The 57671-nt window shown below is 41.4% G+C and carries 47 protein-coding genes and 1 pseudogene (1 of these 48 running past the window's edge); 20 read left to right on the top strand and 28 right to left on the bottom strand.

The genetic code is table 11. The annotated features are described in order from the left end of the window. The 3 genes from H6G28_RS26695 to H6G28_RS26685 all read right to left on the bottom strand — a co-directional run. Positions 1-675 carry the 5' end (the start) of a cation:proton antiporter gene (locus tag H6G28_RS26695; protein ID WP_190675496.1) on the bottom strand. 762 nt of this gene lie to the left of the window's left edge, so the window shows 675 of its 1437 coding nt (coding positions 1-675); its start codon is at positions 673-675; its stop codon lies off the left edge, out of view. Further along, positions 672-1007: a cation:proton antiporter subunit C gene (locus tag H6G28_RS26690; protein WP_190593086.1), complete on the bottom strand. Its 336-nt coding sequence runs from the start codon at positions 1005-1007 to the stop codon at positions 672-674. The genes H6G28_RS26695 and H6G28_RS26690 overlap by 4 nt, the downstream gene beginning before the upstream one ends. Positions 1008-1513: 506 nt before the next feature. After that, positions 1514-1984: a hypothetical protein gene (locus H6G28_RS26685; protein WP_190675494.1), complete on the bottom strand. Its 471-nt coding sequence runs from the start codon at positions 1982-1984 to the stop codon at positions 1514-1516. Between the two features lie 218 nt (positions 1985-2202). Here H6G28_RS26685 and H6G28_RS26680 point away from each other — a divergent pair, with 218 nt between their 5' ends. Then, a complete protein-coding gene (locus tag H6G28_RS26680) occupies positions 2203-2454 on the top strand; it encodes a hypothetical protein (protein ID WP_190675492.1) in 252 nt (83 codons plus the stop codon). Further along, positions 2455-2832 carry a hypothetical protein gene (locus H6G28_RS26675; protein WP_190675490.1) on the top strand — a complete coding sequence of 126 codons (378 nt, stop codon included), beginning with the start codon at positions 2455-2457 and terminating at the stop codon, positions 2830-2832. 143 nt (positions 2833-2975) lie between these two features. On the opposite strand, the gene H6G28_RS26670 is transcribed toward H6G28_RS26675, so the two are convergent. The 5 genes from H6G28_RS26670 to H6G28_RS26650 form a co-directional block, all read right to left on the bottom strand. Continuing rightward, positions 2976-5990, bottom strand: a complete 3015-nt coding sequence (locus tag H6G28_RS26670; protein WP_190675488.1) for a pentapeptide repeat-containing protein — start codon at positions 5988-5990, stop codon at positions 2976-2978. A gap of 535 nt (positions 5991-6525) precedes the next feature. Continuing rightward, positions 6526-6906 carry a DUF423 domain-containing protein gene (locus H6G28_RS26665; protein WP_190675486.1) on the bottom strand — a complete coding sequence of 127 codons (381 nt, stop codon included), beginning with the start codon at positions 6904-6906 and terminating at the stop codon, positions 6526-6528. Positions 6907-6927: 21 nt separating this feature from the next. Then, complete coding sequence (locus tag H6G28_RS26660) at positions 6928-7416, bottom strand: hypothetical protein (protein WP_190675484.1); 489 nt, start codon at positions 7414-7416, stop codon at positions 6928-6930. Positions 7417-7623: 207 nt separating this feature from the next. Next, positions 7624-8310, bottom strand: a complete 687-nt coding sequence (gene bchM / locus H6G28_RS26655) for a magnesium protoporphyrin IX methyltransferase (protein WP_062290560.1) — start codon at positions 8308-8310, stop codon at positions 7624-7626. Further along, positions 8291-8446: a hypothetical protein gene (locus tag H6G28_RS26650; protein ID WP_190593080.1), complete on the bottom strand. Its 156-nt coding sequence runs from the start codon at positions 8444-8446 to the stop codon at positions 8291-8293. The genes bchM and H6G28_RS26650 overlap by 20 nt, the downstream gene beginning before the upstream one ends. Before the next feature lie 462 nt (positions 8447-8908). Between H6G28_RS26650 and eno the strand changes: the two genes are divergently transcribed. Next, positions 8909-10186, top strand: coding sequence for a phosphopyruvate hydratase (gene eno, locus H6G28_RS26645; protein ID WP_190593079.1), 1278 nt, complete (start codon positions 8909-8911; stop codon positions 10184-10186). A gap of 60 nt (positions 10187-10246) precedes the next feature. Here the strand turns inward: eno and argC are convergent, their stop codons facing one another. Further along, entirely contained in the window at positions 10247-11305 is a 1059-nt protein-coding gene (argC, locus tag H6G28_RS26640; RefSeq protein ID WP_190593078.1) for an N-acetyl-gamma-glutamyl-phosphate reductase, read from the bottom strand. A gap of 409 nt (positions 11306-11714) precedes the next feature. On the opposite strand from argC, the gene ribBA reads away from it, so the two are divergent. The 3 genes from ribBA (at position 11715) to H6G28_RS26625 (ending at position 16277) form a co-directional block, all read left to right on the top strand. Next, positions 11715-13484: a bifunctional 3,4-dihydroxy-2-butanone-4-phosphate synthase/GTP cyclohydrolase II gene (gene ribBA, locus H6G28_RS26635; RefSeq protein ID WP_190593077.1), complete on the top strand. Its 1770-nt coding sequence runs from the start codon at positions 11715-11717 to the stop codon at positions 13482-13484. Positions 13485-13824: 340 nt separating this feature from the next. Beyond that, a complete protein-coding gene (locus H6G28_RS26630) occupies positions 13825-14181 on the top strand; it encodes a hypothetical protein (protein WP_190593076.1) in 357 nt (118 codons plus the stop codon). A 572-nt stretch (positions 14182-14753) separates the two neighbouring features. Further along, positions 14754-16277, top strand: coding sequence for a pyruvate kinase (locus H6G28_RS26625; RefSeq protein ID WP_190593075.1), 1524 nt, complete (start codon positions 14754-14756; stop codon positions 16275-16277). 11 nt (positions 16278-16288) lie between these two features. On the opposite strand, the gene H6G28_RS26620 is transcribed toward H6G28_RS26625, so the two are convergent. Beyond that, a complete protein-coding gene (locus H6G28_RS26620; protein ID WP_190593074.1) occupies positions 16289-17257 on the bottom strand; it encodes a helix-turn-helix transcriptional regulator in 969 nt (322 codons plus the stop codon). Between the two features lie 279 nt (positions 17258-17536). Between H6G28_RS26620 and H6G28_RS26615 the strand changes: the two genes are divergently transcribed. From H6G28_RS26615 to H6G28_RS26605, 3 genes are all read left to right on the top strand, one after another. Next, positions 17537-18028, top strand: coding sequence for a toxin-activating lysine-acyltransferase (locus tag H6G28_RS26615; protein ID WP_190675482.1), 492 nt, complete (start codon positions 17537-17539; stop codon positions 18026-18028). Positions 18029-18096: 68 nt separating this feature from the next. Continuing rightward, positions 18097-22134 (top strand): calcium-binding protein, encoded by a 4038-nt coding sequence (locus tag H6G28_RS26610; RefSeq protein ID WP_190675480.1) that lies wholly within the window; start codon positions 18097-18099, stop codon positions 22132-22134. Positions 22135-22883: 749 nt separating this feature from the next. Further along, positions 22884-23429: a single-stranded DNA-binding protein gene (locus tag H6G28_RS26605; protein WP_190675478.1), complete on the top strand. Its 546-nt coding sequence runs from the start codon at positions 22884-22886 to the stop codon at positions 23427-23429. Positions 23430-23668: 239 nt separating this feature from the next. Here H6G28_RS26605 and H6G28_RS26600 read toward each other — a convergent pair whose 3' ends face one another. Further along, on the bottom strand, positions 23669-26896 hold the full coding sequence (locus H6G28_RS26600; RefSeq protein ID WP_190675476.1) for a leucine-rich repeat protein: 3228 nt from the start codon (positions 26894-26896) through the stop codon (positions 23669-23671). 312 nt (positions 26897-27208) lie between these two features. Between H6G28_RS26600 and H6G28_RS26595 the strand changes: the two genes are divergently transcribed. Continuing rightward, positions 27209-29095: an ABC transporter ATP-binding protein gene (locus tag H6G28_RS26595; RefSeq protein WP_190675474.1), complete on the top strand. Its 1887-nt coding sequence runs from the start codon at positions 27209-27211 to the stop codon at positions 29093-29095. Between the two features lie 79 nt (positions 29096-29174). On the opposite strand, the gene H6G28_RS26590 is transcribed toward H6G28_RS26595, so the two are convergent. From H6G28_RS26590 to H6G28_RS26580, 3 genes are all read right to left on the bottom strand, one after another. Then, the gene (locus tag H6G28_RS26590) at positions 29175-29906 is read right to left on the bottom strand and encodes a HEAT repeat domain-containing protein (protein WP_190675472.1); all 732 of its coding nucleotides are present in this window, start codon (positions 29904-29906) and stop codon (positions 29175-29177) included. A gap of 54 nt (positions 29907-29960) precedes the next feature. Continuing rightward, positions 29961-30587: a Uma2 family endonuclease gene (locus tag H6G28_RS26585; RefSeq protein WP_190675470.1), complete on the bottom strand. Its 627-nt coding sequence runs from the start codon at positions 30585-30587 to the stop codon at positions 29961-29963. 345 nt (positions 30588-30932) lie between these two features. Then, positions 30933-31439, bottom strand: coding sequence for a DUF411 domain-containing protein (locus H6G28_RS26580; protein WP_190593067.1), 507 nt, complete (start codon positions 31437-31439; stop codon positions 30933-30935). Between the two features lie 523 nt (positions 31440-31962). Between H6G28_RS26580 and H6G28_RS26575 the strand changes: the two genes are divergently transcribed. Then, complete coding sequence (locus tag H6G28_RS26575) at positions 31963-33165, top strand: AAA family ATPase (protein WP_190593066.1); 1203 nt, start codon at positions 31963-31965, stop codon at positions 33163-33165. 402 nt (positions 33166-33567) lie between these two features. Here the strand turns inward: H6G28_RS26575 and H6G28_RS26570 are convergent, their stop codons facing one another. The 3 genes from H6G28_RS26570 to H6G28_RS26560 all read right to left on the bottom strand — a co-directional run bounded on the left by H6G28_RS26570 (position 33568) and on the right by H6G28_RS26560 (position 35760). Beyond that, positions 33568-34029, bottom strand: a complete 462-nt coding sequence (locus H6G28_RS26570; protein WP_190593065.1) for a protein tyrosine phosphatase family protein — start codon at positions 34027-34029, stop codon at positions 33568-33570. Between the two features lie 6 nt (positions 34030-34035). Continuing rightward, positions 34036-34533, bottom strand: a complete 498-nt coding sequence (locus H6G28_RS26565; protein WP_190675468.1) for a hypothetical protein — start codon at positions 34531-34533, stop codon at positions 34036-34038. Between the two features lie 90 nt (positions 34534-34623). Next, positions 34624-35760, bottom strand: coding sequence for a pre-peptidase C-terminal domain-containing protein (locus tag H6G28_RS26560; protein ID WP_190675466.1), 1137 nt, complete (start codon positions 35758-35760; stop codon positions 34624-34626). 310 nt (positions 35761-36070) lie between these two features. Between H6G28_RS26560 and H6G28_RS26555 the strand changes: the two genes are divergently transcribed. Together H6G28_RS26555 and H6G28_RS26550 are read left to right on the top strand one after the other, a co-directional pair. Then, positions 36071-38074, top strand: a complete 2004-nt coding sequence (locus H6G28_RS26555; protein WP_190675464.1) for a WD40 repeat domain-containing serine/threonine-protein kinase — start codon at positions 36071-36073, stop codon at positions 38072-38074. Beyond that, the gene (locus tag H6G28_RS26550) at positions 38056-38214 is read left to right on the top strand and encodes a hypothetical protein (protein WP_190593061.1); all 159 of its coding nucleotides are present in this window, start codon (positions 38056-38058) and stop codon (positions 38212-38214) included. The genes H6G28_RS26555 and H6G28_RS26550 overlap by 19 nt, the downstream gene beginning before the upstream one ends. On the opposite strand, the pseudogene H6G28_RS26545 reads toward H6G28_RS26550, so the two are convergent. The 5 genes and pseudogenes from H6G28_RS26545 to H6G28_RS26525 form a co-directional block, all read right to left on the bottom strand. Further along, positions 38200-38538: pseudogene (locus H6G28_RS26545) on the bottom strand (DUF4351 domain-containing protein); the annotation flags it as partial. The gene H6G28_RS26550 and the pseudogene H6G28_RS26545 overlap by 15 nt on opposite strands. Beyond that, positions 38535-41180 carry a chloride channel protein gene (locus tag H6G28_RS26540; protein WP_190675536.1) on the bottom strand — a complete coding sequence of 882 codons (2646 nt, stop codon included), beginning with the start codon at positions 41178-41180 and terminating at the stop codon, positions 38535-38537. The gene H6G28_RS26540 and the pseudogene H6G28_RS26545, both read right to left, overlap by 4 nt. 262 nt (positions 41181-41442) lie before the next feature. After that, positions 41443-42282, bottom strand: a complete 840-nt coding sequence (locus H6G28_RS26535; protein ID WP_190675462.1) for a TIGR02452 family protein — start codon at positions 42280-42282, stop codon at positions 41443-41445. Positions 42283-42585: 303 nt separating this feature from the next. Then, positions 42586-43296, bottom strand: coding sequence for a class I SAM-dependent methyltransferase (locus H6G28_RS26530; RefSeq protein WP_190675460.1), 711 nt, complete (start codon positions 43294-43296; stop codon positions 42586-42588). 106 nt (positions 43297-43402) lie between these two features. Further along, positions 43403-44716 (bottom strand): TldD/PmbA family protein, encoded by a 1314-nt coding sequence (locus tag H6G28_RS26525; RefSeq protein ID WP_190593058.1) that lies wholly within the window; start codon positions 44714-44716, stop codon positions 43403-43405. On the opposite strand from H6G28_RS26525, the gene H6G28_RS37480 reads away from it, so the two are divergent. After that, positions 44715-44843 (top strand): hypothetical protein, encoded by a 129-nt coding sequence (locus H6G28_RS37480; protein WP_256364362.1) that lies wholly within the window; start codon positions 44715-44717, stop codon positions 44841-44843. The two genes, H6G28_RS26525 and H6G28_RS37480, sit on opposite strands and share 2 nt — an antisense overlap. Positions 44844-45080: 237 nt before the next feature. Here the strand turns inward: H6G28_RS37480 and H6G28_RS26520 are convergent, their stop codons facing one another. Further along, positions 45081-45944 (bottom strand): Tab2/Atab2 family RNA-binding protein, encoded by an 864-nt coding sequence (locus tag H6G28_RS26520; protein WP_190675458.1) that lies wholly within the window; start codon positions 45942-45944, stop codon positions 45081-45083. 308 nt (positions 45945-46252) lie between these two features. On the opposite strand from H6G28_RS26520, the gene H6G28_RS26515 reads away from it, so the two are divergent. After that, the gene (locus H6G28_RS26515; RefSeq protein WP_190593056.1) at positions 46253-47260 is read left to right on the top strand and encodes a ferritin-like domain-containing protein; all 1008 of its coding nucleotides are present in this window, start codon (positions 46253-46255) and stop codon (positions 47258-47260) included. A gap of 235 nt (positions 47261-47495) precedes the next feature. Here H6G28_RS26515 and cysE read toward each other — a convergent pair whose 3' ends face one another. After that, complete coding sequence (gene cysE, locus H6G28_RS26510) at positions 47496-48230, bottom strand: serine O-acetyltransferase (protein ID WP_190593055.1); 735 nt, start codon at positions 48228-48230, stop codon at positions 47496-47498. 231 nt (positions 48231-48461) lie between these two features. On the opposite strand from cysE, the gene H6G28_RS26505 reads away from it, so the two are divergent. Both H6G28_RS26505 and cysK read left to right on the top strand, forming a co-directional pair. Next, complete coding sequence (locus H6G28_RS26505; protein WP_190593054.1) at positions 48462-48917, top strand: RrF2 family transcriptional regulator; 456 nt, start codon at positions 48462-48464, stop codon at positions 48915-48917. A 78-nt stretch (positions 48918-48995) separates the two neighbouring features. Then, on the top strand, positions 48996-49946 hold the full coding sequence (cysK, locus tag H6G28_RS26500; protein WP_190593053.1) for a cysteine synthase A: 951 nt from the start codon (positions 48996-48998) through the stop codon (positions 49944-49946). Positions 49947-50145: 199 nt separating this feature from the next. On the opposite strand, the gene radC is transcribed toward cysK, so the two are convergent. The 4 genes from radC to H6G28_RS26480 form a co-directional block, all read right to left on the bottom strand. Then, positions 50146-50877, bottom strand: coding sequence for a RadC family protein (gene radC, locus H6G28_RS26495; protein ID WP_062289059.1), 732 nt, complete (start codon positions 50875-50877; stop codon positions 50146-50148). A gap of 475 nt (positions 50878-51352) precedes the next feature. Further along, complete coding sequence (locus H6G28_RS26490; RefSeq protein WP_190593105.1) at positions 51353-51973, bottom strand: TMEM165/GDT1 family protein; 621 nt, start codon at positions 51971-51973, stop codon at positions 51353-51355. Between the two features lie 433 nt (positions 51974-52406). Continuing rightward, positions 52407-53642 carry an amidohydrolase/deacetylase family metallohydrolase gene (locus tag H6G28_RS26485; RefSeq protein WP_190675456.1) on the bottom strand — a complete coding sequence of 412 codons (1236 nt, stop codon included), beginning with the start codon at positions 53640-53642 and terminating at the stop codon, positions 52407-52409. 46 nt (positions 53643-53688) lie between these two features. Further along, positions 53689-55056 carry a cysteine desulfurase-like protein gene (locus H6G28_RS26480; protein WP_190675454.1) on the bottom strand — a complete coding sequence of 456 codons (1368 nt, stop codon included), beginning with the start codon at positions 55054-55056 and terminating at the stop codon, positions 53689-53691. A 579-nt stretch (positions 55057-55635) separates the two neighbouring features. Here H6G28_RS26480 and H6G28_RS26475 point away from each other — a divergent pair. Genes H6G28_RS26475 through H6G28_RS26465 form a run of 3 tightly spaced genes read left to right on the top strand, consistent with a single transcriptional unit; the run spans position 55636 to position 57108 of the window. Further along, a complete protein-coding gene (locus tag H6G28_RS26475; RefSeq protein WP_190593050.1) occupies positions 55636-56097 on the top strand; it encodes a DUF3011 domain-containing protein in 462 nt (153 codons plus the stop codon). Between the two features lie 54 nt (positions 56098-56151). After that, a complete protein-coding gene (locus tag H6G28_RS26470) occupies positions 56152-56337 on the top strand; it encodes a hypothetical protein (protein WP_190675452.1) in 186 nt (61 codons plus the stop codon). Between the two features lie 39 nt (positions 56338-56376). Then, positions 56377-57108 (top strand): cation diffusion facilitator family transporter, encoded by a 732-nt coding sequence (locus H6G28_RS26465; protein ID WP_190675450.1) that lies wholly within the window; start codon positions 56377-56379, stop codon positions 57106-57108. The last annotated feature ends 563 nt before the right edge of the window (positions 57109-57671 follow it).

Here is a 57671-nt window from a genome sequence, read left to right as displayed (position 1 = left end):
CACAACTCCCGACATCAATGCCGAGACTGGCGTTTCTGATTCCGAGTGAGTCAATGGCAACCACAAGCCTGATACAAAAATTCCACCCTTTGTCAAGAGTCCCAAAAAAATCAGAGCCAGTGCTTCTGGTGGTGCGACTCGTAAACCTGTAAAACTAAAGGAATGATCCGCCTGATAGACTAACACCGCACCGATGAGATAAAACAGCATTGCCACGTTACTGACAAACAAATAGCGCAAGCCTACCCAAATCGAACGATCAGTGCGGGGATAAGCAATCAACAGAAACGCTGCAATGCCACTTACCTCTAGGGCTACGTATAAACTAATCAAATCTGAACCAACAAAGGCAGCATTGACACTACCATGCAAAATGATTGTCTGGGCGTAAAAAAAAGCTGTCTTGTCGCTTTGCCAACAATAAAGAATGACGGCGGCCGTTACCAAAGCATTGGTCAAAATAAAGTAGCCGCTTAATTGGTCTACTGTTAAAGTTACGCCAAAATTATCGAGTAACTTGAGAGTTATGGGCGGTGTGATAAATAGCTGTAACGCATATACCGCCGAAGCCATAGCCATAGCCAAGGCGAGATAGCGGTCTAGTTTGGGTAGCAAATAAATCACGAACCCAATAAAAAATGGTAAGCCAATCCAGGCGATCGTTATGGTATTCATGGGGTGTTGTTATTCTCGATTTCATTACTTTCCAACGTTGGGTTATCCCGTGCTAGTTTCATGACACCAACCAGCATTAAGGCTTGAATCGAAAAGCCAATGACGATCGCAGTTAAAATTACAGCTTGCGGCACCGGATCAGCATAAGCCCTTTGTTTAACATCGGAAAGAATCGGCGTAAACAAACCATCCCGTGAAGCAATCAGCACGTAATAAGCAATCACCCCCGTACTCATCACATCCATCGAGATGATTTTCATTACCAAATTCTTTTTGAAAATTATGCCGAAAAATCCGCAAAAAATGGTTGCGAGTATACATGCTTCTAACACGATAATTGCCTGTGGTGTGAGAGTTGAATGTAATTTGTTTTCTAAAAATTCACTATTTATGATGTGTATTTAATTGGTTTTTGTTCTCAACAGAAAATCAATTGCATATACAACAATTGAAGTATGCAAAATTCTGCATACTCCTCAATTCTCCCTAAACAGGAGATGGTTGAGAACATAATTTTCCTTAAACCCTGCTCAACCGTGAATTTAAAATCTAATTCACTTTCAATAAGCATTTTCGCTTATTTTGGCATTTCTTTGTCAGAACTTACCATCTTAATTTATCAGGGATAAGTATTGATATTTATCTATATATCAATGCCAGATCATTGCACTAATAATATATTAAGAGAAACGCTATTTATGAGGAATGATACAAAAAAGAGGGGTGTCAGGGTTTTGAAAACCTACACCCTTACAGGAAAGCCAAAATTCAAAAGTCAGAAAATTTTTGACTTTTAACTTTTGACTTGATTTTACCCCTTGATTTATAACTCTGATGATTAAGTCGCAGAGGGTTTATTACGTTGCTCCTGATAAAACGCCACCACTTTTCGGACGTAAGCAGCAGTAAAACCACTATTGCAACCAGTATAGTTACCAGTCATCCACCAACAGGCGACACCATTAACCGCCGCAGTTTCGTTATTTTTAGTAGCGCGTAATTGTTTGTCTAACTCCCGGCGGGTGATGCAAGAAATAATTTGACGAGCAGTTGCTTGATTATTTTCAAACTGTGTGGGTGTAATTTCTTTTTTCAGGCAAAATTTCGACCAAGCTTTGACTGTACCAGGTTGCACTTGCCAGTCGCTATACAGTCCATCGTTGACTTTACCTGTTTTGGGTGCAGCTTTTCGCAACGCTTCTACCATCGCTGCGACTTGAGTTTCCGACACTGACTGTTGTGCGGGGACAGGTAATGCAGATACCCCAAGGCTAACACTGGCAACTAATGTACTAATTAACAATCGCATCAACTTTTTCCTCATCACTCCAGATTTCAGTTTAGTACCATAAAGAATCGGTACTATAGGAATCCGGTTTGATTTCTGAATTTATTTGTGTAGGTAGGGAATAGGGAATGGGGAGTCGGGAGTAGGAAAGAAGCCTGATCTGAGTGTACTGATTTTTTTCCCAAATCAAATATGAGTCCTATATATGGATTTTCTACTGCAACAATAGGAAACGCAAAGTGTTTGAAACTCGCTCACGAGTGTTTGATACTCATCCACGAGTGTTTAATACTCACGCGAGAGTATTTGAGACTCATCCACGAGTGTTTGGGACTGGCGCGAGAGTTTTTGAGACTCGCTCACGAGTGTTTGAGACTGGCGCGAGAGTATTTGATACTCGTCCACGAGTGTTTGGGACTGGTGTGAGAGTATTTGATACTCGTCCACGAGTGTTTGAGACTGGCGCGAGAGTATTTGATACTCGTCCATGAGTGTTTGAGACTGACGCGAGAGTATTTGATACTCATTCACGAGTGTTTGAGACTGGCACGAGAGTGTTTGATACTCGTCCACGAGTATTTGGGACTGGCACGAGAGTGTTTGATACTCGTCCACGAGTATTTGGGACTGACGCGAGAGTATTTGATACTCGTCCACGAGTGTTTGAGACTGGCGCGAGAGTATTTGAGACTCGCTCACGAGTGTTTGAGACTGACGCGAGAGTATTTGATACTCATTCACGAGTGTTTGAGACTGGCACGAGAGTGTTTGATACTCGTCCACGAGTATTTGGGACTGACGCGAGAGTATTTGATACTCGTCCACGAGTGTTTGAGACTGGCGTGAGAGTGTTTGATACTCGCCTATGAAATAGAAAAATAAATGTAGGTTAAGTGGAGCCATAGCGAAACCCAACAATATCGAGTTCTTGAAATGTTGGGTTCCATTTCATTCCACCCAACCTACACCTTTTGTAATTGCGAATTGCGAATTTCAAATTGCAAATTGATTCTCAACTCAACCCCAACTGTTGCTTTAAGGCTTCTGGTACATTCCTTGCTGTATCCAACCCTTGCACATTCTTCCAGTTTGTATTTTTATCCCACCTTATATCCCCAAAAATCTTATCGCTGAGGTTTGCGTCACTGGGGTATGCGCCTCTGAGGTCTGCGCCTCTGAGGTTTGCGCCTCTGAGGTCTGAACCTCTGAGGTCTGCATGACTGAGGTCTGCGCTGATGAGGTTTACGCCACTGAGGTCTGCGCCTCTGAGGTCTGCATGACTGAGGTCTGCGCGACTGAGGTATGCGCCTCTGAGGTCTGAACCTCTGAGGTCTGCGCGACTGAGGTCTGCACCACTGAGGTCTGCATAACTGAGGTCTGCGCCTCTGAGGTCTGCGCGACTGAGGTCTGCATGACTGAAGTCTGCGCCTCTGAGGTCTGAACCTCTGAGGTCTGCACTTCTGAGGTCTGTATGACTGAAGTCTGCGCCTCTGAGGTCTGCGCCTCTGAGGTCTGCTCCTCTGAGGTCTGAACCTCTGAGGTCTGAACCTCTGAGAAATTGTCCTACTAGATTCGTAAAATTGCCAAGCTGAATAGCTTCACTGTAGTTGATAATGCGAAGTAACTGGGTTGTCCTAGTATCTTCTTGTGGTTCACCAGATGGATAGAAAATGATTTGTTGCTTCAACTCATCCCGCCCTTGAGCATAGCGGTGTAACTCCAAGAGCAAAATCATCACATTCAACCCAGCATAAATATCTACCTGACGCTGACCTTGCTTAATTCCTTGCTCTTGTAGTAACCGCATCTTTTTCTGGGGGAAGTTTTCTGGTGGTGCGTCAATAAACTCCCCTCCAAACCAACGCACATAAAAATTTTCCAACCGCTTAAACAACTCCACTGGGCGAAATTCATCACTGGGAATTAACAAACCCATGAGATATTCGACAATTTCTCGTGTGAGTCCGCCATAACCGAGTAAATCATAAATTTCCCAGTCCATTGTCTGCTCATCAACATTAAAAGTTCTGCCGCGTCTACCGGGTTCTGTCCATTCTTCCAAACTTTGTTTGATACGTTCCGCACAAAGAAATTCTCGAATACTTTTATGAAAAAACTCCACACCACCATGATCATTAGATTTGAGATAAAAAGCACCCAACGCAGTTTTTAATGCTTCTTCTCCTAGTTCTTTCTCGGCTTTAGCAATGAGTTCTTTAGCTTCATCATCTTGCTGCAAACGTACTTTTACCATCTGCATCGAAGCACTTTCTCCCCCGGACTGCACCACACACACTGCGGCTTCGGCTAAAATTCGGCGTAATGCGTCTTTGTTTTGTCCAGTCAGGACATCATTTAAATTACCGTGACGATTATCAGTACGTTGTTTAGTTAGTACCCAATTTAAGGCTTGTTCGTAAACTAATATTTTTGCTTCTGTCTCTGTGGCTTGCTCAAATTTATTAATATCTAAGGTGTTATCTCGGTGCATTGCTGTCAGCATATACAGCAACAGTGGCTCTTTGGCTAACTCCTTAATTTGCTGGGGACAGGATTTTTTATTTTGTGAAACCTGCTGAGACGCTGTTGTTTTATCTAACGGAATTTGCAGGAAATCCATAAAGTTTAGCGTTTCATTAGTAGGAAATATCCTGTACCATTTCTCAAACCATTGTTGTTGTAATTCCACCTCCATTTCGGCAATTTCCACCCGTTCCAAGTTCGGCGGTAGGCGGTCAATGCCATGCAAAGCCATCTGTCTACCTGTAATGATGACTCGATGACCTGCTTTATTATCTTGATAGTCATTTTGAAATGTACCGACTTGCCGCAGAAATCTTTCTACACTTTGGTTATTGCCGCGCTCAATTCGCAATTCATCAAAGCCATCTAAAATAAACAAAAATCTAGTGTTTCTATCTGTTAGCCAACCATCCTCACCTTGCGCGAAATCTGCTTTAATTCGGGAGCGCAAAGTTTCTTCTAAACTTGGTTGAAATTCATCAATATCACGCAGCCGAATTAAAATTGGTGTCCATAGAGGGTGTAAATTCTGCCGCACCCAATCAGCAAACATCCGACAAAAAACACTTTTACCTCTCCCCGGCCCGCCTTGAATAAACATCACTTGGCGTTGTGTATTCGGGCTGGTAGCAAGGATAAGAGTTTTAGCCCAGGTTTCTAAATCAAAAGGTTCTGTTTTAGTATCTAATTTGCCATTTTTATCTACATTTCTGGCTTTTAATGGTACATAAATATCTTTAAAAGAAAAGTCTTCGTTAAAAACCTTTTCTTCTGGTTTAGTGGCAATCTGACTCTTTAAATATTCATCAATACTTTGAAATTTCTGCTGTGTTTTTTGCCATTCACCAAAAGAAACTTCAATCACATTTTTGGTAACATCACCTGATTCTATCCAAGCTTTGACTAAATATCGCTGGGTATTCCAAACGACTCGTTCTGTCAAATTTTCAGCCTCAGATATATTTGCAGATGCTAACCTTGCCAATAATACTTGATTAAAAGCTTGGGCTAACTGTGATTGATGAAAACAGTTGATTGTTTTAGTGGCAGCTTCATAATCTAATTCAATATCGTTGAGTTTTTGTAGTTGTTGGCGGACTGCTGCATCACTCTGAAAATGAGCATCCCAATTTACATTGATATCGGAAGATAAAATTTCTTTAACGCTTTCTAAATAAGCAATTTGACTAACTATAAATACACAATCTTCTAGCGTTGGTTGTTCCTGGCTATTTTGGCGATACAATTTCAGCAAAGCAATGCCCATCGGTACAAACGGTAAACCCGCCCCTATCACCTGCGCCAACGGTGAACACAACACATCTAATAAAGAAGATGAATGTTGCAGTAGAGGTTTTAAAACTTCTAAACTTGCACCATTTTCTTGAAGAGTTTTTGCCGCATCTAAAAATGTTTTGCTAGTGTCAATTGTGGTATTAAGACTTTCCTCAACAGAGAAAGATTGCCGCAACCGTTCCCAGATTTGTGACCAGCGCCTTGTCATTGGCAGAGACCCGCAAAATTACCGATATTTTAGAGGGTAGCTTAGAGGAAGTGTGAGAAACATGAAATATTTGTTTTAATCTCCTTGAGCCTCACTTTAAAAAGCTACAGTGTACACACAAGTCTTATACCATTTTGGATTTTAGATTTTAGATTTTGGATTGGATAAGGGTTGATCGGTAAGCTTTTGAGCCATCAATCTGTCGCAATCATTTTTTAATTTGGTCTTACTCAAGTTGCCTAGTAGCATTTCGATCCCCCCTAATACCATTTCACTTTAAAAATGATACGGATATGCAAGTAGCGCCTCGACTTCGCTCGGCGACCAGAAGCAGAGTTGCAGAGGAAGCGATTTCTATCAGTAATTTCGTGAAATGGTATAACCCCCCTTAAAAAGGGGGGAATTTTCCTCAAGTCCCCCTTTTTAAGGGGGATTTAGGGGGATCTAAAAGTCTTCAATAAACACGAAAAATCTTTTAGAAATCCTTGGCAAATTACTACTCATAGAACTCTGTGTCTCTTGGTGTTGAAGAACTTCAGAATTTCAAATTCCAAGCAGCAATAGCCAAAGCACACCAACCAGCGATAAAGGCGACACCGCCCAATGGTGTGATTGCGCCTAAATATTTCACACCAGTTACGCTCAAAGCGTATAAACTGCCAGAGAAAATCGCAATACCGATAATAAATAGCCATCCACTAGCAACTAAAGTAGTTGGAGGTGATTCGAGGCGACTAATGAGGAGAGCAACTACTAAAAGTGCTAGGGCATGGTACATTTGGTAGCGAGCGCCAGTTTCAAAAATAGACAGCGATCGCTCACTAATATGATCTCGTAAAGCATGGGAAGCAAAAGCCCCAGCCGCAACGGCTAACCCAGCTAAAACGGCAGCTATACTCAAAAAAATCTGCGTCATCAGAATTACTTGGCAACAGATTTAAACATCAAAATGATATGATACAGAACCTTCTTCGTTGACTTTAAAATTCGCATTGAATTCTTTAGCTTTTCCGTCTAAAAATTCCCGCGCCACAGATGCAGGTAACTGTGACTGCATTGCAAAACCCAAAACAGTAACTCTGCCATGATTTTGCTGTAACATTTGATAGAAAATTGATTGTAGGCGATCGCTTGCTTGTTGTTGAAGTGCTTTTTGTTCAGTCTTACTCCGGCGGTATAAAGATAAACTCAACCAACCACCCAACACCATTGTTGGCACACCAAATATAAAACCTTGTCTTGCTGTCGTATCCAGCATAAAAAGAGCTTCTTTATTCACAAAATCATGTCCTGAATCTGCATCATTCCCTGACGGCAAAGGTCTTAGCATCGTATTTTTTTCCATTACCGCAGAGACTGAAAGTGTCAAAAACATGAATCCGAGTGTCAGTAACCAACCCGCCGCCAATTTTTCAGCAGTTTTCATAACTCGATTTTAAATTTAGGCTTTGCTTGTGATTTTAACTTCACTTTCATCAACGTTCCAGTCTATAAGTCAATACAGTTCAGTTAAAGGGAAAAAATAGAAAAAAAGTCGGTGTAGGAAAGAAATCGAACATCCGCGCATACTTTGTTGGGTTTCGCTATCGCTCCACCCAACCTACTTTTCTCCTCAGCACTCAGCACTCAGCACTTACTTGCGTGTAGCTTCCAGTAAGCGAGAGAAATAGAAGCGAGTTTTAGTCATTTCTTGACGCTGGACTGTAAAGCCATTTTTCTCGATAATCTTGACTACATCAGCTTCGCGGTGCAGATAAGCGCGAGTTGTTTTACTTGCACCGGGGAAGAAACTACCAATTTTCTTGAGTAAACTGAGGGCGCAAGTTTTGGGGGCAAAACTGATGATTATCCGTGATTCTGCCAAAGAACAAAGGTGAGAAATCATTTCATCGGCTTTGTCTTGGGGGTAGTGGATAAGCACATCCAAGCAAATTACGGTGTGGTAATTGCCTGTCAAAGATTCTAAATCTTGGACAGCAAAAGTGGGATTGGAGGCGTTTCCTAAAGCTTGTATGGCTCTTTGCTTGCCTTCTTCCACCATTTTTTCAGAAATATCGCTGGCAAAAACCTTAGCCCCTTCCGTTGCCAAGGGAATGCTCAGACTACCTACACCGCAGCCAGCATCACAGATTGATAGCTCAGATAAATTGCCATCATTTTTCAGCCAGCCGATAACTTTATCCACGGTTTGTTGATGACCGTAGCGGATGTCTAGCTGGACTTTATTGACTTCGCCATCACCATAAATCCGCTTCCATCGGTCAAACCCTGTGGAATTGAAATACTCACGAACAATCGTTTTATCGTCGGCTGCGTTCATAAACTTCGATTTTTAAGGGTTCCCAATCCTTAAAATTATCATTGTTGGCAGCAAGAGCGATCGCTTTCATCGAAAAACTTCCGGCGGAATAGGTGACAGGGGTGAAGGGTGCAGGGGAAGAATGTTTACTCAGCACTTTCAACTCAGCATTCTACATGGCTTACTGTTGACTTTTGACTCAGAAATAATCCAAAATCCAAAGTTCGCATATCCTAAAGGGATTTACAAAATATAGCCGTGGTTACATAAGTAGGACATTTTGAAAGCTGGAATGGCAGCAATAGTAAGATTTTTACCTCCTGCCTGGTTGGTGAATCTCGACACTTCTCCTACCGGAGACGCTACGCGAACGACAAGCTCAGTGCATCGCTTCGCTCGATTACCGCGAAGTCGAACCACTGCCTTCTGCCTCCGGTTGGTGAATCTCGACTTCGCTCGATTACCGCGTAGCCGAACCACTGCCTTCTGCTATATCTGGAAATCTTCTTTAATCTCAGCCCATCAGGTCGCTGAACAGCCTATGCTAACGGTTAGGTTAATCCACTGGACTTAAGGCGCTCAACTCTAAGAACGCACTCGAATAAAGGACAAAGCACAGATGAGTAACATTGTAGATACAGCCATTGAGGCAATTGTCGCACGGGAAATTCTCGATTCACGGGGTAGACCAACTGTTGAAGCCGAGGTGCATTTGCTAAATGGTGCTGTGGGACTAGCACAGGTTCCCAGTGGAGCCTCTACAGGAACTTTTGAAGCTCACGAACTGCGGGACAATGATAAAAGCCGCTACGGTGGTAAAGGTGTTCTCAAGGCAGTACAGAACGTCAAAGAAATCTTAACTCCAAAGTTGTTAAATTTGGATGCGTTGAACCAAGAATTAATCGATCGCACAATGATTGCGGTGGATGGTTCACCAAACAAAGCTAATTTAGGCGCAAATGCGATTTTGGCTGTTTCCCTCGCAGCAGCCAAAGCCGGTGCGGAATCTTTGGGTATCCCCCTTTATCGCTATTTAGGCGGCCCTTTGGCGAATTTATTACCAGTCCCGTTGATGAATGTGATTAATGGTGGCGCACACGCAGCGAACAACGTGGATTTTCAAGAGTTTATGATTGTCCCCATTGGTGCATCTTCTTTTAAAGAAGCTTTACGTTGGGGTGCGGAAGTATTTGCCACTCTCAGCAAAGTTTTGGATGACAAAGGCTTGCTGACTGGGGTGGGTGATGAAGGCGGTTTTGCGCCTAACCTAGAGTCCAACCAAGTCGCTTTAGAATTGCTGGTGGCGGCGATTGAAAAAGCAGGTTACAAGCCAGGGGAACAAGTCGCTTTGGCGTTAGATGTGGCAGCCAGCGAATTTTACAAAGATGGTCAGTATGTTTACGATGGTAAACCCCACTCTCCCGTTGAGTTCATCAATTATTTAGGACAATTAGTTGACCAATACCCAATCGTGTCAATTGAAGATGGGTTGCACGAAGAAGACTGGTCTAACTGGCAATTGCTGACCGAGAAAATTGGCTCACGGGTACAATTGGTAGGGGATGACTTGTTTGTCACTAATGCTACCCGCTTGCGGAAAGGTATTGAAACTAAAGCTGGTAACGCCGTGTTGATTAAACTCAACCAAATTGGTTCTTTGACGGAAACCTTAGAAACAATTGACATGGCAACACGCAACGGTTTCCGCTCAGTCATCAGCCATCGTTCCGGTGAAACCGAAGACACAACAATTGCTGACCTCGCAGTAGCTACCCGCGCTGGTCAAATCAAAACAGGTTCTCTGTGCCGCAGCGAACGTGTAGCTAAGTACAACCGTTTACTGAGAATTGAAGATGAATTAGGCGATCGCGCCATTTATGCTGGTACGGTGAAATAAAGTCTGAAGTCTGAAGTCTGAAGTCTGAAATTTCCTACTTCACACTTCTGACTTCATACTTCAAGGATAAAATCCCAACTTGGGCAACCCCAAGGTTTCATCCCAACCCATCATTAAGTTCAAACACTGAATTGCTTGACCCGCTTGGCCTTTAATTAGGTTGTCAATTGCTGACATCACAATTACCCGACCTGTACGCGGGTCAGCTTCTACACCGATGTAACAAAGATTGCTACCACAAGCCCACTTGGTTTGGGGATAAACACCACTGGCACAGATTTTTACCCAAGGGGAATTACGGTAAAAAGCATTGTAAATTGTAATTAAATCATCTCTCGCCAAGCCGGGGTCGCGCAGTGTAGCGTAGACAGTCGCCAAAATGCCGCGCACCATTGGGATGAGGTGGGGTGTAAATTGTACAGTCACTTCATGACCAGCTAATTCGCTACAAATCTGCTCAATTTCCGGGGTGTGACGGTGACGCACAACACCATAAGCAGCTAGGGAATTATCGGCTTCTGCCAGTAATAAATTGACTTTGGCTTGCCGTCCACCGCCGGATGTGCCAGACTTGGCATCGATAATGGCGGTTTCTGGCACAATCAAGCCTTGTTTTAACAGTGGTGACAATGCTAACAAGCTGGCGGTGGGATAACAGCCAGGACAACCAATTAATTGGGCTTCGGCAATGCGATCGCGGTACAGTTCCGGTAAACCATAAACAGCCGTCGCCGCCGCAGTGCGATCGCTTCTTTCTTGTCCATACCAACTGGTGTAAGTTGCCAAATCACTAAACCGATAATCCGCACTCAGATCCAGTACCTTACAGCCTTTTTCTAATAATTGCGGTGTAATTTGGCAAGCCAGACCATTTGGCAGAGACAAAAATACAACCTCACAGCGATGAGCAATTACCTCTGGCTCTACCGCCTCAATTGGCAAATTCACTAGATGAGCCAAATGTGGGTACAAATCCCCAAAAGATTTGCCCGCACTGCTTTCACCGCCTAAATAAACTAGTTCCACCTCTGGATGTTCCATCAGTAATCGAACTAGCTGTACTCCACCGTAGCCTGACGCGCCAACAATCCCAACGGGTACGCGCCTAAAATTGCCCATGATTTTGAAATCCTTATCCGCTTTTGATTAATTTATCAGTCAATGGTCAAAGGTCAAGGGTCATTTGTCATTTTTCCTTTGTTACCTCAGCAGTCTGAATTTATTCTTTGTGAATCTTCCTGTCCCCTTGACTACGACTTTTTAACTATGATTGCACTTTTGTGCTGAACCCTAATTTTAACGGTAGAAGCTAGGCTATGTTATCGAAAGATTGCTAGTACAACGCGGCATAAATTTGGTTAAAAGCTTGTGATATGAGATTTTTGACTTTTTTACCTTGAGCGCAGCCGAAAGGTGAATTTTGACTTCCGCGTAGCGGTACTAGTGTATTCTCCACCGTATAAAGGAGTTACAATCACAATATAGGAATTGTTAAAAAAAATTTACTATCACTAACTGGAAGTTTTTTGTGTCCATGCCTCAACCTACATGGCAGTCTGATAACACTCCCTCTGAAGGCGAAAACTCGCAAATGAGTGTAGCGCCGCAAGTTGGAGAAACCACTGATCATAGTGCTGCATCTCAACCAACTTTTAAATTTGATTCCATCGATGCTGCTTTGGCGGATCTCAAAGCTGGTCGTGTCATTGTGGTGGTAGATGACGAAAATCGGGAAAATGAAGGTGATTTGATTTGTGCGGCTCAATTTGCCACACCTGACATGATTAATTTCATGGCGGTGCAAGCTAGAGGGCTGATTTGTTTGGCGATGACAGGCGATCGCTTAGACGAGCTAGATTTACCGTTAATGGTCACTAACATTACGGACACTAACCAAACGGCCTTCACTGTTAGTATTGATGCTGGCCCCCATTTAGGCGTTAGCACCGGGATTTCTGCCGAAGACCGCGCCAAGACAATTCAAGTCGCCCTCAACCCCGCCACCACACCTTTAGATTTACGTCGTCCTGGGCATATTTTCCCGATTCGTGCCAAAGCTGGCGGTGTTCTCAAACGCGCTGGACATACAGAAGCGGCTGTAGATTTGTCTCGCTTGGCTGGACTTTACCCGGCTGGGGTAATTTGCGAAATTCAAAACCCCGATGGTTCAATGGCGCGGCTACCCCAGTTGATTGAGTACGCCAGAAACCACAATTTAAAAATTATCAGTATTGCCGACTTAATTAGTTATCGCCTGCAACATGACCGCCTTGTCATCAGGGAAAGTATTGCTGAGTTACCCACTCAGTTTGGTCATTTCAAAATTTATGCTTACCGCCATACCCTCGATAATTGCGAACACGTTGCCATTGTCAAAGGCGACCCCGCAAATTTCAAAGATGAACCAGTCATGGTGCGGATGCACTCAGAATGTCTAACTGGCGATGCTTTGGGGTCTTTGCGCTGCGATTGTCGGATGCAGTTGCAAGCCGCTTTGAAAATGATTGAAACTGCTAATCAAGGTGTCGTTGTTTACCTGCGCCAAGAAGGTCGGGGGATTGGCTTAATTAATAAACTCAAAGCCTATTCCTTGCAGGATATGGGACTAGATACCGTAGAAGCTAACGAGCGTTTAGGATTTCCGGCTGACCTGCGTGACTACGGTATGGGAGCGCAAATGCTGATGGATTTAGGTGTACAAAAAATTCGCCTAATTACAAATAATCCCCGTAAAATTGCGGGGGTTAAAGGCTATGGCTTGGAAGTTGTAGACCGCGTACCGTTATTAATTGAGTCCAACGACTACAATTCCTATTACCTCGCAACCAAGGCGAAAAAACTAGGTCACATGCTGTTGCAGACCTACCTAGTCACAATTGCAATTCATTGGCAAGATGACCCCCAATCAGTAACGAAACGTTATGAAAGATTGGAAAAAATACGCCATTTAGCCAAAACCCACGATTTATTATTGCAAGAAGAAGCTCGTCCTTTAGCGATCGCATTATTCGATGAACCATCTTTAACAGTACACTTAGGCTTTGACCAACCAAAAGTTGCAAGTTGTGATTGGTATAAGCAAAACGGTCATCCTTATGTGCAAGCTGTCTGCCAAATTTTGGATCATCTCACCACCTTACCTTACATTCAGAAACTAGAATTTCTGATTTCCTCTGGTTGTGATCCTCTGAGCAATTTGCAAATTCAACTTGATCGGCAAATTTTATCTTCAGATACTTTACCTTCTGCAATTAGCGATCGCTTGGAAAAACAGAAGATTTATAGCTTTACCAAGTAAAGGACAAGGAGGACAAGGGAGACAAGGGAGAATATTTCTTTTCTACCTTGTCTACCCCCTCTACCTTGTCTCCTTTCACTCCCTACTCCCTTAAATTGGCTATTACTAAACTTAATTTGCTGAATTTAATCTTAATATTTATTTGAAATATAAAATAATCACCCTAATTTTTATTACATATAAATTGTATTTTGTAAGTAAATCATCAAAAACATTGACAGGAAATTTACCTATTAAATAAAATACTGGCAGAGGTAGATTATATCTAATAGCAAAAGTTACGAAAATTATTTGCTGAAATAATAACAGCAAGCACAACAAAAGAATTGGGATAAAACTTATGAAAGCTCAAATTATTGCTGCTTTATCAGTTGTTGCAGCCATTGTCAGCTTAGAAAGCCCGGTTCGCGCTCAGTCGTTAGCGGCTCCCGATGTCAGCCAAGAAAACTATAAAGTAACTAGTGATTCTCTAGAAGGAATTGGGATCAGAACAGCCGAAGATGACTTTATGAAATTCTTTGAAGGAGGAGAAATAAACCGCACTTCCAACAATACTCAAACAAAAAAATCACCGGCGGATGGACTGCGTTTCAATCGAGCGATCGCACTTCCTGATAACTCTATTTTTTTACTACCTGCGGCTCAGTCTACAGATGGTAATAATGGGTTAGAACTACAGGTAGATTTAGGTAGTTAAAGAAAGAAATAGACAGTGCTTGTATAGGAAATCACAATTGTGATTTCCTATACAAATCACATTGACAGGTGACAGAGTGAAAAGTTATTCTCTGATGTCCTCAGCACCTTGGCTACTGCAATCAAAGACATCTTGATAGTAGAGATATAGCAATGCTACGTCATGCGATGTGCGCCTTCTTCTTGAAACCCCTCTCCAAACCTCTCCCCGAAGCGGAGAGAGGCTTTAAATCTTACTCCCCTTCCCTCGTAGGGAAAGGGTTGGGGGTTAGGTTTGATATAAAGTTGCACACGGCGTTACGTCTCTACTATTAAATTTTTTGTGGTAACTTCAAAAATAGTGTTCAAAATCCCTACACCCATTCTTCACAGACAATTTTGATGCGTAAGTCTTGTTAAAGCTTTATCCTCACAAAATCCTCAAATTATCCTCCTATAAGTATGCGTATGAAGCTGAATGAGGAGTAAATTTATTTACCATGTTTTAGCTGACACAACTGGTAGTATTTTGACAATTACTCCTCGTTTTTCCTATCAGCACCCTACACAATACATACAGGAAAAAGAAACTTTATGTTATTGACTGAATTCCCAACAGAAGATTCAGCATTAGAGTTATCAAATCCGCAAATATTATTGGCTACGTTGCGAGAATTACGGCAATCAGTGTATGAAGAAGGACAAGAAATTTTTAGTCAATGGCGATCGCGCATTCAAAGACCAGCTTTTATTGATAGTAGTTTAAACTTGGCTTATTATCTAGCACTCAGACGACACGACTTGCGTCCCTTACAAGCCGCTTTAATGCCTTGGGGTTTGTCGTCGTTGGGACGAATCGAGGCGAGAGTTTTAGCTAATTTAGATGCTGTGATTGCAACTTTAGCAGCAGTTTGTCACGAAACCTTGAATGCTCAAATTAGCCAGCCACCACTAGAAGCATTTTTTGAAGGCGATCGCTTATTAAAAATACACACTCAAGAGCTATTCGGCAATACTTCACAGCAACGCCGAGTCAAGATTATGGTGACATTACCAACAGAAGCAGCGACTAATTATGAGTTAGTGAAAAATCTGCTGCAAGAAGGTACAGACTGCGTAAGAATTAACTGCGCTCATGATACCCCAACGGAATGGTCAGCCATGATTACTCATGTGCGTTTAGCAGAAGCCGAAATGAAACGCACTTGTCAAGTCTTCATGGATTTGAGTGGCCCAAAAATCCGCATTCAATATGCTATTGCGCCCCAAGCAAAACAACGAATTTATCCTGGTGAATGCTTGTGGCTCAAGCGAGATTTACCAACAATTACTGATTCTCACTGTTTCCAAATTAACTGCACCTTACCCCAAGTAGTAGACAGATTAGAAGTTGGCGCACCTGTATGGATTGATGATGGTCATATTGGCGCTATTGTCGAAGCTATTACACCAGAAGGCGCATTATTGCGAATTACTCACGCCCGCCCCAAAGGTGAAAAATTGCGTCCCGATAAAGGCATTAATTTTCCCAATACTGACTTAAATCTCATTCCCCTCACCGAGAAAGATAAACAAGATTTAGATTTTATCGCTGCTAACGCCAATGATGTTGATATTATTGGCTATTCTTTTGTGCAGAAACCAGAAGATATTGCGATTTTGCAGCAAGAATTAGCAATGAGATTACCAAATTCTACGCGCATACCTGCGATCGTTGCCAAGATAGAAACACCCACAGCTGTCATCAACCTTCCCGAATTAATTGTTCAAGCCGCAGGTAAACAAGCATTTGGAATTATGATTGCCAGAGGCGATTTAGCTGTGGAAATTGGTTATCAACGTCTAGCAGAAATTCAAGAAGAAATTCTGTGGCTATGCGAAGCGGCTCATGTACCAGTAATTTGGGCGACTCAAGTCTTAGAAAACCTAGTAAAAAATGGTCTACCATCACGCGCAGAAATGACCGATGCAGCCATGTCCGAACGGGCAGAATGTGTCATGTTAAATAAAGGCCCTTATATTGTCGAAGCAGTGGCAATTTTAGACGATGTGCTAACCAGGATGGAAGCTCATCAAACGAAGAAAACACCACAGTTGCGTGCTTTACATTCTTGGTAATTCACACCAATTCAGGTAATGCACTTGGCTACATTACGTAAAATCACGGAAGGGTGTTTACCAAAGTATTGCTGAAAATATTTAGCAAAACGACCAGTGTTAGAAAAGCCATATTCTAGCGCCACAGACGTGATTGTTTTTTCTCCCGTGAGTAATTCGACATGAGCAGCTTCCAGCCTGCAATTACGTAAGTATTCATTGGGGGAAAAACCGTAATGACGAGCAAAGGCTGTTTGTAAAGAACGACTACTGCATTGTATTGCGGCTGCAATTTCACCGATAGTCAGATTTTTTTTCAGATTTGCTCGGATGTAGTCTGCGGCTTCTCGTACACGAGCAATGGAAATTTCAGATACTTTGGCGGTTTTTTCGGGAACAAGTATGCGATCGCTCTCACGCTCCGAACCCTTGTAAAATGGCCCTTGCACTAAACTAGAAAAAATCGCCAATTCCAAATTTTTGATAGCAATGGGATGTCCGTTTGTCTCAATTAAATTCCAGAGAGTCAACACCATTTGGTACAAAGAACGACCATAATCACTTGTGCGGTCAAAAACTTGCACCAATTTAGGATTATCAATTTGTCTATCCAGATATTTACTGAGTTCACTGAAATAGCGAAATTCATCTACATAAATTGATAAAGCACTGTAAGAAGATACATGCTTGAGGCGTATATGTTCTAAACCTTGCTGTGCAATACACAAATGTTGATTATTAATCAGTAATTCTTCTGAGCCTACTTTAAAGAGATGCTCACCTTCAAAAAAAGTAAAAACAATTTTACCAGGGAGATTATATCCCTGTGTATAACTACTCCCGGCTTGCCAAACAACATTGAGCAGGTCAAAGTTTTCTAACTGAGCCAGCCGCCACAAAATCTTATAATCTTTGGCATTGGGTATGTGCTTACTGATAGTTGGGAGCAACTTAATATATTGCTCAGGATCGTTGACCTCCAGATTCATATCCCAGACCATAAAAACCTCCCAAAACTCCGCAAGACTTTTGTAGCCTAGATTTCACCTCCTACGCATCGTGAAAATTAGGGAGACTAGACATTTTACGCAACAAATCATTCGCAAATCGGATAGCACAACCCTGAAGATGTAATTTATCTTGAATGAGTAAATAAACACATTCACTCACTTACCCAGATTTCTATAGTTGCGTTCCAGGCGATCGCAATCATACTTCCTTGTGCAGACATTAATTGATACTTAATAGCTGAAATCAAACAACTAAATCTTGTCAAAACAATGGTTTTAATATCAGAATCACCAACAATAAATAGCAGCTTTCCAGAAAGCATCCAAGAAGATAAAGTAAGCACCCCATTTTCTCATCAGCAACCTTTAAAACTTATTGGTTCAATTACACACTTAATGCTTTCATCGCCACTGCATCGCAAATATAAAATTGCCCACATTGCCGAGCGATTTGTCCCCAGCTTAATTCACAATCAATTTCGCTACTACGAAATTGACGGAAATCCCATCGGCTTTGTTAATTGGGCATGGCTAACTGATGAAGTCGAGCAAAAATTTCTCACAGAAAAATATGTTTTGCAACTTGATGAATGGCAGGGAGGAAATAACTTGTGTTTTCCTGAATTTATTGCTCCCTTCGGTCATGCTCGTTTAATTATCACAGATTTACGCACCAATATTTTTCCTAAAGGAACACCAGCCAAGTCTCTCAAAATCAATCCTGATGGGACTCTAAAATCCATTTACAGATGGACGGCATAATTCATTTCAAATCAACCGTTTAGCTGAACTTCACTCGTAAATAATAGTAATTTTTTTGGAGGTTTACTGTGGGACAAGTTGTAAATGACGTTGTAGATGCCGGAAAAGACTTATATGACGATGCTGTAGATGCTGGAGAAGATTTATATAACGTTGCTGTAGATGGCGCAGAATACATTGCAGATACCTCAGAAGACTTGTATAACGCTGGTGTTAAAGCTGCAAAAAATTTGGTTCGTCAAGAAGGTGGTAGTGGTAACGATCATATTGAAATCTATGCTGTCGGTGAAGGTTACGGTAATGGAGGAAATGACACCCTCGAAGCCTATGCACTTTACGTCAAACTAGACGGTGGTTCAGGTAATGACACTATCAAATCTAATTCTGGCGTAAGTAAGCTTTACGGAGGTTCAGGTAATGACTCTATAGAAGCTTGGGGAGCTTATAACTATATTGATGGTGGTTCGGGTAATGACACCATTAAGACTTACGCTGCTTTAAACAAAATCATAGCTGGTTCTGGTGATGACTATGTAGAAGCCTTGGGTGGTAAAAACGTAGCCTATGGTGACGATGGCGACGATACAATTAAACTATACGGAGGCAAAAACGAAGCTTACGGTGGGACTGGTGATAACCGTATTTATGTCTATGGTGGCTATAACAAGGTTGTAGCAGAACAAGATAATGACTATGTACAAGCTTGGGGGGGATATAACGATGTAGACCTTGGAAGCGGTAATAATACGGTTGATGCCTACGGTGGTAAGAACAAAATCAGATCTGGCTCTGGTCATGACAACGTAGAAGCTTTGGGAGGTGAGAACGATATAAATGCTGGAGACGGTGATAATACCGTTGATGCCTACGGTGGTAAGAACAAAATCATAGTTGGCTCTGGCGATGACAATGTAGAAGCTTGGGGAGGATACAACAATATAGATGCTGGAGACGGTGATAGTACTGTTAAAGCCTATGGTGGTTATAACAACATTAAAACAGGTGATAAGAGTAACTATAATTACATTGAAGCAGATGGCGGCGGTAACAATATTACAGGTTCTAACTCTGAGGGGACTTATTGGGAAGAGGATGTGGTGGGATGGAAAGATGTATCTATCTCCACTCCATTGGGAACTATCACACAAAAAGTTGCTGTATTTGGATTAGTACAAAAGCACCTATATGCGGGAAATGATAAAATCATAGCCTACGGTGCAGAAAATATCATCAATGCCGGTTCTGGAAATAATAAAGTCATTGCTGGTGGTTTAGCTAACGTAATTCAAACGGGTTCGGGTAACGACTTTATTGAAGCTGTTGGTGGAGCTAATGTTATCACCTCCGGTTCTGGCGATGATAAGGTCATTACTGGCGGTTTAGCTAACGCCGTCTACGACTCTGGTGGTAACAACGAAATCTACGGTCTTGGTGGTGCTAACGTATTTGTCAAAACTGGTGACGGTAGTGACATAATGGCTGCTGTCGGTGGATTGAACGTTCTCACCAAAGTTGGTAACGGAAACACCACAATGGTCGCTGCTGGAGCTTACAACGCTCTTACCAAAGTGGGGAACGGTAACGATACAATGGTTTCCCTTGGTATCGGTAGTCTCCTCACCAAAGTTGGCGATGGTAGTTCCACGATGGTTAGTGGCGCTTTATACAACATCTTAACTTCCTGGGGTGACAGTAAAGACGTGATGGTGGCTGTCGGTAAAGTCAATGCCATGATTGGTGGTGGCAACAACGATGTCATGATTGCTGCGGGATTGGGTAATATTGCCTTTGGAGACTCGTTGGGAATAGGGTTAAATGGCTTTGGTTCCAGTGAAGTGAGCAATGCTGGCAAAGATGCCAAAACAGATCAACTTAATTCTGGAGTAGATACAAAAAATGTAGGTAATGTCGATACTACTCAACAGGTTACAGGAAATGATGTCATGGTCGCCCTTGGGAAGTACAATGCCGTTGTTGGTGGCAAAGGTCAAGATGTTGTCATTACTGGAGGATTATATAACTTTACTTTTGGTGATGACCTGTTTGATCTGAGTTTGTCCGACTTTAGTGGAATCAGTTTACCCGACATAAAGGCAATAATTCCCGATCTCAACTTTGATGCTATTTGGAATTTCGATGTATCAGCCATCAAGCCACCTGATATTGATGTAGCTATCCCTGATTTAACCTTTGATGTCGATTTTGACCTATTTAATGTTGATTTTTCGATACCCGACCTTTCCCTTCCTACTTTTTCTTTACCGGATTTAGAATTACCCAATTATTCTTTACCCGATGTTTCTTTACCGAATATTTCTCTACCGAATCTATCCTTACCGAATATTTCTTTACCGAATATTTCTCTACCTGATTTATCCTTCCCGACAATTTCTGTACCTGATTTACCAGGGATTGAGCTTCCCAATGTCAGTCTGCCCACACTTTCGTTGCCTAATTTACCTAAGTTAGCCTTACCGACTTTTTCCCTGCCAAACTTATCTTTACCGTCTTTACCAAATATCGATTTACCTGACTTTTCTTTACCTACTTTACCTACATTCTATCTTCCTAGTTTTACTCTACCGACTATACCCAGTTTTTCGCTTCCGACTGCATCTGTTCCCAATTTTAATGGATTTGCACTCAACGCATCTCGATATAATTTTGACTTTTTCAAAAACAATGGAGATATTCTCTTTACTGGTGGAAAGTTAAACCTAGCTAATGCAGGTTTAGGTGATGACATCTTGGTCAGTGCAGGAGAAAATAATGGTCTGTTGGCTGGAAGTGGCAATGATTTGGTCTTAGGAGCAGGTAAAAAGAATTTTATCCTGGCTGGGGATGGTAACGACCTTGTTTTTGCTGCGGGTAAAACGAATCGTGTTTATGGGGGTATGGGATTAGACACTATAGTTACCGCAGGAGAAGAAAATAAAGTTGAGGGAGGAGATGATAGTGATATTCTTGTGGGTTTAGGTAAAAAGAACTCACTTAAAGGTGATGCGGGTCAAGATATTCTTTTCGCAGGGGGTGAATCGAATTCCTTTGATGGTGGTGAAGGAGATGATATTATTATTGGTTTTGGTAAGAACAATAAAAAAGTTGAGGGAGGTGCTGGAAATGACTGGATTGTAGCAGGTGGTGAAATTAATGGCATCTATGGTGGAACGGGGGATGATACTATCGTCAGTATCGGCAAAGCTAACGTTATTTGGGCTGCTGAAGGCAATGATACTGTCTTCGCTGGTGGTTACAGCAATGTCATCTATGCAGATGGTGGTAATGATTTTGTCTTGAGTGTCGGTGCGAGTAATGTCATTGAAGCTGGATCGGGCAATGATACGATATTGACTGGTGGTTACAGTAATATCATTCGCGGTGGAGAAGGTAATGATGTCGTCTTAGCTGGTGGTTACAGTAATATCATCTATGGCGGTAGCGGCAATGATACTATCTTGGCTGGTGGTGAAAGTAATATCATCAATGCCGGCGACGACAATGATATCATCTTAGCTGGTGGTATCACTAACATCATCAATGCTGGATTAGGGAATGACGTTATTTTCAGTGTCGGTCTGAGCGTTAGCGTTAATGGCAGCGATGGTAATGACTTTATCATTGGCGGGGGAATTAATAATATTTTTGAAGGTGGAAATGGTAGCGATCGCTTGATTCTCCTAGGTAGTCAGAACACTTTCAAAGGTTCTCAAGGCAATGACACCTATGTTGTTGGCGGCGATGACATCCTTAATTCTGTAGGGGCTGTCAACAAACTGGGAACTGCTTTTATTAATAACCAGGGTGATGACACTTCTAAAGATGTCTTACTCTTTGGTAGTCAAACTAAGAAAGAAAAAATTCGCTTTCAGCAATCAGGTACATCCGATTTGGAAGTCAGTTTTGTTAATCAATCTGCCAATATTATTCTCAAAGATTGGTTTACTGCTGGAGTTAGCCAACGAATTGATACTTTCCAAATTGGTAATAGTGGAGCCAGTTTACAGCAATCTCAAGTCCAGGGATTGGTTAATGCTTGGAGTCAGTTTGATGCAGGAACATTAACTGCGGTTGGTCTGAATAATACCATTCAATCAACTTGGGCTTAATTAAAGTTTATATAAAACGATACCTACACTGACCTTGCTGTCAAGTGTAGGCTTTCTGCTGAAAAGATAACTTTTATACCTAAGTCCTAATGTAGCAGTCGAAGCATTTGTTAGGTCTAAGTAAGTCGGTGGGAAAAAACAAACTATGTTAAGAAAGGTTAATTAAGCTAAGACCCTCTTTACTCCTGCCTCCTACCTTTCCTCACTAAAATTATTTACACCATTCTACTTATTATATATAGGACTCATATTTGATTTGGGAAAAAAATCAGTACACTCAGATCAGGCTTCTTTCCTACTCCCGACTCCCCATTCCCTATTCCCTACCTACACAAATAAATTCAGAAATCAAACCGGATTCCTATATGATTCATATTTGATTTGGGAAAAAATCAGTACACCGAGAGCAGACTTCTTTCCTACTCCCGACTCCCCATTCCCTACTCCCTGCCTACACAAATAAATTCAGAAATCAAACCGGATTCCTTTTATGGTTGAAACACCTGAGAATACTAGGTTTCTATTCAGCACTTTGCTATAGTATTTTTTCTGGCTTAATGGTACAATTATACTACTCATGCAGGAATCAATGCTCGTTTTAGTCAGGCGAAGGTAGCCAGTAGTTTTATGACTAGTGTGCAATGCCATCGCTTGGCTTTTATGCTAGAAATAACGCACAATAGGAAGTTTATAAGTTAATTCATAATTACGAATTAAAGATTAGGAGTTATTGAGATTAGGAGGATTCAATGAACAGTTGCGTTTTAATGGCAGATATTATTCAAGAGCCGCAATTACGCTACACGGCAGATAATTTGGCAGTTACAGAAATGCTAGTACAGTTTTCTAACTCCCAGCGCCCGGAAGATCCGCCAGCAACTTTGAAAGTGGTGAGTTGGGGAAATTTAGCTACCGAGGTGCAGCAAAATTATCATCAAGGCGATCGCGTTATTATAGAAGGCCGTTTAGGGATGATCACATTTGAGCGCCGTCCCGAAGGTTTTAAAGAAAAACGTGCTGAACTGACAGTACAACGCATTCATCCTGTAGGCAAAGGTCTTTACACTTCATCAGTCCCAGAAACCTATTCACAACCAGCAACTTCAGCTGCAACATATACTCAAGCTGAGGTTCCCAGTTATGATTCACCCCGCCCAACAGCCGCACCTGCTACGAGCAATGTTAGTGTTGCGCCGCCAGTCAAAAACCCTGAACCAGTATATCAACCCAGCAATTTTGAGCGCAGCTATACACCGCCCGCAGAAGAACCAGATCCAGATGATATTCCGTTTTAAACAGGAGTTATCATTCAGGCTACAAGGGGGCAGAGGAGCAGAGGAAAGGGTTAAGAGCATATAAATTAGGACATTTTAAAAGCGTGAATGTTAGCAACATTAATGGGCGTTGCATAATTGCGGGATGATTTATCTCACGCAGAGGCGCAGAGAGAATAAGGAGTTAAAAATTTCCAATACATCAAAATTCTTCCCCTGATTCAGCAATGCCCAGTAATGTTTTTAACTTCTGCCTCCTATTAATACTCATCCACAAACTGAGGATGAACCCAGAGAAATTCGCGGCGTTTGTTCTGCACCTTTTCCAAACCGCCGAAACTAGGGTCTTTTCCTTTCAAAAGGGCGTGTAATTCTCGTAAAATAGAGCCTTGGGCGCGGATGGCATCGCCTTCTAAGAAAGAAGATTCGCTCTTAGATTGTCCAGTAAAAATTGGGTCACTTCCTTTCAAGAAAGACTCGGTAGTTTTTTGTCCTAAATCGAGTTGTTCTTCAATGCCTTTGTATGCGGTTTCATCAAGCATCAACTTAGTTGCAGAAGCGGCGACAGGTAAGACTAAGCCGAGAGTTGTCGTCAACAGTTTAAGAAAGGGGGCTGCTTTAGTGAACCACTCACGGGGTAACTCTAATTCATAAACGCCTTTGGTTGGGTTGTCGGGATTTAAGGTGGGGAGTGGTAAACGGGCGTGTTCGCACCAGAGGGTGATTTCAAACTTAGTACTAATCCATTTTGGGCGATCGAAAAATTTCGGATCTACGGGCTTAAAGCTGAACAAGCGCGGGCCGTCTTTTGCTTCATCGGTGAGCATCTGCATGAATGTGGCAAACTGCTGATCGATTTGGCTTAAAATAATGCGCTGCTCTTGAGATAATTTCTGAAAGCGTTCTTCATCTCGACGATCTAAGATAACTAAATCTCTGCGGATGACTTTTAGTTCTTCTTGCACAATACCTCGAAACTGATCAATGCCAATGTTTTGAGATGGCGCTGGAGTAGTCGGTGCGTTATTCAGCAGTTGATCGATGTTTTGCCATTCACCGCAGCCTGAAACGGGACATGGGAACTCATGGCGATTTTTCTTTTTGCTTTCAATGAGTTTTTGTACCTCATATAGTCCGTGTCCAGGTGCATTCATGCTGCAAGGTGCAATGCACGGAACCATAACATTACATCGCAAACCTTCCCAGAAGTTTTCCACTAGCCATTTAATCTCTTCTGTAAGATAAGACAGGAAGCGTTCGGGATAAGCCGCCCGGACTGTAATTTTGACATCACTGCCAACATACTCCAGCAAAGCCCGACCATTATAGTCATTATCTAGCATTAAACCTCGTTGCCAGTGGATGCTGTTTTCGTAATTCGTCCGCCCCAGAGAGTATTTGTGCAAGCGGACAATTAACTTATAAAACAAACCTTCTGCCACTTCAAACTGTCCACGACTGTCCACTATGCGGCAGATTTGCACCTGTTGTCTGTCTCCGGATTCTGGTTGCGCTCCCCAATTGGGTAAACTGTTTGGGGGTGTATCAGGAACGAGTTGAGCAATCAGGCTGGTATTGCTGGGTTCTGCCGGATTGAAAACTACTTCGTAAGATAAATCAAAGCGTTCCATCAGTCGCAGAAAGATGGGGTGGAGTTCTTTCGGGTAGCCTTCCTCGCCTGCAAATGGAGGATTACTCCACAACTCGCTGAGATGGTCAAATTCTACTAAACCGTTGCGTTTGCGTGTAAGTTCATCATCCAGCACAAAGCTGATTGCTTTTGCCAGCCAGTCGGGTTTGAGGATGACAATATCCCGCAGTGTTGGGTCGTAATGGTAATGGATGAAATGCCCTAGAGTATGGGAGATGCGAAGAAACAGTTCCGCTTGTTTTTCATCAATGCCGTGTTCAGCGCAGATGGCAATCACATCATCGTAAGGCAGATAGGGTTTGTCGCTTTTCTGTAAGGCTTCTCGCGCCTGCTGCCATTTTGCGGGAACAGAACGCCCCATTTCGGGTAGAGATGCGGCGATACGCGCAATAGTATCTTTTAATTCTGCCAGTCCAGAGCAAGACTGAGTTTCATCGGTGGGTTTGCTGTCTACATGGAAGAAACCAAGCACCGTATCGCTGCCGAATTGATTTAAAATTTCTTGTCTGTCAATATCTGGTTGTCGTTGTCCGGGGCCGCCGTGAGTTGCGACAACCAACACCTTTGCATCCGGTTCTCGATTTTTGATTAGCGTAATCCATTCTTTGACAAAGCCCTGCTGGGGGCCTTCCCGTGGTTTCCACACTACCAGATACACGGCTGGCGCACTGAAAAACAACTGGTGTGTAGGACGATAAACTCTTTGACCGCCAAAATCCCAACCATTCAATGTGATTTCTGTGCGCGTGTCAGGATCGGTGACGATTACAGGCTTAATCTCAATGCCGTGAGTTGTGGGGCGACCGTCTACCCATTCATCACCTCGTAATGCACCCAAAAGACAGCTCTTGCCTACTTCACCCTCACCAATCAGGATGAGCTTGGCTTCGTTTAGAGTCACCTGCTCCTCTGCTTTTGCGCGTAGATATTGCAAGACAGCTTCAGTACCTTGTTCGTAGGCAGAGGCAAGGTCGGAGTTAAGAGGATTGCCATCGAGGTCAAGCTTCTCCAAATGCTGAAGCTGTGCCAGAGACGTTGGGATGTCAATTAAATTGTTATTTGAAAGTCCCAGAATTTTTACATTGCCCAGTGAACCAACTTCTTCAGGAATACTCGTGACTTTACTATTTGTTAGATCCAGTCTCTCCAATTTGTTTAGATTTCCAATGGCTTTAGACAAGACGGTTAGATTTTCGTAGCCACTAATGTCGAGCCACTTGAGCGATTTCAGTTGAAAAACTGTTGATGGTAGTTCGGTTATCTTGGAACTATTGAAACTAAAAGTTTCCAAGTTGAACAGTTCAGAAATTTTGGCTGGAAGGGTAGTGAGTGGATTGTTCCAAGCATGAAGTTTCTTCAAATTTGTGAGATGCCCCAGGCACTCCGGCAAGTTTGTTAGTTGGTTGCTGGAGAAGTCAAGCTGTTGCAACTGAGTCAGAGATGCGATCGCCTCTGGTAGTTCCGTGAGTTGGTTGTCAGAAAGGCCAAGCTGTTGCAACTGGGTTAGAGATGCGATCTCCTCTGGTAGTTCCGTCAGTTGGTTGTTGGAGAGGTAAAGTGTTTGTAACTGAGTAAGATTTGCGATCGCCTCTGGTAGTTCCGTCAGTTGGTTTCCAAAGAGGTAAAGTGTTTGTAACTGAGTAAGATTTGCGATCGCCTCTGGCAATTCTGTTAGTTCATTACTGGATAGGTCAAGCTGTTGCAACTGAGTTAGGGATGCGATCGCTTCTGGTACTTCAGTAAGTCCCATACTACTGAGATCGAGTTCTAATGCACCCTCTCGCCGTGCTTGTTCAATGCGCTGCGCTGCTTCCCTGTAAGCCTCATCTCTCGCCATGACCAAATCCTTTTAACTACCAAACTCGGAGTAATAGCCAGAATAATTCTCTGTAAAAGAATATACAGTTGCTTTCATCAGAAAATCTCAGCCTAACATTCCTAAAAATAGTAAACAATGCAAAGAGCGAAAAACGCTGCCAAAACCATCTCCTGAATGCGTTCCTGGCCCTGAAAAAGCATATTTATGTTAAGCCTGACGGGTTATTTGTGACATCAAGCTACAATGAGCAAAAACTTCAGATTGCCAGCATAGTATCTCAACAACTGCTAAAATCCAAATAATTTTCTGTGAAATCCATACGCAACTCCTATGAGTGAAACTGTCCTAGAGGTTCGCAATCTCCAAGTTGAATTTTCCAGTGATGACAACAGTCTCAAAGCTGTAGATGGAATTTCTTTTGAATTGCATCGGGGGGAAACTCTAGGAATTGTAGGAGAATCGGGAAGTGGCAAATCTGTAACTTCCCTTGCAATTATGGGGTTGTTACAAACTCCCGGTAGAGTGAGTGGTGGAGAAATTTGGTTTCGTCAGCAGCCAGAAGCCAAGCCGATTAATTTAGTCGAGTTACCGCCGGAACAAATGCAGCTACACCGTGGCGGTGACTTGGCGATGATTTTCCAAGAACCGATGAGTTCGCTGAACCCGGTTTATACGATTGGGTTTCAGCTAACGGAAGCGATTATGCGCCATCAAAATGTTTCGATAACTGAAGCTAGGCAAATTGCGATCGCAGGTCTACAGGAAGTAAAACTTCTGCCTAGTGATGAACTCATCAAACAACAATATCTCGAAACTTGGCCGCAAACTAACCCCCATTCACCCACACCAGATGATTACAAACTGGCGCAGTTGGTAAAACAGCATAAAGAAGCCATCCTCGACCGTTATCCACACCAACTTTCTGGCGGACAGTTGCAACGGGTGATGATTGCAATGGCAATTTCTTGTAACCCGTTGCTGTTAATTGCAGATGAACCAACCACCGCCTTAGATGTGACGGTGCAAGCCACAATTATTGATTTGTTGGGAGAATTACAACAAACCCGCGAGATGGCGTTGATTTTCATCACCCACGACTTGGGATTAATCTCAGAAATTGCCGATAAAGTGGCGGTGATGTACAAAGGTAAAATTGTGGAATATGGTGCAGCCGCAGATATTTTTAGTAATCCCCAACATCCATATACTAAAGGATTAGTTGCATGTCGCCCCACACTTAACCGTCGTCCTCACAAACTACTGACGGTTGCAGATTATATGAGTGTGGAGGAAACAGCCAACGGAAATTTATTAATTCAGGCGAAAGAACCAGCACAGCCGCCAGAAGTCACACCCGAAGAAATTAATACTCGCTTGATAAATCTGCAAGAAAAACCGCCTTTATTGCAAATCCGCAATTTGAAAGTTGGTTTCCCGGTAAGGGGAGTGTTTGGTGGGACAAAACGCTACAACATGGCGGTTAATGATGTTTCTTTTGATGTCAAACCAGGGGAAACTTTAGGGTTGGTGGGTGAGTCTGGTTGTGGGAAAACGACGCTCGGTCGGACTTTGTTGCGATTAATTGAACCGATAAGTGGTGAAATTATTTTTGATGGGCAGAATATCACCAAGTTGAAGGGTGAAGCATTGCAGAGACTCCGGCGGGAAATGCAAATTGTCTTTCAAAATCCCTTTAGCGCCCTTGACCCCCGGATAAAAGTTGGCGACGCAATTATGGAACCGTTGCTAATTCACTCTGTGGGTAAAACAGTGAAACAACGACGCGACAGAGTGGCGGAATTATTAGAAAGGGTGGGTTTGAGTCCAGATGCGATGAATCGCTATCCCCATCAGTTTTCCGGCGGTCAGCGTCAACGGATTTGTATTGCCCGTTCTTTGGCTTTAAATCCCAGATTTATTATTTGTGATGAATCAGTTTCGGCGCTAGATGTGTCGGTACAAGCGCAAGTATTGAATTTGTTGAAAGAATTACAAGATGAATTTCAACTTACTTATATCTTTATTTCCCATGATTTGAGTGTAGTGAAATTTATGAGCGATCGCATTTTAGTCATGAATCGCGGTCAAATCGTCGAACAAGGCACAGCCGAAAGCATCTACCGCGAACCAAAACAAGCATATACACAAAAATTAATTGCCTCCATTCCTACAGGTAGCCCAGAACGCATACGCAGTCGGCAAGTGGGAACTATGTGATTTCATTTACAGCTATGATTCTAGGTGTAGGTTGGGTGGAGGAACGGAACCCAACATTCTCAAGACTATAGTAATGTTGTCAATTACTAGGCAAACTGTAAGGTTCACGTAGTGGTGGTTCGCCTCCATTCATCAAAGTGATTGAATCTTCGGCTTCGTCACCCACAGACCACCACCCAGGTACGATTGTTTTATCAGTCTGCGCCAATATTTCCAACTTGGGTAATGTCTCCTGGATGTTAAGCGCACCCGCAGCAAAACATGACCAAAATCTCACTTCAGCTTCAGCATCATCTAACCCTTGAATAATGACATTTACTGCTTGCTGATATAGATGCGCTGGTAATTCATGAGAGAGTTTATTACCAATTCCTTCTAATGCTTGCGCCCTGATAAAAGCAGTTTCAGATGTGTTAGCGGCTACTTCTGTTAATGCACTAATCACTTCTTGATTGACTTCGCAATTTGATAGAAAAGCCAGCGCATACACCACACTATTTCGTTGTATAGGATCAGAACTATTGGATAAAATCGACAATAAAGATTTGAGATGCTTTTCAGTCGCAATTAAACTCAAGGATGTTGCCGCCTGCATCCATAATTCAGAACGTTGACTAGACAAAATACTGATTAAAATATCAGCATCTTGAGCATTACCTACTCTGCCTAGTAACCAACAAGCTGTTTGTGCTTGTTCAATGTCAAGGCTATCAATCCAATCCGCACTGCGGGAAGCAAAACCGAGGCTTTCCAGTATTTCAATTTCACCCGCCGCTTCTGGAAATTGATGCTTGACTTCTTGAAGATTCATATAGGATTTAGATGTGATTTTAAAAATATAACCGAAATATTTTTATGATAAATTTTATCTCCCAGCCCTCAATATTTGTTCGGCTGTTAGTTTTAAGTCTGGAAATGTTAGAGAAACAATGGTTTGATTACCTCGAAACTGCTGAATTTCATATTCTTCATTTACTAGGGTACAAATAGATAAGGTTGGTTGTTTGGGTTTGCCAATGTGTCGAGTACCACCTAAACCTGCGTAGTCTGCAATCCAATATTCGGGGATGCCTAAAACTGCGTAATCTTCTAGCTTACGGGCATAATCATTTTGCCAGTTACTACTAACAACTTCTGCGACAAATTTTAGCGAACTACCCAGGGTTAAAATTGATTGATCAGACCAAAGTGGTTCTTGAGTAAGTTGATTGCGATCGATAACTGCAACATCAGGACGAAATGCTGTCATACCTGTGTTGTGAGGGCGTAATAATCCTCGTTGCAAGACAAACCAAGGTAAGTTTTTTGCATCGATTTGGACACATATTTTGGTGGTAATGAAGGCTGCAACTTCTTCATGTAAGCCTGTTGGTTCCAAGTCGAATACTTCTCCATCAATCAGTTCATAGCGGTTGTTATCGCTATAATGGGCGAGAAATTCGTCAAAGCTGAGTGGTTGCTGTTGGGTGAGTTGGTTGATTGCGATGGTCATACCAGTTACAAGATATTTCTTGAGGGAGAATCATCAAGAGGCATAAGAATTTCAGTGTTGCTAATTAATATAGGAATCCGGTTTGATTTCTGAATTTATTTGTGTAGGTAGGGAATAGGGAATGGGGAGTCGGCAGTAGGAAAGAAGACTGATCTGAGTGTACTGATTTTTTCAGAAATCAAATATCAGTCCTATATGATAATTTTTGTCTCACGCAGAGGCGCAAAGAGCAGGAGTGTTAAATGTGAAATCATAAAACTTCATCCCGCATTTATGCAAAGCCAAAATTTCTTGTTCCTACTCCCTACTCCCCACTCTCCACTCCCTATTTTCACTGCAAGTTTTTTAATAAGATTCATATCTATTAAATACTTGTAGTTCGCCGTTTTTATTGAATGCAACTACAGAAAATGGCTGTTTAGTGTCTCCCATTTCCATTCCTGGTGTGCCTACAGGCATGGCTGGAACGGCTAAACCGGCAAGTTGGGGTTTTTGCTTGAGAAAACGCTTGATGTCATCAGCCGGAACATGACCTTCCATCACATAGCCGTCAATAATTGCGGTGTGACATGAGGCAAATTCTGGGGGTAAGTTGTATTTTTGTTTAATTGCTTCTATTTCGTCGGTTTTGATATCTTGCTTGATTTTAAAACCATGTTTTTGGATATGCTCTAACCAATCTCCACAGCAGCTACAGCTAGGGCTACGATAAACTATGATTTCTTGCTTACCGGCATAAGATTCTGTTTCGTTGTCCCAAATACTAGCTGCGATCGCAGATGCCGAATTACTCGTTATGCTAACTACAGCAATAATGATTATGCTTAGGCAGATATGTAGGATTTTACTCATAATTTCTGATACCTCTTTTTAATAAGTTCCAACAACGGCAGCTTTTTGCTTAGTGGTACTTTGTCTATCATACAGTTAGCATCAACTGGCTCTAAGCCTCAAGTTATACCAAGTTACAGTCCAATTTGTAGAGATGTGGTCTAAAAGTGGGAATACTGGTTGTACAAATTACTTAATATTCAAAAGAGAAAATACCTTGACGACCATTTGTATTACGCTGTAACATGAAGATATTTCGTATCTACCTGCTTGCCATAAAAAAAACTGACTATACTTGTAGTATGTAGTTATCGTCCCTGTTCATTCAGCAAAATTTTAAGTCTTGTATCAATTTAATGAGAAAGGTTAAGTTAAGTAATTTTTCTTGGACTGGATATACACATAGCATTCTTGAATGAGTTGTAAATAATAAATTGATTTCCAACTTCCTACTCCCTACTGACTAGTATCTACCTTTAAAAGTAGTTGAGAAATCAAATAAGACTGCTATAGTTGAGCAAACATTTTTACAAAAAGTAAAAATATGGAATTTGATTATTTTAGTGGTAACGAAAGCACATCCAATAACAATAAACAGCAAAACTTACTCACTAGTGGTTGGCGACCATTACAAAGAGATTTAGATTGGGAATTTTTATGGCAACTGGCGCAGAATGACACTAAGGAATTTGCCCAAAAAACTTTTAATTTAGCCAGCACATTCAGTGAAGTTTTGGGGAGAAATAATTTTACTTGGTGGGCAAACTTATTTGCTGTCGCCTCAGAAAATACTCGTTATGAAGTAGAAAAGTTTTGGAATTATGTTACACCAGATCCCCAGTCACCAGACCATCGTTACAAAGATGTTTTGAGTACAGAAACACCGATATTACAATTTGTGAGTCGTAACAGTATACCTATTGATTATGTTTTGAATCGCTTACAGGAAATTACTGTTATCAGAGTCTTACAAATATTAGGTAGACCCACGATAATTACTCAGTATTACTCTGAGCGAGATTTTTATTTTCCTGTGGAGAAGTTTGTCAGTTGGGAACGTTTAGATGTTGTCAATACTGTCAATGCTTATTGGGAAATGTATGATCTTTGGTTGCAAATTGAACCTTACGATCGCGGCAGGCGACAGTATACTTTAATGGCTAAAGATTTAGCACCACTAGTTAACAAAGCCACTTACGATTTAGCGGTGATGTTAAGTGGCTATCAAAGTCGTGTGGGTAAGGTTCACAGCCAATTCCCCATTCGGACATTTCCCGCCGATATTCAAAGCTTTACCGATAGCTTACAGCAAGCGGTTCTGAATCAAAATCAGTTAGCGGTGGTGGTACATGGGGAACCGGGTACAGGTAAAACTGCTTGGACTCAAGCCGTAGCCAAAGAAATTCTCATGCCCTTGGGGTTTGTGATATTTATTTTGGATCATGATGCGATCGCTAATTTTGTCCCGCCTACTTACTTAGAACGGATTTGTATTATCATTAACGAGGCTGATAATTTAGCGCAAAATCGTGCTTCGGAAATTGCCCAATCTAATAACAAAACCGAACATATTTTGAGTTTGTTGGATGGTACTTTATACCAAAGCGTCATTGATGAATCTGGGCTGCAAATGAAGCAGAGGTTAGTAGTATTGATGACTTGCAACACCACAGAAAGATTAGACCCGGCTATGTTACGCAAAGGACGGGTGGATTTGATTGCGGAATTTACACAGAAATTTGTATAAATTAAGTGGTGGGATTTAGGGACAAGGGGTAGTAAAGGTTCAGTTAGTGAATTTTAAACCTTAAAATATGCCCCTAAATCTCCCCTGAAAAAGACTATTAATTACAAACATATAGGACTTATATAGGACTAATATTTGATTTTTGAACAGATACGTAGGGTGTGTTAGCGATAGCGTAACGCACCTGCTACCAAGGCTTTTGGTGCGTTACTACATCTACTTAGATTTTTTCAGAAATCAAATCGGATTCCTATATTTGATTTGGGAAAAAAATCAGTAAACTCAGATCAGGCTTCTTTCCTACTCCCGACTCCCCATTCCCTATTCCCTACCTACACAAATAAATTCAGAAATCAAACCAGATTCCTATATTTCTTGATGGTATTAGTTCTTTACTGACTTCTATTGATAGGTATTTAATACTTGTTGGATAAACTTCTGCCATACTTCATTCGGAACCCAAATTTTATGTAAATCTTGTTCGGCGACTGCATCACTTACACCTTGATGTATGCGGCGAAAAAGATAGATAAAAGCTGAGACTCTCATATTAGCAGCGCAGTGAACAAAGATTTTCTTATCTGAATTTGTTTCCATAACACCAAAAAACTTTGTCGCATCTTCTAGCGTCGGATTTTCCCACACTACGGGAATGTGTATATACTGCATTTCTTGAGATGCAACAATTTCTTGTTCATTGGCTAAAGCATTGCTTGATGTTGGTAAGGCTAAATTAACTATTAGTTGATAGCCTGCTGCTTTGATGGCTGCAAATTGTTCGGCGGTTGGTTGTCCTGAAGTGGCAATTGTATCTGATATTTGGAGGAAATTATATATTTCTGCGAGATGATTTTTAACCGACATAAATCTTTATTGATTAAATAACCCATAAGATAATTTAGTTTCCCATTTATTGCCAGTTCTTTCCATATATAGCAAATTGCCATATTGTGGTGTTATGGGACAAAAAGCAGTCAGTTGAATTAACGCTTGAGAAAAATCATCCGAAAGACCTGGACGAGTTAATGTATAGAACATAGACCATCTATGATCATCTTGATTGAAAAGGTTGTGATACTCGGCGCGAGACAGTAAATTAACTTTGGGATTGTTAATCCATAAACTTAATAAGGAAGGTTGAGTGTTAACCGATATCCAATTATCAAAAGTATCTTTTTGGAGTTCAGGAAAACCTAAAATTCTCATACCATACATTTCTGTTTCCTTAATCCGCAGATTTTCCCAAGTAATATCCTTAAGACTAGTTTTAGTAATCACCGAACCGGAATCTTCTAAAAGATATTCTCCTGCTATGCTGTAATTTTCAATTAATGTCGCAAAAATCTCTGTTTCATGTTGCGATCGCATATTTTTTAATATTCTTTGATGGTTAAACAAGGTATGACAATATTTCCCTATTTAGAGGTATTGTCAACCTTGTTTAATTTGTAACCGATTTTAAAATAAAGTTAATCGGTAATTACCACGTTGGTTAGGATTGCTAGAGGTGACAACTATATAATAAGTACCATCTTCAGGTAATCTTGCGCGGTCAATGAGGGTGCTATATTTACCATTGCGATCGCTATTAGCAGCAATTCTTTGTCCTTGAGCATCCAGTAAAACTATATAAGGTAAAAATTCTTCATTTAAACTATCTACACGAATACTCACCAATTGATTTTTTTTACCTTGAAATTCTTTCACATTGTAGGGAGTTCCGTTTTGTTTTAGAACTAAGTTTTGCTGGCTGAGTTCTCCAGTTTCGTCTAAAATGTAGCTGGCTCGATCATCTCGAATCGCCAAACTATAACGGCCTGTATCTCCAGGGTTTTGGCTAGTCACAGCAATTGTATATACACCCGCCACAGGTAAGCGTGCAAAAATAAAAGCATCTCTTTCTGTCTCACCACCGCCTCGTTTGAGGATAACGTTATTATTGGGGTCGAGGAGAAACATATAAGGACGTAAACTTAAGTTATTAGAACGTCTTTTATCTGCACTACCTAACAGGCGAATTTGAATTAATTGGTTTTCTCTACCTTCAAACTGATAGAAATGATATGCTCTGCCTTGTGCTTGAAAATCTCTTTTATCTAGAATCCCAAAGGCAATATCGACAAAGTTGATGTCTCGATAATTAGGTGTACGAGAATTAGCCGCAGCTACAGTTCTAGAGTTTCTTCCTCTGGTGGAGTTAGTGTTTGGTGTTGGGGATACAGACTGAGTTTGTGATGGTTGCGGTGTAGGGTTACTTGCTGCTGGAGATGTTTCGGGAGTGGAATTAGTCGCGGTTGGTTGAAGGTTTGGGTTAGTTTCTGGCGCTGGGACACGCACTGGTAAAGGTGAATTGATAGATTCTGTGCGTTGTGGTGTGACAGGCGGTTCTGCTACTGGAATTTGCTCAATTCCTTGTTGTACTGCTTCTGGCTGGCGTTCGTCTGGTGTTTTCGCCAGTTGGAATTGTCGAGAAATGGGGTGTATTTCTAAGGCATTGATTGGTAGGATATGACTAGCGATCGCAACACTACTCACAGCAATCAATAACTTTAAATTCATTCTGCTGCGGGATTTTCGGTTTTGTTTGACTGCCATATTTCACTCCTGTTTTTAATTTGTCTAAAATTCTCACAGTCTGGAGATAAATAAGTTTTTTAATTCAAAATAACTAAACTTTTATTTGTTGTCTTCATTACTCAGCACTGTTTTCGTAATTGATACACAACTAGTCAGCAACAGTAGTTATCATACTACTAATCAACAAGCAAATTCGAGGATTTCAAATTTTAAATCAGTGAGATACTTGTATATTAATTATTTGATGATCAGGAAAATACCGGAAACTTTATAGCAAAATTATACGTCATCAACTAACATAAGATAAAACAGAAAATGGATTCCCAGTATGGTCTGCTGCTTGAATCCCGATTGTTCTCATCCTCTAAATCCCGATGAAAATCAATATTGTCAAAGTTGCAATACTCCATTAGTTAGATTATTGCGAGGGCATTATCGTGTCATTCAAGTAATATCAGATGAAGGTGGATTTGGCAGAACCTATCTTGCGGAAGATGTGGATAAACTGAATGAATGGTGTGTAGTTAAACAATTAGCACCGAAAGTTCAGGAAGCTACCGCACTCAAAAAAGCAATTGCATTATTTCAAGAAGAAGCACAAAGATTACAGCATTTGGGAGAACACCCGCAAATACCTGCTTTATTAGCTTATTTTGAACAAGATAATTATTTATTTTTAGTCCAACAGTTTATCGATGGACAGAATTTAATGCAGGAATTATCTCAAGGGGTGACTTATACCGAAATTCAAGTGCGGCAAGTTTTGTGTGATTTACTACCTGTATTGAAATTTATTCACGATCGCGGTGTAATTCATCGAGATATTAAACCACAAAATATTATTCGTCGTCGCAGTGATGACAAATTAGTATTAATTGATTTTGGTGCATCCAAGCAATTAACCGCCACAGTACATACTAAATTAGGCACAATCATTGGTTCACATGGTTATACTCCCATAGAACAAATGCAATATGGTCAAGCTTATCCAGCCAGTGATTTGTATAGTTTAGGGGTAACTTGCTTTTATTTACTGACAGGAAATGTACCCTCAAAATTATGGATGGAACAAGGCTATAGCTGGGTGAAATCTTGGCGGCAATATCTACCAAACGCAAATACAACTAAGATAACTATAGATGCCAAGTTAGGGAAAGTTCTGGATAAACTGCTGACTACAGATATGGGACAACGCTATCAAACAGCAGATCAAGTTTTGCAAGACTTGAAAACCCAATCTTCAACATCAACTAACTTATTTGCAACTGCGCCAACTTTACTCCCTGTTCCCAGAAGCAAGCAGTTATTGACGTTCAAACTCAATGACAACTTGCAAAAATTACTGCTTGTTAATATTTTCGTGATTCTGTTGGGATTAGGCGGAATTTGGTACTTTCAATCTTTCCCTCAGTTGAATACTACAGCCGTTTCTGAAAATCTAGACCAACCCAAAACTTTTCGAGGACACGCGAGTGATGTGAATGCGGTAGCTTTTGCGCCTAATAGAAGAATTTTCGCAAGTGGTAGTGATGATCAAACAATCAAACTGTGGAATTTAGCAACAGGAACGGAAATCAATACCCTCAAAGGACATTTGAAATGGATTTGGGCGATCGCTTTTCATCCTGATGGTAAAATTCTCGCTAGTGGTAGTGCAGATAAAACTATTAAACTCTGGAATCTGGCTACAGCCGAAGAAATTCGCACCCTCACAGGACATACTGACGGCGTAACGGCTGTTGCTTTTAGTCCCAATGGTAAAACCTTAGCCAGTGGTAGCTTAGATCAGACTATCAAATTATGGGATGTTACAACAGGTAAGTTAATTCGCACTCTTTCAGGACACAACCAAGCTGTTGCAAGCATCGCCTTTAGTCCCAATGGCAAAACTTTAGCTAGTGGTAGTTGGGATAAAACTATTAAACTTTGGAATGTGGCAACAGGTAAACAAATTCGCACTCTGGAAGGACATACACAATTAATTCTGTCTTTAGCCTTCAGCCCTGATGGTAAAACTTTGGCTAGTGGTAGTAAAGATAAAACAGTTAAAATTTGGAATATTGCCACAGGCGAGACAATTCGCACCCTCAAACAACATGCTGATAAAGTCAATTCTGTGGCTTATGGCAAGACTGGCAACGCTACTATACTTGCCAGTGGTAGTAGTGATAATACAATTAAATTGTGGAATCCGGCGAATGGTGCAGAAATTCGCACTTTAAAACGGGATTCTGGTTATATATATTCTGTGGCGATTAGTGCAGATGGTAAAGCGATCGCTAGTGGTGGTAGTGCAGACAATATTATCAAAATTTGGCCGATATCACCCTAGAGACGCGAGATTTCGCGTCTAGAACACAGCAAACATCAAATATAAATTTATTTTTTGGCGATCGCACAGATTTTATCGATAGTTTGAGGATAGCGATCGCATATCAAATAATTCTCAATATTTACCTATTTTTGACTTAACCAAGCTTCTAACTCGCCAACTGTGGCAAAATCTAACAATGCTTCTCCTAGAGATTCTAACTGTTCAATAGATAATCTCTCAACTTGCTCGATGAGAGATGAATCTATTGCTCCCAATCTTCGATTTAACTGGCGCAGAATTAGTTGTTGTTCTCCTTGTTGTAAACCTTGCTCTAAACCTTGTTGTAAACCTTCTTGTCGAGCTTGTTCTCTGTCTTGTTGATACAGTGGTGCTAATCTCATCACTAACTCCCGATCGTCTACTTCTGTATTTTGATTGATTCGCAAGTTTTGTTGCAAGTTATAAAGCAATTTTAGATTTAAGTATTAATTGCACCGCGTACTAAAATGACAGTACTCTCTACACTGGAGGCGATCGCTTCTGGAATATTACCTTGAATTGCTTGTTGTAGTAAGCCTTCGCGGGTAGCACCCAAAACTACAACATCAAACCCTTCTTGTTCTACTAAATGAATTACACCTTCAGCCACGGAATCAGCCTGTACTGGTGTAGCGACAAATGCAGTGCTAGATAAGTGACGATGACGCATCAATTGATGAATGGCTTTGTCTAAAATTTGGATATCTGGTTTTGATTCTGATGGCTTGAATACTTGTGTTAAGTGAATTTCTGGTTCATTTCCTAATGTTACCAATGCCGGGATTAGTTTCAGCGCAAATTTAGAATTAGGGCCTCCAGCCATTGGAATTAACCAACGGTTGAATTGGAGAGTGGGAGAAATTGTTGACAATTTACTATTGACAGTTGACTGTTGATAATTACCCAGTTTTACTAGTACTACATCACAGGTGGCTTGACGAATGATGGTATCAACAATGTCACCAAAAATGCGCCCTGGGGTGGAAGTGTTGCCTTTCCAACCCATTAAAATCATGTCTATTTGGCGTTCTTGGATAGTTTCTAAGATGGCTTGAGAAGCATCATGGGCGACACGAATTTGTGTATGTAAGGGAATGTGCCATTTTTTCGCTAAAACTTCAGCTTGTCGCAGTAAACGCCGACTTTTGGCAGTTCTGACTGGTGTTTCGGCTGGGGAACTGTGGCGCGATACTAACATTATTTGGACGCACTCTATTTCATAGTGGCGCTCACGAGCAATAGCGGTGGCCATTTTTAACAGAATTGGTACAGTATCAGGATTAGCAATGGGGACTAATAATCTACCTCTGCCAATACTCGGCGATCGCGTCTGGTAAACTACATAAGATGGATCTGCCTGCGGTGCTGGGGTAATGTTTTTACCGTTGAGATGGTCAGCTTCAGCACGAATAATATCAGCGCGGGTAATAATTCCTATTAATCTTCGCTTATCTACTACAGGTAAACGACTAATTTGGTAACGGTCAAGTAAATACAATACATTACTCAAGTTATGTATAGGTGTGACCGTTATCGGCGCATTGGTCATAATTTCTTTTAATAAGGTATTGTTTGGCAAGTTGCGATTAGCCAAGTTTGTTAAATCTGATTGGGTAACAATACCAACTAATTTACTATTTTGGACTACCGGAAAACCCCGGTGATGGGAACTAGAAAAGGCTTGTTTTGTTTCTTCTAAAGTTATGTCTGCATCCAGCGTTTCCACTTGTTTTTGCATGACATCTTTAGCTGTTAATGTAGTTAAAATAGCTTCTGTGGGCGCGACTTTACTCAGGTTAATACCTTTTAATAGCAACAGTCGATCATAAAGTGAACCGGGCATAACTTTATCTGCTACTAAGTATGCGACTACAGCCACAATCATTAAAGGTAAAACCAAGTTAAAATCTGTAGTCATTTCAAAGACAATCACAATTGCGGTGATGGGAACCTTAGAAACGGCGCTAAAAAATCCCCCCATTCCCGCCAAAGCATAAGTAGGTAGCGAACCTACTCCTAATAAATGGCCTTCCCAAACACCAACAACATGCCCTAAACAAGAACCTAAAATTAAACTAGGTGCAAATAATCCTCCCGGCGCACCAGAACCAAAGGCAATTAAAGTGAGGACAAACTGAGCAATAAACGCGATCGCAGCAACAGAACCACTAGAACTGCTAGTAATTATATATTCCCGTAAGCCAGTATTATTCCGAAAATATTCGGGCAGCATAGCGACGATAATTCCCGAAACAAATCCCGCCAAGGCAACTTTGAGCGGCAAACTAATATGTAATCTTTGATAAGATTTGATACTAAAAATTAAACCGTAATTAAATAACGCTCCTAATAAGCCAGCGACAATACCCAAGATTAAAAAAAACGGAATTTCTGGCAGAGAAAACTGACTTGATGATTGGATCATTTGCAGATTTAATTGCAAACTGCGACCACCCAATAATCGTGAGACAACACCGCCGATAAATGAAGCAATAATGGCGGTTCCTAAAGTTATGCCAGATAAATCTTGCAGTAATTCTTCAATAATAAATATGACACCTGCTAAGGGGGCGTTAAAAGCAGCTGCTAAACCTGCACCTGCACCCGCAGCAATCATCTGTCGCCGATGATCTGGGGACGTGGGAACAAAGCGACTCATCCCCGCCGCTAAACTTGCACCAACTTGCACAGTCGGGCCTTGTCTACCTAATGTTAACCCCGAACCAATCACAATCATGGCACTGAGTAACTTCACAGCCGCTACCCGCCAAGATAATTTGATGGGTACATTGGCTAAGTTAGCTTTGACTTGCGGAATACCACTACCAGAGGCTTCTGGTGCTAACCTCTGTACTAACCAGCCAGCCATGTAGCCAAACACTAAACCGACTATTGGTAAAGCTATCCATGCAGGGAAAACATGGGAAGTATGCACCCGCCATGCACCCAATACTCCTGCTCCGAATTTTAAGAATACCGCAGATAAAGCTGCTACAATCCCAATAACAGAAGCTTCAGCGATCGCTAAACCTTTTCTTGGCTGCCACCAACTACGCAAGCGTTGATTCAGAGCAGGAAGCAACATCATATAAATTTAATAATTGATTTCTGATTCCTGTTAATAGTTATACCTTGAAAAGAGGAACAGGAGACTAAAGGTATGGTTATTTTTATAGTAAGTGTTTAATTTATTTCACAACTCCATCGATATTGACATCATAGAAAAATGCGTCTACTTAACTTAAAATTAGCAGTTTGTAGATAAAATACATATCATTAAAGGGTCATGAATTAGCAACTATCAGGAACAATATTTTTGAACAAAGTTCATGCAATATTTATGCAAATTAGCGATTAAATCGCTTGTCAAACTCTGCAAAAGTTTGTTGCTGTTTACTGTTGTCAAGCACAGAAAAAATTACTCTTTGAAATCTGCCCCAAAATTGTCCTCCTGGTAATAAGATATCTGCAAAAATTTGAGCAACTATCGCTGGGTCATTTTTAAAGACTCCACATCCCCAAGCACCTAAAATTAACGTATCACAACCGTGTTCGGCGGCTAAACTCAAAACTTTTAATGCACGACTCATCAGAACTTCTGGTATTTGTACACTCAGGTGCTGCTGATTTTTTTGAATCATGCCAGCATTTGGCGCTGGACTGGTGATAAAGTTGACAAAATATGGCTGTTCTAATAGCTCTCCATCATCGTTTTTGAAAACTGGACAACTCGGAGAATAAATCATCCAATTTGAGTATAAAAGTGACCGTTCAGAACGATGAAAATCATAATATTCACGGCATTTCAACAGGCTTTTGTAAAGCGCAGAACTTCTGGCTAAACTTTCTTCTTGGGCTTGTGCGCCTTTGAGAAATCCACCACCTGGATTTTTTGCTGAAGCAAAATTTAAAACGCCAATTTGTGGCAATTTTCCACTTTTGGCTATGCGTTCAGATCCCATTAGCGTTGTCTCATTTCTCACTTCAAATTCAGTGTCTGAAAAAGGAGGAAGGCTTTTGAACACTTCAGATTCAATTTTGCATAGATTTTCAGGGCTGTAGCATTTTGTCGAATCTAAACAAGACTGTAATTCTTGATGAATGTGAACTTGATGGCCATTAGGACTAATGTAGCTACCAATTTCCAGAATTTCTAAGGTGCTTTTGGCAATGGTAATTCGTCTCATTGGTGTTATTTTTTCCACTTCTAGCGGATATGATTTTTAGAAAGGCTGTTGCTTTGTATTACATCAATAATACAATAAGGTCAGCCCATACTACAAAATTTTTTCCATTTGAGAGGGGAAATTTACTAGTACAACAAGGCAAAAGGAAAAAGAAATAATAACGATACCACAAGCCTTTTAGCAGTTTCTTATGGTCACTGAGTTTCGGCTTCGCTCAAATACCGTGTGGTCGAAGTGTGGTCTGTTTATTTACGCCGACCTGTACTAGTATCACAGATGATTTGGTGGTTAAGCCCTGATTCATCACCGCCACAAACGCAACATCTGATTGCTACCTTTGAGAAATTCCCAAGGTACATTGACAACTTCTGCGGAAATTCCCGCTTGATTTAAATCTTGGAGTAAATTATTTAACAAAGGATATGTTTGAGCATCTTTACCCTGCAACGGATAAATTCTGACTTCTTGAGAACAAACTCGATAAAGTTCTAAAATTGTTTGCCAGTGAAAAGCATAATCCAAGCAGTCACTGTAGAGAAACAACAAATTAGCACTTAATACCAAATCAAAGCTGCGATCGCTAAAAGGCAATTTTGGTAATACAGTCTGAATGTAGCGTCCTGCTTGGCAACCATTGGGATAATCTGCCAAAAATTTTTCTAATGCTATCTGGCGATATTCAGTTAATTTGGCAATATTTTGATAAAAATCCCAATTATAGTTATGGGTGACATCAGTCAATCTTTCCATAACATGAGCTAAATCGGCTTGTCCTTTGGCTTGCAAAGTTGTTGCATCGAAATTGAACACAATGTCACAAGCAACAGCATCAATACCCATTTGATGCAGTTCCGCTACAAAGGAAGCTGCACCCGCAGGACAATCTAAAATTTTTGCTGTTTGCCACTGCGATAAATCTAGGTCAAAAAATTTCACATACTCCGATAAAGTACGACCTAGAAATACAATTCTATCCAGTTGGAGAGCATCATTTATGCTAGTGGCAAAGTTCATAATGTTCGCTGTTTATAGCAAAGTGCTGAGTGCTGAGTAAAAATGCTAGTCCCACTTTCATGCTTGGCGATGAAACTTGTTTCATCGGGACTGCCTTCGGCTACACTTAATAATTTCTACTGGTAGTAGATAGTCCTTCGACTATTAAAGATGGGGTATAACAAGAACCATTCCAATCCGCATCATTACCTAATTCTACGACTTGTTTGAGGGCTGTGTAAACATTACCCGCAACCATTGTGTCTTTCACACGGCCAGTAACTTGACCGTTCTGTACACGGTAGCCCAAATCAATATTGATGGAAAAGTCTCCTGAAATTCCCCCACTACCGCCTAACATTTGATCAACAATTAGACCATTATCTAATTTGCGAATTAAATCTCGTAGTGGAGTTGTACCAGGTTGAATCAAGAAATTAAACAACCCAGGGGAAGGATAGCTACCCAAACCGGGACGAAAACCATTACCAGTGGAACCGCTACCGAGTTGACGGCCTGTGGTGCGATCGCCATAAAAATGCTGTAATATACCATCTTTGACAAACACTAAAGCCTTTGTCGGTGTGCCTTCATCATCAAAAGGGCAACTGTAAGGGCCTGCTTCCGGGTCTTGATAAAGTGTCAAACTAGGTGCAACAACTTGTTTACCCATGCGTTCCGCCCAAGGGGAAGCCGCTTCTAAGACACGTTTCCCGTTTAAAGCAGCTTGGGCAGTTCCCCACAGCATATCAGCCGCTTTAGAAGTAAATAAAACCGGCACACGACCATTAGGCGGTGCAACATTTTCTTGCGCCCAGACTAGCCTCTGTAAAATTTGATAAGCTAACTTTTCTGGGTCTAGGGTATTGCGTTGAGTTTGACCATCGGAAACACTTAAAAAATCATCACCCCGCACCCATTCGGCTGACATATAACAGCTGAGGGTAGTATCGGTGTAGTGACAATCTAGACCTTGACTATTCACAAGTCTAGTAGTTTCCACATCACATTCCCAGTCACTATTACATAGTACATCTGGGTAAGTATTGCGAATAATGGCGATCGCTTCTTTGCCCCAGTTGACTAAAACTTCTATCGGTACACTTTTCCCCACATCTGGGTAAGCGGGCTTTGAGTTAGTCACTAACTCGATTGTTTCCGGTTGATTTAGTTCACTCAAAGCCAAAGCCCGTTCCACCATAGCCTGTGGTGACACATCACCATAAGCTACCGTCAGTCCAGGGCGACCATTGCGCCATAACCGCAGCGTTGTACCTTCAGATTGGCTGGTTTCTAGCTGTTTGAGTCGGTTAGCCTCAAAAAACACCGGACGAGAAAGCGAGTGCGACTGATACACCTCAGCTGCTTCCGCTCCCGATTTGATGGCTAGTTCCAGCAGCTGTTCTGCTAGTGTATCGTGTGAGAAATTTTCAGAACCCATGACCCTTGGTGAATTGTGGATTTCGGATTTTGAACTGCAAGCAAACGCAGATAATTATCCCAAATCATTGGTGCATATCCGCGCAAATCAGCAATTTGCTTTTGACAACGGAGATGGACGCAGATAATTATCCCAAATCATGGGCATCTATCAGCGTGCCATCAATGCAGAGAATTCCCCAAAAAATCATCGGTATGTATCAGTTTGTACTTAGAGGCTAGGGAGTAGGGAGTAGGGAGTAGGGAGTAGGGAGTAGGGAGTAGGGAGTAGGGGAAGAAGGAACAGAAAAAGGTAGGGATTTTTCCCTATATGCCGTTTTATCTTGGATTCCCTACTCCCCACTCACCACTCCCCATTCCCTCATTCACAGCAAATTCATCTCTTGTAACAGCCAAAACCCAGCAAAAGATTCTGCTTGAGGACTTGACTGTATACCAATAAAATGCACTCCATTGGCTTTTTGTTTCGCTTCGGCAAAACCTTGGGTTTCTGCTAAGATTTTGGGATTTTTGATATTTGCCAAAATCCAACTTTCCGTAGCACCAGTTTCTAAAATCAACCTTGTACCAGCACTATCATCAACTCTTAAAAACGCCAACTCTAAACCAGACATCCAGCCAGCTAAAGGTAAAGCCCTGGGTGAGAAAATTAAAACTCCCGGAATGCGCGTTTCTGGGGGTAATTGCGCCATTTCTAGGGGGAAAGCTTCACCAAAACCAACATCCCATTCTGGCATTTCTGCTAATTCCGCCGCCGATAAGCTGACAAACACCCATTGCTGTCCTTCTAAAGCATCAGGTAAACGCTGCGGTAAAGGGCTGTCTAAACGCACAGAAGGGTTAGTTCCGCCTTGATAACCCGGTTCTTGTGGGTAAACTTCTGCCATTCGCTGTTGTAGCCATTGGTTCAGCAACAAAGTGCGCCGACTGGGTTGGGCTGGAATACCCAAATCTTGGCAAGCTTTCGTAATCATATTGTTCATTTGGCGGCGGAAAAAGCGGACTTTTATAGGTGCTTCTCCGGCTTTGTCAATTGCTTCCTGCAATGCTGTCCGCAACCAGCCCGAATTGACTTGGGTGCTAGGACAATATTGAGCGTAGCGAAATAACGAATCTGTTTGCGTCCGAATATCCAAGGGACTTTCACAGATGACAACTTCCCAAACTTTTTTTTGATTTTCATCCAAAATTGGACGAGAGTAAAAATCGAGTTCCCAAATACTGCCCATGTTATGCCGTCAAAATCTGGCGAGTTTATATTTTGCTTATATCTTGATCATACGAGGCTTAGGGCAGTAAGGAGTATTGTGGTCTGATCAGTTGAGCTAACAAGATGAAGTTAAAGCGATCGCTCGGAAAAATTGTGATAACTTAACATTTTAGAAAATTATCCGTCAATAAATCTTGACTATAATTCGTCATTTTATCAGTAATATCACGGAAGGCTGAATTATCAAGCTAAAGCTATCTTGTACCGGAAATATACGGTCATTTCCGTGTATTGACTGATTCCTACAAAAATAGTCAAGGTACATCTATGAGTTTCACCACAACTAAGAACACTGCAATTAGTGAACTATTAAGAACGGAAAGTGCAAATAGAGATATTGACTGGCTTAAAGATAGTTTAAATGCAGCAATAGAACTAGAGTTAGCAACTTTACCGCCATATCTTTGCGCGTGGTGGTCAATTAAAGATGATCAAGAAACTGCTGCTAAGTTAATTCGTACTGTGCTGATGGAAGAAATGCTGCACATGGGATTAGTTGCTAATATGCTGACAACTATCGGTGGTACACCAAAAATTAATAGTGTTTTACCAAGCTATCCCGGTAATTTACCAGGAGGAGTCAGACCTCAGTTAACGGTATATTTAGCAGGTTTAAGTAAAACTTATTTAGACGAAGTTTGTAAGCAAATCGAATATCCTGAAAGTGGGCCGATTGCTTTTTTTGGTGGTGAAACTTATCCTACAATTGGCGCTTTTTATGATGCCATTCTAGTGGCTTTTCAAGAACTCAAACCAGCAATGTCTGGTGCTAATCAACTAACTGATGGTTCAGTCGGTGGACATCAGTTATATGCTATCAATACACTAGCTGATGTCGAAAAAGCGATTACAGAAATTAAGGTACAAGGAGAAGGAACTGCCCTATCCCCAGATGCAGAAGGATTTGGTGGTGAACTTGCCCATTATTACAAATTTGATGAGATTTCTCATGGTCGGAAATTAGAGCAAGTTGATGGTGTTTGGCGGTATTCTGGTGCAGTTATACCCTTCCCTGATACATACCCAATGGCACAAGTTCCTGAAGGTGGTTGGCAAAATCCATCCCCAGAAGTCAGCGCATTGTTAAATCAATTTAATAGTGCTTTTAAAGCAGTTTTAGATGAACTCGAACTAGCTTGGACTACTGGCAATCAAGATAAGCTGGGTAGTGCAATTGGATTGATGTTTAGTTTGAAAACACCTGCTATTCAACTTATGCAAATTCCTTTACCTGATGGTAGTGGTAATTATGGCCCAGATTTTCTAATTTATTAACATTGAGACATCAAAATCTGGTAACGCACAATTAAGGCATGATTTTCATTGGATGGGTGATAAAACCCATCCTGATTTTTTGAGACTTAACTCTGTAACCTATCACCTATCACCTGTAGGATTCATATTTGATTTGGGAAAAAAATCAGTACACCCAGAGCAGGCTTCTTTCCTACTCCCTGACTACACAGCTAGATTCAGGAATCAAACCATATTCCCATATCACCTGATATAACTAAATTCCTGCACCATCAAGAAAGTCTTCAATCACAGCATTGCTATTGACTTTACTGTTGTAGAGTATTTCGAGTTCGCTATGTACCGCAGTTGGTAATTCTAATGGTGACTGAGTTTCTAATTCTTCTAGCTGTTTTTCGAGATTTTTGACACGTTCAAATAGCGCCCGAATCGCTTCTGCTTCTACATCTCGAATTTTATTATGAGCTAACAGATCAACATTGATGTTATTTTGACGAGTCACTCTTCCGGGGACACCCACAACAGTAGTATTACTCGGCACATCACGTAAAACTACAGAACCGGCTCCGATACGGACGCGATCGCCTATAGTAATATTGCCTAAAACTTTTGCGCCAGCCCCCACCACTACATGACTACCTAATGTCGGGTGGCGTTTACCGCTTTCTTTACCAGTCCCACCCAGGGTAACACCTTGATAAATTAAAGCATAATCACCGATAATTGCTGTTTCACCAATTACTACACCCATACCGTGGTCGATAAATACTCCTTTACCAATCACTGCCCCTGGATGAATTTCTACGCCTGTAAAAAATCGGCTGAGATGGGATACAAACCGGGGAAAGAAAGGAACGTTTTTTTTATACAACCAATGTGCTAAACGATGCAAAATCAAGGCTTGGAATCCAGGATAGCAGAATAAAATCTCCAGCCAGTTACGGGCTGCGGGGTCGCGCTCATAAATTGTTTGCAAGTCAGTTAGTAACATAACTTTGTTGTGGTTGTTTTGAGTGGGAAATCACGAAACCAAAATAATTCCTGTGAAAGATGAACTCATTTGGAGGATTTTGTAGGATAATCTACGGTAAAACGATAGGCTTATAGTTATTAGTTCTTGATAAGTCGGATGCTAACACATTCGACAGCAAGACAAAATTAATTTCGCATAAAATGCGAAAAAGCAGTCGATAAACCGTAGTATTTTGATTGAGTACAAATCTTGAATAGCCAAAATTACGCTCTCCTGGATCTGTCTTCTAAAGTTGAATACGCACTCTTAGCACTTTTAGAACTGGCCAGCCACCACGAAAAAAAAGTACCTCTGACTATGGGCGAAATCACCTCTAAGCAACCTATACCTGAGCGATATTTAGAGCAAATTCTGACCAATTTGCGGCGTGCAGGTGTAGTTCAAAGTCAACGCGGCTCAAAAGGTGGTTTCCTCTTGGTTCGTGAACCTTGGCAAATTACGGTGTTGGAGATTGTCACTTTAGTAGAAGGCGAACGCAAAGAGAAAGAACAATCTGAGGCTCCCACATTAGAAAGGCGCTTAGTTCACGAAATTTGGGAACAAGCCAATGTGGCCTCGATGGAAGTGTTGAATCGCTACACTCTCCAAGACTTGTGTCAAGAAAGAGAAGCTCGTTTACAGCAGAGTCCGATGTATTACATCTAGAAAGTTTGAAATCTGAAGTCTGAAATTATTAACTATCCAGCTTTTAGCAAGATAATATCAACACCTAGGAGTCCTCTGATGCGAATAGCAAAAGATATTACCGAATTAATTGGACGAACACCTTTAGTGAGGTTGAATAAGATTCCCCAGGCTGAAGGGGCGGTTGCAGAGATTTTAGTGAAGCTAGAGAGTATGAATCCGGCTTCTTCTGTGAAAGACCGAATTGGCATCAGTATGATAACAGAAGCAGAAGCAGCAGGCTTAATTCACCCTGGTAAGACGACCTTAGTTGAGCCTACCTCTGGAAATACGGGCATTGCTTTAGCAATGGTGGCGGCGGCTAAGGGATACCATCTTATTTTAACGATGCCCGACACGATGAGCCAAGAACGAAGGGCAATGCTGCGGGCTTATGGCGCTCAACTAGAGTTAACGGCTGGCGTGGAAGGAATGCGCGGCGCGATCGCACGGGCTGAAGAAATTGTGGCTCAAACCTCTGATGCTTATATGTTGCAGCAATTCCGCAACCCAGCCAACCCCAAAATTCATGCCGAAACCACAGCCGAAGAAATTTGGGCGGATACCGAGGGGAAAGTAGATATTTTAGTGGCGGGAGTCGGTACTGGTGGGACAATTACTGGCGTTGCAGAAGTGATTAAACAACGCAAGCCCTCTTTTCAGGCGATCGCAGTTGAACCCAGCAACAGTCCCGTACTCATCGGCGGAAAACCAGGGCCACATAAAATTCAAGGTATCGGCCCTGGTTTTATCCCAGCAATTTTCCGTCTAGAACTGGTAGATGAAGTTATTCAAGTCACCGATGATCAAGCGATGGCCTATAGCCGACGTTTAGCCAAAGAAGAAGGGTTACTCTCTGGGATTTCTTCTGGCGCTGCTTTATATGCTGCGCTGGAAGTGGCAAAACGACCAGAAAACGCCGGACGCTTGATTGTTATGGTACAACCTAGCTTTGGCGAACGTTACCTCAGCACTCCCCTATTCAAACAACCGGATGATAGTGAATGGTGATATATATTAGGACTTACGCATAAAAACGCAAAATCAAGGGTTTTGGTGAGGGTGTAGAGATACAGGGTGTATGTATTACGCTACACACCCTTACACCCGATCTTGGTGCGTCAGTCCTGATACTATGTCTGGTCAAAGACTGATCATCAAGACGGTTCCGTAACCAATTATCATCACATCAATAGACTTCAGACTTCTATCAATCACCTTGAGGATAATCATTCCACAAAGTTGTAATTTCCCGTAAACTTTGGTGATTTCCATTACCTAAAATTAAATGATCTAGCAACGGAATACCTAATAATTGCGCTCCGGCTAATAATTGGCGTGTTAATTCTATATCTTCTTGGCTAGGTTCAACATTCCCAGAAGGATGGTTGTGGGCAACTATAGCGCGTGTTGCACCTTGACGAATGACTTCCCGAAAAATTTCCCGTGGCGAAGCTAAAGTTTCGGTCGCCGTACCAATGCTAATAACTTGTGTACCTAATAAACGGTTTTTAACATCTAATAACAATACAGCAAAATGTTCTTGCGCTTGCCACATCAAATCTTGACTGAGTGCAGCCGCAGCTGCCATTGGACTATCAATTGGTACACCATCTTGAGGACGTGATTGAAATGCACGTTTGCCTAATTCCACCGCCGCTAAAATAGTTGTGGCTTTTGCTGGGCCAATACCAGGAACTTGCATAAGTTCTGCTGGTGTGACTTCTCTTAAAACTGCTAATGGGTCACGTTGATGTTTGCCTAATTCTTGCAAAAGATATTGTCCTAAACCCACTGCTGAAAGTTTTCCCGGCCCTTGACCAGTACCTAAAAGAATTGCAATTAATTCCGCCGTTCCTAAAATTTTCGGGCCATAAGTCATCAAACGCTCACGCGGACGTTCATTTGTCGGGATATCAGCAATTCTTAGGCAATAGGTCATAGAAGCATTCAGAAAATAGTTACCGAGATGGAACTATTTTTATTTATCCCTTGTTTGCGCTCTAAATTATCTTAAGTTGGGAAAATCTTTAATTTTTCAAGAGAGGCTAGAGGGTAGGGAGTAGGGAGTGGAGAGTGGGGAATGGAGAAGAAGATGTTTGTTTCATCGGTGCTGGGTGTGCGCTGATACCAATTCACGCAATTACTGATACAAATCACCTTCTCTGAGCCTCTGCTTGCTTTGCGATCGCCGAGCGAAGTCGAGGCGCTGGTTGCATATCTGTATCATGTTTAAAGTGAAATGGTATGACACAGGCACTTTTAAGTAATACCAATTTGAAAAATGATTGCGACAAATGGGTTACTGAAAAGCTCACCAGTAAGCAATTTCCCAATCCAACATCTAAAATCCAAAATGTTATAACTCCGTCTTTCTCCTATTCCCGACTCCCTACTCACAATTCCCCTATTTCCCCTTACGCTCCTTCTACAGCCGCAACTACACCAAAAATCAGAAATAAGCATCCACCAATAAAGGTAAGTTGGCGTTCAGAAATGCGTCCGGCAATGAGTTTACCACCAAGAACTGCGATCGCAGCACAAATACTATGTCCTAAAACTGCTCCAACTGTTACCCCAATTGGGTTATTACCAGCAGCTAAAGCAATAGTAGCAATTTGTGTGCGATCGCCCCACTCTGCCATAAATGTTAGTAAAAAGGCTTCGGTGACAATTGCCCAAGGTGTTTTGCGTTTGGGTAACTGTGCATCTGCTTTTTTAACTGCGGCTTCTGCTTCTTCGACTACATCTGTATCACAACTAGCAGCAGTCATTTTACTTGCGTCGTACAACAACTTAATACCGAAGGCAATAAACAAAGCAATTTCAGCGTAATGAATGTAAACTTTTGGCAGCAATGATGCAGCTTGTCCAAAAACTACCGATAGGATAGTCATCGCTGCTAAGGCGGCTGTCACGCCAGCAAATACCAACCGCCGCGAATGGTGCATTGACAAAATCACAGCGATAAAAAAAGTTTTATCACCAAGCTCAGAAACGGTAATTAATAATAAACCTGCGGTAAAAGCTGTTAACACTCTTTCAAGCTCCTCAATCATTGTTAGCGATGTGAGCTTGAAGAGAGCCAAAAGACCTCACCAAGCTCACATCTTGTCTGTGAACTTAGTGAAGGTCTCGCTGTCAAATACTTAAATTTGATATCTGAACCAGGTTCATCACCAGTATGTTGATTCAGATAAACTGGCTTGATGCCAGTAGCTACTCCCCTTCGATTAAGTTAAGTATTACATCTCTCTCCCAATAGAGTCAAACAATTTTGGATTTTGGATTTACGATTTTGGATTGACTGCACCGATTCCGGGATGCAGCTTGTGGATTTTAAATTGATGATTTTGGATTTGTTCCACCCACAAGGGGCGGGGCATGAACCGAAATAATCTAAAATCTAAAATCTAAAATTGGCTCGGTCAATTCATTTATGTCTCAGAAAATTGACCTTCTGCTACTATTTCAGCCAGTACCTATTCCTACTACATCTCGTAACAAGCGACAATTAGGTTGAATTAACTTACCGGAACGCAGCACTGCAACGGGAATCAGTCTTTGTTTCGCTTTTAATGGTTGTGCTAAAGCATCAAAAAGTAAACAATCACTTTCTACTAACTTGAGAATTGTGATATCTGCAATCGAACCAACTTTTAAAGTGCCAATTTCTGCATCAGCTTTTAAAACACGGGCTGGGTTAATGGTGACAGCAGCGATCGCATCTGTTAAATTTAATCCCAATGCCATTAATTTAGAAATTCCGCCACACAAACTATAATTCAACGTTGAATCATCATGCAGGCTCTTGAAATTACCGTGAGCGTCACTGCTAATAGTGTAAGGAAATACGCCTTGCGCCATCATCCGCTTTGCCGTCTCAAAGCTAAATTTTAATCCATGTCCTAAATCTAATAAGATGCCTCGCTCAATTGCTGCATACAACCATTCTGGAACTTGAGTGCGCTTTCCCAGCAACCCATCTGGTTGACAACTGTAGCAGTGACCTAAAATATCTCCCGGTTTCATGTATGACAGGGCATTTTCTACTACCTTTTCGGGGTTTGGGCGATTAGTTTCATCTACTGGAAACAATTCTCCTGTGTGAACATATAAGGGTAAATTAGTGCGATCGCCTACTTCTCTGGCTAATTTTAGTACGTCCATTCCCCAACGTGATATTGAGCCGGAATCTGCGTGGACTTTAAAACCCCGCACAATTTGGGGATTTGCCTGCGCTACCTTAATCAAGGTTTCTATATCTATGTTTTCGGGACTTTCTAACCCTGAAACCGTGTCACCAATCGTTTGGGCTATGGCATGATTAACTAATAAAAAACTACGGACATCGGTTTGTGATTTCTCCCCAATATCTGATTTAAAGCCAGCAAATGTAAAAGGACTACTACTGCCTTGGTCAACAATTGTGGTTACACCAGCATTAATTCCTACATCATCGGCTGGCACTCCAAATGTTGTTTTCCATTCATAAACATGAACGTGTAAATCAATAAATCCAGGACAAATTAAATAATTACCTGCTGCAAATGTTAGCTGGGATTTATAAGTTTTTAACTGTTTGGTAATTGCCGCAATTTTACCATCACAGATAGCAATATCAAAACGACCATTCAGTGATTGACTGGGGTCAATCACCCAGCCATTGAGTAATACCAAATCGTAATATTTGAGGTGATTTTCCATAAAAGTTTACGAGGTTAAAATAACCCCGTATCTTGAAAAAAAGAAATTAATCATTAGGAAGTTCTGCTATTTCTTGCAACACATACAACAACTGATGAATTTCTTCAATGGTGTTGTAGTGTGCTAATCCAATTCGTAGTAAACCACCACTATTTTCTACACCTAACCTCTCTATTAAACCTAGCGCATAAAAATGACCATGCCATGTAAAAATACCGCGATCGCCTAATGCTTTGGCGATAGTTTCAGGGGTTTTATTCGCTAGTCTCACGCCTACTGTTGGTGTCCGCCAAGCAAAACGAGTCGAGTCAGTTATTCCATAGCAGCTTAACCCAGGAATTTCTAAGAGTCCAGCAATTAATTTATGACTTAGTTCCCGTTCGTATTGTTGGATAGCTGACATGGCTGTAAGTAAAGCCGCACGGCGACTGTGATAAGCCGATGTAATACTCGCTGGTTCTGATGATTTGAGAAAGCGGGGACAACTAAAGGTTTGTAACCCTTCTTTGTCGGCTGTAATTAAAGCTGTAACTAGTTCGTTATCAATTGCAGGTGAAACATGACAACCAAGTTTAGTTAAATAGTTAATTGCTGCAACTACCCCAGCTAAACCTTCATGATTCAAAGTTCCTGTTTCCCAGCGTGAGGGAACTTCGTCGGGTGCAGGTTTAACTTTATAGGGTTGCAAGCGTTCTAGATGTTCTCGTTTACCGTACAAAATCCCAATATGGGGGCCAAAAAATTTATAAGCAGAACAAGCTAAAAAGTCGCAATCTAAACTATGGACATTAATTGGTGCGTGGGGTGCATAGTGGACTGCATCGACAAATACCCAAGCACCAACACTGTGAGCTAAATTGGCGATCGCAGCAATATCATTAATCGTACCCACCGCGTTAGAAGCATAACTGACGGCGACTAATTTTGTTTTTGGGTTAATCAGCCGTTCTAGTTCATTCATGTCTAAGGTGCAGTCATCAACATTAATATCGACAACGCGGATAATTACACCTTTTTCTTCCAACGCATACCAAGAAGAAACATTGGCATAGTGATCTAGCCGCGTCACAATAATTTCATCACCTGGCTGCAATTCTCGACCGATCGCCCGGCTCAAACTAAAGGTGAGAGTGGTCATATTTGCACCAAATACCACCTCATCACTATCACATCCGAGAAAATCTGCGATCGCTGCACGAGCCGAGTTAATCGTCGCATCTGTACGCGCACTGGTGGCAAAATACCCATGAGCATTAGCATTTGACCTCACCAGATAGTCATTCATTGCATCTAATACCGCCCCCGGTACTTGCGTTCCACCTGGCCCATCGAAAAAAATCGCAGGTTGATTATTGATTTTTTGTGTTAGTGCGGGAAACTGGCTACGTATCCATTTCAAGTCAAGCGGTTCCATAGCAGACTCCTAAATTAATCATGTTTTACTTATATAGGACTTACGCAATAACCCTCTCAAATCCTCTTAACTTCGTGTCCTACCCTGCGGGAAGCCGCTATCGCGTCTATGCGTTCTTTGCGGTTCGTTTTTTCATGATTTTGCGTAAGTCCTGTTATATTTAGTTCGCGCCGCAGTTTTTTAAAATACCTTCTATAATATTTCCCCTAACTTTGATTCAGCTAGAATACCTCAGCAAAAAAATATACTCGGCTCTCAGGTTCAAGATAACTATTAATTCCGTAAAAAGTGTTTCTGCTTAAATGTAGTTAATAATATTTAATTATTGGTAAGAATACAAAATACAGGAATAGTAGTTGTCAGATTTTAATAACTACTATTCCTAGAATATTAAAATTTATATCCCGGAAAAGCCTGATTGATGCTTCAAGAGTCATATTTGTAAATCCTGAATGCGCTCTCTTGCTAAGTTAAAAGTACATTTGCCTGAAATTTTAATAGCAAAATTACCTATTAATTTATTTCGCTACAATTATTATAGTTACTGTTGAAAATTACTGAATCAGTCTAATAGTTGATATGGTCATACGTTTTCCTATAATTGCAGCTACTTTTATGGCTGCTAGTATTAGCATCGGTACACTTTTAGGCGCTGCCACCCCGGCTTCAGCCCAAGAGGTTATAACTTGTTCTAGCCGAGATAATCAGAGAAATACTTGTTCTGTACCCGGTAGAGGTAGAGTGAGATTTATAAGACAATTATCTAACGCTAGTTGTCGAGACAATTGGGGCTACCGAGGAAATCGGATCTGGGTACGAAATGGTTGCCGCGCTGAGTTTGCAGTAGGTAATGGCAGAAATGGTAGGTATGACAGAGACGATAGATATAACCGAAATGGTAGGTATGACAGAGGCGATAGATATAACCGAAATGGCAGGTATGACAGAGATGATAGATATGACAGAAATGACCGTTATGACAGAGACAATAGATATGACAGAAATGACCGTTATGACAGAGATGATAGATATTACAGATAGTTAACTGTGAGTAGAAAATATTCACTACTATCTGAAAAATACTACTTTTAGCAGATGGCGATCGCTGTGGAAAATACATCACTCAATTTAGGCGATCGCTTTTATTTTTACCCCCTATTAAACCTGATTGACTCAATCATTAATCTAGAGGCTGGTACATTGAAGGCGCGAATGTACAGGTATTCAGGTATCTCAGTAATGGTGCTTTTAGTGGGGGAGTATTTGACTGATAGCTTATGATTGGAGAGAAACTCCAGTACGTATATCAGGTCAGATTCGATGCAATCAAGCCAGGTAAAGCAAAAATTTCAGGCTTTGTGGACTGCCTTAGTTTTACTCAGTGTATTTTTTTGTGTGGAATTGAGTGCAGGAATTTGGAGCCACAGTCTGTCTCTATTAGCAGATGCTGAACACATTCTCTCGGATGTCGCAGCGTTGGGTTTAGCACTAGTAGCTTCCTGGCTATCTCAATCTATATCGAAGCACAATGTATTGGGACGCTACCGATTAGATATTTTGGCAGCCTTGGTCAACGGGATTAGTTTAGCTTGTATTGCTGGCTGGATTGTTAAAGAGGCTTTGGAAAGATTGCAATCTCCAGATGTGGAGATTCTCGGTATACCAATGTTGACTACAGCCTTGATTGGCTTGGGGATTAACAGTTTTAATGCTTTGTATCTACATGGATGCAGTCATCAAGACTTGAATATTCGAGGTGCCTTTCTGCATCTGCTGGCTGATGTTGCTAGTTCCGTTGGTGCGGTGTTAGCTGCGATCGCAGTTATCTGGCTAAATTGGACATGGGCGGATGGAGTTATCAGTTTATTAGTAGCTGCGCTAATCGCTATTTTTGCAGCGTATTTAGTCATTCAAAGTATAAAATGCTTGCGCGGTCAAATTACTGATATTACTAATGCTGCTTGTATGTGCAGTTTACCAGCCGAAGAATGTAGCGATCGCACCCAAGCAGAGAAAATTTTATTTCCATCTCTCGAAGAGATGATTCGATAGATTTGTATTAAGTTAGAACTTACGCACAAAGATTGTCTGTGGAGACTGGGTGAAAGGGTTTGAGGGTATAAGGGTTTTGGATAAGTACACCCCCATACCCTTGATTTTTCGTTTTACTGCGTAAGTCTTATAAGTCAATACAGTTCATACCATTTTGGATTTTAGATTTTAGATTTTGGATTGGGTAAGGGTTGATCGGTAAGCTTTTGAGTCATCCATCTGCCGCAATCATTTTTTAATTTGGTATCAGTTACGACAACAACTTAGACTGGTGTAGGTTGGGTGGAGGAACGGAACCCAACATTCACGCATACTTTGTTGGGTTACGCGATCGCTACACCCAACCTACTATTCTCTTAACTAGGTATCAGAGCTTTCTACAGGCTAAGTTAAAAATTTTTCCTCAGATTACTTTACAAAACGCAATGTTTACCTTTAAGATATGTAACAACAGGTAAAAACACCTGAAACATACATAACAAAAGCAATCATAAAGACATGACAGCAACCTTACAACAGCGCAAAAGCGCCAACGTATGGGAGCAGTTCTGCAACTGGATCAC

The sequence above is a fragment of the Nostoc sp. FACHB-190 genome, assembly GCF_014696905.1.
Lineage (GTDB): Bacteria > Cyanobacteriota > Cyanobacteriia > Cyanobacteriales > Nostocaceae > Nostoc_B.
The sequence above is the reverse complement of the archived record's forward strand: the minus strand, read 5'-3'. Positions and strand labels throughout refer to the sequence as shown.

Bases quoted from the DNA above. Each gene is read 5' to 3' on its own strand.
- H6G28_RS26685 (WP_190675494.1), bottom strand. From the start codon at position 1,984: ATGCGATTGTTAATTAGTACATTAGTTGCCAGTGTTAGCCTTGGGGTA.
- H6G28_RS26670 (WP_190675488.1), bottom strand. From the start codon at position 5,990: ATGACAAGGCGCTGGTCACAAATCTGGGAACGGTTGCGGCAATCTTTC.
- H6G28_RS26665 (WP_190675486.1), bottom strand. From the start codon at position 6,906: ATGACGCAGATTTTTTTGAGTATAGCTGCCGTTTTAGCTGGGTTAGCC.
- H6G28_RS26660 (WP_190675484.1), bottom strand. From the start codon at position 7,416: ATGAAAACTGCTGAAAAATTGGCGGCGGGTTGGTTACTGACACTCGGA.
- bchM (WP_062290560.1), bottom strand. From the start codon at position 8,310: ATGAACGCAGCCGACGATAAAACGATTGTTCGTGAGTATTTCAATTCC.
- eno (WP_190593079.1), top strand. From the start codon at position 8,909: ATGAGTAACATTGTAGATACAGCCATTGAGGCAATTGTCGCACGGGAA.
- argC (WP_190593078.1), bottom strand. From the start codon at position 11,305: ATGGGCAATTTTAGGCGCGTACCCGTTGGGATTGTTGGCGCGTCAGGC.
- H6G28_RS26630 (WP_190593076.1), top strand. From the start codon at position 13,825: ATGAAAGCTCAAATTATTGCTGCTTTATCAGTTGTTGCAGCCATTGTC.
- H6G28_RS26625 (WP_190593075.1), top strand. From the start codon at position 14,754: ATGTTATTGACTGAATTCCCAACAGAAGATTCAGCATTAGAGTTATCA.
- H6G28_RS26620 (WP_190593074.1), bottom strand. From the start codon at position 17,257: ATGGTCTGGGATATGAATCTGGAGGTCAACGATCCTGAGCAATATATT.
- H6G28_RS26615 (WP_190675482.1), top strand. From the start codon at position 17,537: ATGGTTTTAATATCAGAATCACCAACAATAAATAGCAGCTTTCCAGAA.
- H6G28_RS26605 (WP_190675478.1), top strand. From the start codon at position 22,884: ATGAACAGTTGCGTTTTAATGGCAGATATTATTCAAGAGCCGCAATTA.
- H6G28_RS26600 (WP_190675476.1), bottom strand. From the start codon at position 26,896: ATGGCGAGAGATGAGGCTTACAGGGAAGCAGCGCAGCGCATTGAACAA.
- H6G28_RS26595 (WP_190675474.1), top strand. From the start codon at position 27,209: ATGAGTGAAACTGTCCTAGAGGTTCGCAATCTCCAAGTTGAATTTTCC.
- H6G28_RS26590 (WP_190675472.1), bottom strand. From the start codon at position 29,906: ATGAATCTTCAAGAAGTCAAGCATCAATTTCCAGAAGCGGCGGGTGAA.
- H6G28_RS26585 (WP_190675470.1), bottom strand. From the start codon at position 30,587: ATGACCATCGCAATCAACCAACTCACCCAACAGCAACCACTCAGCTTT.
- H6G28_RS26580 (WP_190593067.1), bottom strand. From the start codon at position 31,439: ATGAGTAAAATCCTACATATCTGCCTAAGCATAATCATTATTGCTGTA.
- H6G28_RS26575 (WP_190593066.1), top strand. From the start codon at position 31,963: ATGGAATTTGATTATTTTAGTGGTAACGAAAGCACATCCAATAACAAT.
- H6G28_RS26570 (WP_190593065.1), bottom strand. From the start codon at position 34,029: ATGTCGGTTAAAAATCATCTCGCAGAAATATATAATTTCCTCCAAATA.
- H6G28_RS26565 (WP_190675468.1), bottom strand. From the start codon at position 34,533: ATGCGATCGCAACATGAAACAGAGATTTTTGCGACATTAATTGAAAAT.
- H6G28_RS26560 (WP_190675466.1), bottom strand. From the start codon at position 35,760: ATGGCAGTCAAACAAAACCGAAAATCCCGCAGCAGAATGAATTTAAAG.
- H6G28_RS26555 (WP_190675464.1), top strand. From the start codon at position 36,071: ATGGTCTGCTGCTTGAATCCCGATTGTTCTCATCCTCTAAATCCCGAT.
- H6G28_RS26540 (WP_190675536.1), bottom strand. From the start codon at position 41,180: ATGTTGCTTCCTGCTCTGAATCAACGCTTGCGTAGTTGGTGGCAGCCA.
- H6G28_RS26535 (WP_190675462.1), bottom strand. From the start codon at position 42,282: ATGAGACGAATTACCATTGCCAAAAGCACCTTAGAAATTCTGGAAATT.
- H6G28_RS26530 (WP_190675460.1), bottom strand. From the start codon at position 43,296: ATGAACTTTGCCACTAGCATAAATGATGCTCTCCAACTGGATAGAATT.
- H6G28_RS37480 (WP_256364362.1), top strand. From the start codon at position 44,715: ATGACCCTTGGTGAATTGTGGATTTCGGATTTTGAACTGCAAGCAAAC.
- H6G28_RS26525 (WP_190593058.1), bottom strand. From the start codon at position 44,716: ATGGGTTCTGAAAATTTCTCACACGATACACTAGCAGAACAGCTGCTG.
- H6G28_RS26520 (WP_190675458.1), bottom strand. From the start codon at position 45,944: ATGGGCAGTATTTGGGAACTCGATTTTTACTCTCGTCCAATTTTGGAT.
- H6G28_RS26515 (WP_190593056.1), top strand. From the start codon at position 46,253: ATGAGTTTCACCACAACTAAGAACACTGCAATTAGTGAACTATTAAGA.
- cysE (WP_190593055.1), bottom strand. From the start codon at position 48,230: ATGTTACTAACTGACTTGCAAACAATTTATGAGCGCGACCCCGCAGCC.
- cysK (WP_190593053.1), top strand. From the start codon at position 48,996: ATGCGAATAGCAAAAGATATTACCGAATTAATTGGACGAACACCTTTA.
- radC (WP_062289059.1), bottom strand. From the start codon at position 50,877: ATGACCTATTGCCTAAGAATTGCTGATATCCCGACAAATGAACGTCCG.
- H6G28_RS26485 (WP_190675456.1), bottom strand. From the start codon at position 53,642: ATGGAAAATCACCTCAAATATTACGATTTGGTATTACTCAATGGCTGG.
- H6G28_RS26480 (WP_190675454.1), bottom strand. From the start codon at position 55,056: ATGGAACCGCTTGACTTGAAATGGATACGTAGCCAGTTTCCCGCACTA.
- H6G28_RS26475 (WP_190593050.1), top strand. From the start codon at position 55,636: ATGGTCATACGTTTTCCTATAATTGCAGCTACTTTTATGGCTGCTAGT.
- H6G28_RS26470 (WP_190675452.1), top strand. From the start codon at position 56,152: ATGGCGATCGCTGTGGAAAATACATCACTCAATTTAGGCGATCGCTTT.
- H6G28_RS26465 (WP_190675450.1), top strand. From the start codon at position 56,377: ATGCAATCAAGCCAGGTAAAGCAAAAATTTCAGGCTTTGTGGACTGCC.